Annotated in this window: 53 protein-coding genes and 1 pseudogene (1 of these 54 running past the window's edge); 26 read left to right on the top strand and 28 right to left on the bottom strand. The window is 72.2% G+C overall.

Features of this window, described 5'->3' with window-relative positions; genetic code table 11:
- Positions 1-2,018, top strand: partial view of an excinuclease ABC subunit UvrA gene (locus AB0G20_RS24465; RefSeq protein WP_361305950.1) — the 3' portion only. It extends 322 nt beyond the left edge of the window; only the last 2,018 of its 2,340 coding nucleotides appear in the window; the start codon falls outside the window, past its left edge; it ends in the stop codon at positions 2,016-2,018.
- Positions 2,019-2,157: 139 nt separating this feature from the next.
- Here the strand turns inward: AB0G20_RS24465 and AB0G20_RS24460 are convergent, their stop codons facing one another.
- Together AB0G20_RS24460 and AB0G20_RS24455 are read right to left on the bottom strand one after the other, a co-directional pair.
- The gene (locus AB0G20_RS24460; protein WP_361305948.1) at positions 2,158-2,973 is read right to left on the bottom strand and encodes a lysophospholipid acyltransferase family protein; all 816 of its coding nucleotides are present in this window, start codon (positions 2,971-2,973) and stop codon (positions 2,158-2,160) included.
- Entirely contained in the window at positions 2,973-3,740 is a 768-nt protein-coding gene (locus AB0G20_RS24455; protein ID WP_361305946.1) for a GNAT family N-acyltransferase, read from the bottom strand. Before AB0G20_RS24455 ends, AB0G20_RS24460 begins: the two co-directional genes overlap by 1 nt.
- Before the next feature lie 213 nt (positions 3,741-3,953).
- Between AB0G20_RS24455 and gvpO the strand changes: the two genes are divergently transcribed.
- Genes gvpO through AB0G20_RS24415 form a run of 8 tightly spaced genes read left to right on the top strand, consistent with a single transcriptional unit; the run spans position 3,954 to position 7,556 of the window.
- Entirely contained in the window at positions 3,954-4,277 is a 324-nt protein-coding gene (gvpO, locus tag AB0G20_RS24450) for a gas vesicle protein GvpO (RefSeq protein WP_361305944.1), read from the top strand.
- Between the two features lie 37 nt (positions 4,278-4,314).
- Positions 4,315-4,791, top strand: coding sequence for a gas vesicle structural protein GvpA (locus tag AB0G20_RS24445; RefSeq protein WP_361305942.1), 477 nt, complete (start codon positions 4,315-4,317; stop codon positions 4,789-4,791).
- Positions 4,788-5,555 carry a GvpL/GvpF family gas vesicle protein gene (locus tag AB0G20_RS24440; RefSeq protein ID WP_361305940.1) on the top strand — a complete coding sequence of 256 codons (768 nt, stop codon included), beginning with the start codon at positions 4,788-4,790 and terminating at the stop codon, positions 5,553-5,555. The genes AB0G20_RS24445 and AB0G20_RS24440 overlap by 4 nt, the downstream gene beginning before the upstream one ends.
- Positions 5,556-5,559: 4 nt before the next feature.
- The gene (locus tag AB0G20_RS24435) at positions 5,560-5,829 is read left to right on the top strand and encodes a gas vesicle protein GvpG (RefSeq protein WP_361305938.1); all 270 of its coding nucleotides are present in this window, start codon (positions 5,560-5,562) and stop codon (positions 5,827-5,829) included.
- Entirely contained in the window at positions 5,826-6,170 is a 345-nt protein-coding gene (locus tag AB0G20_RS24430; protein ID WP_361305936.1) for a gas vesicle protein, read from the top strand. Before AB0G20_RS24435 ends, AB0G20_RS24430 begins: the two co-directional genes overlap by 4 nt.
- The gene (locus tag AB0G20_RS24425; RefSeq protein WP_361305934.1) at positions 6,167-7,021 is read left to right on the top strand and encodes a GvpL/GvpF family gas vesicle protein; all 855 of its coding nucleotides are present in this window, start codon (positions 6,167-6,169) and stop codon (positions 7,019-7,021) included. Before AB0G20_RS24430 ends, AB0G20_RS24425 begins: the two co-directional genes overlap by 4 nt.
- Entirely contained in the window at positions 7,018-7,266 is a 249-nt protein-coding gene (locus AB0G20_RS24420; RefSeq protein WP_361305933.1) for a gas vesicle protein, read from the top strand. Before AB0G20_RS24425 ends, AB0G20_RS24420 begins: the two co-directional genes overlap by 4 nt.
- A complete protein-coding gene (locus AB0G20_RS24415; RefSeq protein WP_361305931.1) occupies positions 7,263-7,556 on the top strand; it encodes a gas vesicle protein K in 294 nt (97 codons plus the stop codon). Before AB0G20_RS24420 ends, AB0G20_RS24415 begins: the two co-directional genes overlap by 4 nt.
- A 90-nt stretch (positions 7,557-7,646) precedes the next feature.
- Here the strand turns inward: AB0G20_RS24415 and AB0G20_RS24410 are convergent, their stop codons facing one another.
- From AB0G20_RS24410 to AB0G20_RS24400, 3 genes are read right to left on the bottom strand one after another with little or no spacing between them, the layout of a single operon-like run.
- Complete coding sequence (locus AB0G20_RS24410) at positions 7,647-8,396, bottom strand: succinate dehydrogenase/fumarate reductase iron-sulfur subunit (protein WP_361305929.1); 750 nt, start codon at positions 8,394-8,396, stop codon at positions 7,647-7,649.
- Positions 8,393-10,351, bottom strand: coding sequence for a fumarate reductase/succinate dehydrogenase flavoprotein subunit (locus tag AB0G20_RS24405; protein ID WP_361305927.1), 1,959 nt, complete (start codon positions 10,349-10,351; stop codon positions 8,393-8,395). The genes AB0G20_RS24410 and AB0G20_RS24405 overlap by 4 nt, the downstream gene beginning before the upstream one ends.
- 2 nt (positions 10,352-10,353) lie before the next feature.
- Entirely contained in the window at positions 10,354-11,025 is a 672-nt protein-coding gene (locus AB0G20_RS24400; protein WP_361306520.1) for a succinate dehydrogenase, read from the bottom strand.
- Positions 11,026-11,144: 119 nt separating this feature from the next.
- Between AB0G20_RS24400 and AB0G20_RS24395 the strand changes: the two genes are divergently transcribed.
- Positions 11,145-12,029, top strand: coding sequence for a LysR substrate-binding domain-containing protein (locus AB0G20_RS24395; protein ID WP_361305925.1), 885 nt, complete (start codon positions 11,145-11,147; stop codon positions 12,027-12,029).
- A gap of 18 nt (positions 12,030-12,047) precedes the next feature.
- On the opposite strand, the gene AB0G20_RS24390 is transcribed toward AB0G20_RS24395, so the two are convergent.
- Complete coding sequence (locus AB0G20_RS24390; protein ID WP_361305923.1) at positions 12,048-12,662, bottom strand: peroxiredoxin-like family protein; 615 nt, start codon at positions 12,660-12,662, stop codon at positions 12,048-12,050.
- Between the two features lie 96 nt (positions 12,663-12,758).
- Here AB0G20_RS24390 and AB0G20_RS24385 point away from each other — a divergent pair, with 96 nt between their 5' ends.
- On the top strand, positions 12,759-13,373 hold the full coding sequence (locus tag AB0G20_RS24385; RefSeq protein ID WP_361305921.1) for a TetR/AcrR family transcriptional regulator: 615 nt from the start codon (positions 12,759-12,761) through the stop codon (positions 13,371-13,373).
- A gap of 31 nt (positions 13,374-13,404) precedes the next feature.
- Here the strand turns inward: AB0G20_RS24385 and AB0G20_RS24380 are convergent, their stop codons facing one another.
- The 4 genes from AB0G20_RS24380 to AB0G20_RS24365 form a co-directional block, all read right to left on the bottom strand.
- Complete coding sequence (locus tag AB0G20_RS24380; protein WP_361305919.1) at positions 13,405-15,546, bottom strand: EAL domain-containing protein; 2,142 nt, start codon at positions 15,544-15,546, stop codon at positions 13,405-13,407.
- Entirely contained in the window at positions 15,543-16,355 is an 813-nt protein-coding gene (locus AB0G20_RS24375) for an SAM-dependent methyltransferase (protein ID WP_361305917.1), read from the bottom strand. Before AB0G20_RS24375 ends, AB0G20_RS24380 begins: the two co-directional genes overlap by 4 nt.
- A gap of 330 nt (positions 16,356-16,685) precedes the next feature.
- Positions 16,686-17,684: an SCO0930 family lipoprotein gene (locus AB0G20_RS24370; protein WP_361305916.1), complete on the bottom strand. Its 999-nt coding sequence runs from the start codon at positions 17,682-17,684 to the stop codon at positions 16,686-16,688.
- Positions 17,685-17,975: 291 nt separating this feature from the next.
- The gene (locus AB0G20_RS24365; RefSeq protein WP_361305914.1) at positions 17,976-18,470 is read right to left on the bottom strand and encodes a hypothetical protein; all 495 of its coding nucleotides are present in this window, start codon (positions 18,468-18,470) and stop codon (positions 17,976-17,978) included.
- A 4-nt stretch (positions 18,471-18,474) separates the two neighbouring features.
- Here AB0G20_RS24365 and AB0G20_RS24360 point away from each other — a divergent pair, with 4 nt between their 5' ends.
- The 3 genes from AB0G20_RS24360 (at position 18,475) to AB0G20_RS24350 (ending at position 20,159) form a co-directional block, all read left to right on the top strand.
- Entirely contained in the window at positions 18,475-18,606 is a 132-nt protein-coding gene (locus AB0G20_RS24360) for a hypothetical protein (RefSeq protein ID WP_282572662.1), read from the top strand.
- Between the two features lie 24 nt (positions 18,607-18,630).
- On the top strand, positions 18,631-19,395 hold the full coding sequence (locus AB0G20_RS24355; RefSeq protein ID WP_361305912.1) for a DUF4239 domain-containing protein: 765 nt from the start codon (positions 18,631-18,633) through the stop codon (positions 19,393-19,395).
- Positions 19,396-19,619: 224 nt separating this feature from the next.
- A complete protein-coding gene (locus AB0G20_RS24350; protein ID WP_361305910.1) occupies positions 19,620-20,159 on the top strand; it encodes a hypothetical protein in 540 nt (179 codons plus the stop codon).
- 118 nt (positions 20,160-20,277) lie between these two features.
- On the opposite strand, the gene AB0G20_RS24345 is transcribed toward AB0G20_RS24350, so the two are convergent.
- Positions 20,278-20,829: a hypothetical protein gene (locus AB0G20_RS24345; RefSeq protein ID WP_361305908.1), complete on the bottom strand. Its 552-nt coding sequence runs from the start codon at positions 20,827-20,829 to the stop codon at positions 20,278-20,280.
- A 351-nt stretch (positions 20,830-21,180) separates the two neighbouring features.
- Here AB0G20_RS24345 and AB0G20_RS24340 point away from each other — a divergent pair, with 351 nt between their 5' ends.
- On the top strand, positions 21,181-21,849 hold the full coding sequence (locus AB0G20_RS24340; RefSeq protein WP_361305906.1) for a class F sortase: 669 nt from the start codon (positions 21,181-21,183) through the stop codon (positions 21,847-21,849).
- A gap of 39 nt (positions 21,850-21,888) precedes the next feature.
- On the opposite strand, the gene AB0G20_RS24335 is transcribed toward AB0G20_RS24340, so the two are convergent.
- Positions 21,889-22,731 (bottom strand): polysaccharide deacetylase family protein, encoded by an 843-nt coding sequence (locus AB0G20_RS24335; RefSeq protein ID WP_361305904.1) that lies wholly within the window; start codon positions 22,729-22,731, stop codon positions 21,889-21,891.
- 89 nt (positions 22,732-22,820) lie between these two features.
- Complete coding sequence (gene lysX, locus AB0G20_RS24330) at positions 22,821-26,105, bottom strand: bifunctional lysylphosphatidylglycerol synthetase/lysine--tRNA ligase LysX (RefSeq protein WP_361305902.1); 3,285 nt, start codon at positions 26,103-26,105, stop codon at positions 22,821-22,823.
- Between the two features lie 89 nt (positions 26,106-26,194).
- On the opposite strand from lysX, the gene AB0G20_RS24325 reads away from it, so the two are divergent.
- Positions 26,195-26,656 carry a universal stress protein gene (locus AB0G20_RS24325; protein ID WP_361305900.1) on the top strand — a complete coding sequence of 154 codons (462 nt, stop codon included), beginning with the start codon at positions 26,195-26,197 and terminating at the stop codon, positions 26,654-26,656.
- Between the two features lie 68 nt (positions 26,657-26,724).
- On the opposite strand, the gene AB0G20_RS24320 is transcribed toward AB0G20_RS24325, so the two are convergent.
- On the bottom strand, positions 26,725-27,876 hold the full coding sequence (locus tag AB0G20_RS24320; RefSeq protein ID WP_361305898.1) for a CapA family protein: 1,152 nt from the start codon (positions 27,874-27,876) through the stop codon (positions 26,725-26,727).
- A 222-nt stretch (positions 27,877-28,098) separates the two neighbouring features.
- Here AB0G20_RS24320 and AB0G20_RS24315 point away from each other — a divergent pair, with 222 nt between their 5' ends.
- The 3 genes from AB0G20_RS24315 (at position 28,099) to AB0G20_RS24305 (ending at position 30,120) form a co-directional block, all read left to right on the top strand.
- Positions 28,099-28,644 carry a sigma-70 family RNA polymerase sigma factor gene (locus AB0G20_RS24315; protein ID WP_361305896.1) on the top strand — a complete coding sequence of 182 codons (546 nt, stop codon included), beginning with the start codon at positions 28,099-28,101 and terminating at the stop codon, positions 28,642-28,644.
- Positions 28,645-28,796: 152 nt separating this feature from the next.
- Complete coding sequence (locus AB0G20_RS24310; protein WP_361305894.1) at positions 28,797-29,309, top strand: hypothetical protein; 513 nt, start codon at positions 28,797-28,799, stop codon at positions 29,307-29,309.
- Between the two features lie 151 nt (positions 29,310-29,460).
- On the top strand, positions 29,461-30,120 hold the full coding sequence (locus tag AB0G20_RS24305) for a zf-HC2 domain-containing protein (protein ID WP_361305892.1): 660 nt from the start codon (positions 29,461-29,463) through the stop codon (positions 30,118-30,120).
- Between the two features lie 111 nt (positions 30,121-30,231).
- Here the strand turns inward: AB0G20_RS24305 and AB0G20_RS24300 are convergent, their stop codons facing one another.
- The 3 genes from AB0G20_RS24300 to AB0G20_RS24290 form a co-directional block, all read right to left on the bottom strand.
- Positions 30,232-31,095 carry a DNA-formamidopyrimidine glycosylase family protein gene (locus AB0G20_RS24300; RefSeq protein WP_361305890.1) on the bottom strand — a complete coding sequence of 288 codons (864 nt, stop codon included), beginning with the start codon at positions 31,093-31,095 and terminating at the stop codon, positions 30,232-30,234.
- Between the two features lie 22 nt (positions 31,096-31,117).
- Entirely contained in the window at positions 31,118-33,205 is a 2,088-nt protein-coding gene (locus AB0G20_RS24295) for a SpoIIE family protein phosphatase (protein WP_361305888.1), read from the bottom strand.
- Positions 33,206-33,282: 77 nt separating this feature from the next.
- Positions 33,283-34,473, bottom strand: a complete 1,191-nt coding sequence (locus tag AB0G20_RS24290; RefSeq protein WP_361305886.1) for a DUF6777 domain-containing protein — start codon at positions 34,471-34,473, stop codon at positions 33,283-33,285.
- 144 nt (positions 34,474-34,617) lie between these two features.
- Between AB0G20_RS24290 and AB0G20_RS24285 the strand changes: the two genes are divergently transcribed.
- Positions 34,618-36,039, top strand: coding sequence for a lipase maturation factor family protein (locus tag AB0G20_RS24285; RefSeq protein WP_361305884.1), 1,422 nt, complete (start codon positions 34,618-34,620; stop codon positions 36,037-36,039).
- A gap of 32 nt (positions 36,040-36,071) precedes the next feature.
- On the opposite strand, the pseudogene AB0G20_RS24280 reads toward AB0G20_RS24285, so the two are convergent.
- Both AB0G20_RS24280 and AB0G20_RS24275 read right to left on the bottom strand, forming a co-directional pair.
- Positions 36,072-36,164: pseudogene (locus tag AB0G20_RS24280) on the bottom strand (short-chain dehydrogenase); the annotation flags it as partial.
- A gap of 62 nt (positions 36,165-36,226) precedes the next feature.
- Positions 36,227-36,700, bottom strand: a complete 474-nt coding sequence (locus AB0G20_RS24275) for a carboxymuconolactone decarboxylase family protein (protein WP_361305882.1) — start codon at positions 36,698-36,700, stop codon at positions 36,227-36,229.
- A 273-nt stretch (positions 36,701-36,973) separates the two neighbouring features.
- Here AB0G20_RS24275 and AB0G20_RS24270 point away from each other — a divergent pair, with 273 nt between their 5' ends.
- The 3 genes from AB0G20_RS24270 to AB0G20_RS24260 all read left to right on the top strand — a co-directional run bounded on the left by AB0G20_RS24270 (position 36,974) and on the right by AB0G20_RS24260 (position 40,132).
- A complete protein-coding gene (locus AB0G20_RS24270; protein WP_361305880.1) occupies positions 36,974-37,999 on the top strand; it encodes an alpha/beta fold hydrolase in 1,026 nt (341 codons plus the stop codon).
- 149 nt (positions 38,000-38,148) lie between these two features.
- On the top strand, positions 38,149-39,504 hold the full coding sequence (locus tag AB0G20_RS24265) for an amidase family protein (RefSeq protein WP_361305878.1): 1,356 nt from the start codon (positions 38,149-38,151) through the stop codon (positions 39,502-39,504).
- A gap of 208 nt (positions 39,505-39,712) precedes the next feature.
- Positions 39,713-40,132 (top strand): VOC family protein, encoded by a 420-nt coding sequence (locus tag AB0G20_RS24260; protein ID WP_361305876.1) that lies wholly within the window; start codon positions 39,713-39,715, stop codon positions 40,130-40,132.
- An 18-nt stretch (positions 40,133-40,150) separates the two neighbouring features.
- Here the strand turns inward: AB0G20_RS24260 and AB0G20_RS24255 are convergent, their stop codons facing one another.
- Positions 40,151-40,633 carry a GNAT family N-acetyltransferase gene (locus AB0G20_RS24255; RefSeq protein WP_361305874.1) on the bottom strand — a complete coding sequence of 161 codons (483 nt, stop codon included), beginning with the start codon at positions 40,631-40,633 and terminating at the stop codon, positions 40,151-40,153.
- Positions 40,634-40,687: 54 nt separating this feature from the next.
- Positions 40,688-40,861 (bottom strand): hypothetical protein, encoded by a 174-nt coding sequence (locus tag AB0G20_RS24250; RefSeq protein WP_102913158.1) that lies wholly within the window; start codon positions 40,859-40,861, stop codon positions 40,688-40,690.
- A gap of 457 nt (positions 40,862-41,318) precedes the next feature.
- Between AB0G20_RS24250 and AB0G20_RS24245 the strand changes: the two genes are divergently transcribed.
- Positions 41,319-41,768: a hypothetical protein gene (locus AB0G20_RS24245; protein ID WP_361305871.1), complete on the top strand. Its 450-nt coding sequence runs from the start codon at positions 41,319-41,321 to the stop codon at positions 41,766-41,768.
- Between the two features lie 24 nt (positions 41,769-41,792).
- Here AB0G20_RS24245 and AB0G20_RS24240 read toward each other — a convergent pair whose 3' ends face one another.
- The 6 genes from AB0G20_RS24240 to AB0G20_RS24215 form a co-directional block, all read right to left on the bottom strand.
- Positions 41,793-43,295, bottom strand: coding sequence for an SDR family NAD(P)-dependent oxidoreductase (locus AB0G20_RS24240; protein ID WP_361305869.1), 1,503 nt, complete (start codon positions 43,293-43,295; stop codon positions 41,793-41,795).
- A gap of 107 nt (positions 43,296-43,402) precedes the next feature.
- Positions 43,403-44,746 carry a wax ester/triacylglycerol synthase family O-acyltransferase gene (locus AB0G20_RS24235; RefSeq protein ID WP_361305867.1) on the bottom strand — a complete coding sequence of 448 codons (1,344 nt, stop codon included), beginning with the start codon at positions 44,744-44,746 and terminating at the stop codon, positions 43,403-43,405.
- Between the two features lie 159 nt (positions 44,747-44,905).
- Positions 44,906-47,509: a PA14 domain-containing protein gene (locus AB0G20_RS24230; RefSeq protein WP_361305865.1), complete on the bottom strand. Its 2,604-nt coding sequence runs from the start codon at positions 47,507-47,509 to the stop codon at positions 44,906-44,908.
- A gap of 100 nt (positions 47,510-47,609) precedes the next feature.
- A complete protein-coding gene (glgC, locus tag AB0G20_RS24225; protein ID WP_361305863.1) occupies positions 47,610-48,830 on the bottom strand; it encodes a glucose-1-phosphate adenylyltransferase in 1,221 nt (406 codons plus the stop codon).
- Positions 48,831-48,881: 51 nt separating this feature from the next.
- Positions 48,882-50,033, bottom strand: a complete 1,152-nt coding sequence (gene glgA / locus AB0G20_RS24220; protein ID WP_361305861.1) for a glycogen synthase — start codon at positions 50,031-50,033, stop codon at positions 48,882-48,884.
- 39 nt (positions 50,034-50,072) lie between these two features.
- The gene (locus AB0G20_RS24215; RefSeq protein ID WP_361305859.1) at positions 50,073-50,828 is read right to left on the bottom strand and encodes a (2Fe-2S)-binding protein; all 756 of its coding nucleotides are present in this window, start codon (positions 50,826-50,828) and stop codon (positions 50,073-50,075) included.
- A gap of 209 nt (positions 50,829-51,037) precedes the next feature.
- Here AB0G20_RS24215 and AB0G20_RS24210 point away from each other — a divergent pair, with 209 nt between their 5' ends.
- Complete coding sequence (locus AB0G20_RS24210) at positions 51,038-52,432, top strand: DMT family transporter (RefSeq protein ID WP_361305857.1); 1,395 nt, start codon at positions 51,038-51,040, stop codon at positions 52,430-52,432.
- Here the strand turns inward: AB0G20_RS24210 and AB0G20_RS24205 are convergent.
- Positions 52,422-53,657: a transglycosylase family protein gene (locus tag AB0G20_RS24205; protein WP_361305855.1), complete on the bottom strand. Its 1,236-nt coding sequence runs from the start codon at positions 53,655-53,657 to the stop codon at positions 52,422-52,424. The genes AB0G20_RS24210 and AB0G20_RS24205 overlap by 11 nt on opposite strands.
- A gap of 351 nt (positions 53,658-54,008) precedes the next feature.
- On the opposite strand from AB0G20_RS24205, the gene gndA reads away from it, so the two are divergent.
- Positions 54,009-55,448 (top strand): NADP-dependent phosphogluconate dehydrogenase, encoded by a 1,440-nt coding sequence (gene gndA, locus AB0G20_RS24200; protein ID WP_361305853.1) that lies wholly within the window; start codon positions 54,009-54,011, stop codon positions 55,446-55,448.
- Positions 55,449-55,586: the final 138 nt, after the last annotated feature.

Genomic DNA, 55,586 nt, shown 5'->3' with positions numbered 1-55,586 from the left:
ACCTCTCCAACTCCCTGCGGATGCTGTTCTCCCGGGCCGGCACCTACCCACCCGGAGCCGAGCGGCTCGACTCCGACGCCTTCTCGCCGAACACGGCGGTGGGGGCGTGCCCGGAGTGTCACGGGCTGGGCCAGGTGCACCGTACGAGCGAGGAACTGCTGGTCCCCGACCCGTCGCTGTCGATCCGGGAAGGGGCGATCGCCGCGTGGCCGGGCGCCTGGCAGGGCAAGAACCTGCGGGACATCCTCGACGCGCTCGGGTACGACGTGGACCGGCCCTGGCGCGAGCTGCCCGCCGGCGAGCGGGAGTGGATCCTGTTCACGGACGAGCAGCCGGTGGTCACGGTGCATCCCGTGCGGGACGCCGACCGCATCCAACGGCCGTACCAGGGCACGTACATGAGCGCCCACCGGTACGTGATGAAGACGTTCTCGGACTCCAAGAGCCCGGCCCTGCGGGCGAAGGCCGAGGGGTTCCTCACCAGTGCGCCCTGCCCGGCGTGCGGCGGCAGCCGGCTGCGCCCCGAGGCCATGGCGGTGACGTTCGGCGGCCGGACCATCGCCGAGCTCGCGGCACTGCCGCTGGTGGAGCTGGCCGCCGGTCTCGACGGGACCTCGGAAGCGGCCCGGGTCCTCACCGACGACCTGCGGTCCCGTATCGCGCCGGTCTTGGAGCTGGGTCTCGGCTACCTCAGTCTCGACCGGACCGCTCCCACCCTCTCCGCGGGCGAACTGCAGCGCCTGCGCCTCGCCACCCAGCTGCGCTCCGGCCTGTTCGGGGTCGTCTACGTTCTCGACGAGCCGTCGGCCGGACTGCATCCGGCGGACACCGAGCCGCTGCTCACGGTGCTGGAGCGGCTGAAGGCGTCCGGGAACTCGGTGTTCGTGGTGGAGCACCACCTCGACGTCATGCGCGGCGCCGACTGGCTGGTGGACGTGGGTCCGGACGCGGGCGAGCACGGCGGGCGGGTACTGCACAGCGGCCCGGTGGCCGAGCTGGCCGGCGTGGAGGAGTCGGCGACGGCCCGCTACCTGTTCGACCACTCCGCCGTTCCGGCCCGGGACGTGCGCGAGGCGACCGGGTGGCTGAAGACCGGCCCGATCACCCGGCACAACCTGCGCGGCGTGACCGCCGCGTTCCCGCTCGGCGTGTTCACCACGGTGACCGGGGTGTCCGGCTCCGGCAAGTCCACTCTCATCGGCGAGATCACCGAGGACGCGGCGGGCGTGGGCCGGCTGGTCTCGGTCGACCAGAAGCCGATCGGCCGCACCCCGCGCTCGAACCTCGCCACCTACACGGGCCTCTTCGACGTCGTACGCAAGGTGTTCGCGGCCACCGACGGGGCCCGCGAACGCGGTTTCGGCGTCGGGCGGTTCTCCTTCAACGTGGCGGGCGGGCGCTGCGAGACCTGCCAGGGCGAGGGGTTCGTCAGTGTGGAGCTGCTGTTCCTGCCGAGCACGTACGCGCCGTGCCCGGACTGCGGCGGGGCCCGCTACAACCCGGAGACGCTGGAGGTGGCCTACCGGGGGCGGAACATCGCGCAGGTGCTGGATCTGACGGTGGAGAGCGCGGCGGAGTTCTTCGCGGACACCCCGGCCGTGGCCCGCAGCCTCGGCACGCTGCTCGACGTCGGCCTGGGCTACCTCCGTCTCGGCCAGCCCGCGACCGAGCTCTCCGGTGGCGAGGCCCAGCGCATCAAGCTGGCGAGCGAACTGCAGCGCGGCCGGCGCGGCCACACGCTCTATCTCCTGGACGAGCCCACGACCGGCCTTCACCCGGCCGACGTGGACGTGCTGATGCGCCAGTTGCACGGCCTCGTCGACGCCGGGCACACCGTGGTCGTCGTCGAGCACGACATGTCCGTCGTCGCACGGGCGGACTGGGTGATCGACCTCGGGCCGGGCGGCGGCGACGCGGGCGGCCGCATCGTGGCGGCGGGCCCGCCCGGGGACGTCGCACGCTCGGCGGACAGCCGGACGGCACCGTATCTGGCGCGCACGCTCGCCGGATCCCGCTGAGGTCCGGGAACGCGCACGCCGGGCTGCCGAGGTCCGGGAGCACGCACGCCAGGTCCCACCCAGGTCCGGGAGCACGCACGCCGGATTCAGGCGAGGTCCAGGCACGCGCACGCCAGATCCCGCCAATGCCCGGGAGCCCCTACGCCACCAGCACCGTGTGCGTCCAGGCCGGCGCGGCCGTCTCCTCGGGCTGTGCCGAGCGGGCGAGAGCGCGGCGGTCGGGGCTGCTGCCCGGTGGGATGGGGGCCTGTACCTCGACCTCCGCGATCAGGCCGCGGGCCGTCGCCACCCGCCACAGGGAGGCGAGCAGCGTGTCCTCGCCGACGTAGGCGGGGGCCGTGGTGGTCGTGCCGCCGCTGAGCCGGTAGCCGATCCGCACCGGCTGGACGGGCACCCCGGCGTCCAGGGCGGCCTGGAAGACGGCCCGGCGGAAGGTGCCCTGGGCCCGGCCGCACCAGGTGCTGCCCTCGGGGAAGGCCGCGACCGCGGCGCCCTCGCGCAGCGCCCCGGAGATCCGGGCGATCGTGTCCGGCAGGGCCCTCAGGCGGTCCCGGTCGATGAACAGGGTTCCGCCGCGCGCGGCCAGCGCACCGGCGACGGGCCAGCGCCGTACCTCGGTCTTGGCCAGCATCCGCGCGGGGCGTACGGCGGCGAGCAGCGGGATGTCCAACCAGGAGATGTGGTTGGCGACCAGCAGCAGTCCGCCGGTGGGGGCGGCGGCGCCGGTGATGCGGACCCGGACGCCGGCGGCCCGCACGATCCACCGGCACCAGCGCCGCACCAGGGACGCCGGTATCCGGGCGCCGAGGGGCGTCAGCGCGATCCCCGCGAGAAGGAGCAGGAGGACCGCGGTGAGCCGCAGCACGGCACGCGGCACGGCCCGCGCCCGCACGGCCGCCGACGCCTCGACACAGGCCTGCGGCGTGCAGGGCGCGGTGGGCAGCCAGGCGCTCATCAGGCCGGGACGAGGGAGAGGAAGTGGCGCAGGTAGCGCGCGTTGACGCGGCTCATCGGCAGCAGGACGTACAGGTCGGCTACGCCGAAGTCCGGGTCGTGGGCGGGTTCGCCGCACACCCAGGCACCGAGGCGCAGGTAGCCGCGCAGCAGGGCGGGCAGTTCGACGCGGGCGGCGGGCGCGGGACCCGGCGTCCACGGCAGCAGCGGCCGCACCCGGAACTCCTCGGGCGAGAGGTGCTTGTCGCTCACCCGGTCCCAGGTGGCGGACGCGAGGGCGCCGCCGTCGGCGAGCGGTACGGAGCAGCAGCCGGCGAGCCACTCGTGGCCGCGGTCGACCATGTAGCGGGCGATGCCCGCCCAGATGAGGCTGATGACCGCGCCGTCGCGGTGGTCGGGGTGGACGCAGGAGCGGCCGACCTCGACGAGCTGCGGCCGGATCCCGTCGAGCGCGGTCAGATCGAACTCGCCCTCGGAGTACAGCCGCCCGGCGACCGCCGCCCGCTCCGGCGGCAGCAGCCGGTAGGTGCCGACGACCTGGCCGGTCGTCTCCTCCCGTACGAGCAGGTGGTCGCAGTACGCGTCGAACGAGTCGACGTCGAGGCCCGGCTGCGGGCCGGCCAGCAGGGCGCCCAGCTCCCCGGCGAAGACGTCGTGCCGCAGCCGCTGGGCGGCACGCACGTCCTCCTCGTTCCGGGCGAGGGTGACGGTGTAGCGGGTGGGGGCCGCGGGCTGCGCGGGGCGGTCGACGGTCAGTACGCCGGTCATGGCTCTCTCCTGGTCACGGGCCGGTCGGTGAGGCGGGGCGCTGAGCGGTGTGGTGCGATCCTTCGCCTCTGTTCTGCCGATGCCGCCTGACCTTCGCGTGTCATGTGCAGAGAGAACGGGTGTGAGGTTGCTGAACGGCTCGCGCCCAGGGGCTCGGCCCGGATGGCCTAGCCGGACACGCGCGCACCGGCTCCGGCGGCAAGAGTGAACTGCATGACAGAACCCGGAGCCGGCGAGCGACGAAGTGGCTCGGCCGCGTCCACCAAGCGCCGGCGCGGTGTACGCGGTGCCGGGGAGGCCGCCCGGCGCGCCGCCGAGGCGCTGACGGAGCTGATCAGCCACCGCCTCGAAGGGGTTTCCGCGGTGTGCCGGGGCGAGGACGACGGCTGGGTCGTCGACGTCGACGTGCTCGAACTGGCCCGCATCCCCGACACCACCAGCCTGCTCGCGACGTACCGGGTGGAACTGGACTCGGCGGGCGAGCTCGTGCAGTACCGCCGGATCGCACGCTTCCGGCGCGGTGCCCAGGACCAGTGACCGGACCGTCGCAACCGCTGACCGGAAGGACCGCCGCATGACCGTCTACAGCGACGAGATCGTCTGTTCACCCCGCGCCGGAACCCTCTACGACGTGCTGGAGCTGATTCTCGACCGCGGCATGGTGATCGACGTCTTCGTGCGCGTCTCGCTGGTCGGGATCGAGATCCTCAAAGTCGACGCGCGCATCGTGATCGCCAGCGTCGACACCTACCTGCGCTTCGCGGAGGCGTGCAACCGCCTGGACCTCGAGAACGACACGCGCTCCAAGACCGTGCCCGAGTTGTTCGGAGGGCCGGTCTCCAGGGCCGTCGGCAAGGCGGGCGCCAAGCGCGCCGCCGGTTCCCTGACCGACAAGGTGCGCGACGTCCTCACCCCGGACGACGGCACGGAAGACGACGTGGACGCCGACGAGGGCGACGCCCGCGCCGAGCGCGCCCCGCGGCCCGCACGCAAGCGCCGCAGTGACGACGACCGCCCGCGGCCCCGGCGCCGCAAGGCCGAGGAGGAATGACCGTGACGGCCACCGCCGCCCTCACCACCGCCGGCACGCTCGGCACCCTGTACGTCTACGGCATCGCCCCCGCGGGCGTCCGGCCCCCGAAGGCGCCCGGCGTGGACGGTGCGGCGGTGCGGCTGCTGACCGAGGCCGGGCTGTGCGCGGCCGTCTCGGACACTCCGGCGTCCGTCCGCGCGCGGCGCCGGGACCTGATGGCCCATCAGGCGGTGCTCGGCGAACTGGCCGCGCAGGGCCCCGTCCTGCCCATGCGGTTCGCCGTCCTCACGCCCGACGCGGAGACGCTGCGCGGCCAACTGCGCACCGATCAAGCCCGATTGGCGGTGCAGCTCGACGGCGTACGGGGCTGCGTCGAGATGAATGTGAAGGGCACAGTCGTGCACGGGTACTTCGCCGACCTCGTACGCCGGGACGACGCCCTGCGCGCGCTCGCCCGCCAGACCCGGCACCGCCCCGGCTACGAGGCGAACGTGCGGCTGGGCGAGGCGCTGGCCCGGGGCGTCGCACGCGAGGCCCGCGGCGCGGCGCGGGAGGTGCTGGCCCGCCTGGCCCCGCTCGCCGTGCGCACGTTTCAGGGACCGGTCGACGACGAGCAGGTGCTGAGCACGTCGTTCCTGGTACGTTCCGCCGACGAACAGCGCTTCCGACAGGCCGTGGCCGCGCAGGCACGCGACTTCGGGGACAGGCTGGCCCTGAGTGTGACCGGGCCGCTGCCGTGCTACAGCTTCGTCGACGCGCAGTCGGCCACGGCGGGCCGGTGACGTCGTGGGACTCGTGAGCGGGCTCCTGCTGCTGCCCCTGGCCCCGTTGCGCGGCCCGCTCTGGGTCGCCGACCACCTGCTCCAGGAGGCCGAACGCCAGACCTGCGGCCCGCGTGCCGTGCAGGCACGCCTGGCGGCACTCAACCGGGCCCTGGAGGAAGGTGCCATCGACGAGGCGGCCTTCGAGGAAGAGGAGGAGCGGTTGCTCGCCCTTCTCGACAGTCCCGTCCGGTACGCCGGTCCCCCTCGTCCACACCGCGGGAGCTCTTCGTGACCGACCTCGGCACCTGGCCCGCGGGCCCGGGGGCGCAGCCGGTCGGGCCGCCCTCCGGCAGCCTCGCGGACCTCCTCGAACGCGTTCTGGACAAAGGCATCGTCATCGCGGGCGACATCAAGATCGACCTGCTCGACATCGAACTGCTCACCATCCGTCTGCGCCTGTTCATCGCCTCGGTCGAGACCGCCAAGAAGGCGGGCATCGACTGGTGGGAGACGGACCCGGCGCTGTCCTCGCGCGCCGCCCGGGACGCGCTCACCGAGGAGAACGCGCGTCTGCGTGCCCGTCTGGAGGCCCTGGAGGAAGCCGACCCCGACACCGCGGAGGTGGTCCGATGAGCACGCTGCCGGCCGGCCGGGCGACCGCGACGGAACCGGACGCGCCGCGCCCCACCGTCACCTGTGTGTTCGCCGTGACGGACACGCCTCCGCCGGACGAGGTGGTCTCGGTGACACCGGGCCATGACGGCGGCGGTCCGCTGCGGGTCCTGGCCGCGGGCCCGCTTCACCTGATCGTGCAGGACGTTCCCGCGGCGGACTTCGGCGAGGACGCGCTCACCGAGCGGCTCAACCGGCCCGAGGAGCTGGAGCGTTGCGCCCGCGCCCACCACCGGGGCGTGGAGACGGCCGCGAGCACGGGCCCCGTCGTTCCCCTGCCGATGGCGACGCTGTATCTGGACGACCGCAACGCGGTACGAGCGGTGACCGGCCGGGCGGATTCCCTGCGCGCCCTGCTGGACCGGCTGCGCAACCGTACCGAGTGGGCGGTCAAGGTACACGGCCCTGCGACCGAGCGCGCGTCCGGTGCCGCCGGGGACGGACCGGCCGACGGGCGGTCGTACCTGCGCCGGGCGAGCGCTCGGCGGCGCACCGAGCGTGAGGCGCGCGAGCACGCTCTGGCGCAGGCCCACGCCGTCGACCGGGAGTTGCGGCGGTACGCCGTCGCCGCGACCCGGCACCGGCCGCAGAGCGAGCAGCTGACCGGCAGGAGCGTCCCGCAACTGCTCAACGCGGCCTATCTGGTCGACGACGGTCAGCGCGCCGAGTTCGTCCGGGCCGTCGGCGAGCTGGCCCGCGACGCCCACCGCACGGCCGTAGAGGTCACCATGTCGGGGCCATGGATCCCGTACTCCTTCGCCCGGTCGGACGCGGTGGAATGCGACGACGCACAGCAGGAGGTCCGCGCATGAGCGTGCCGGTCGCCGGGGGTGCCGACCGCACGGCGGTGCCGTGGGACGGCCCGGAGCCGTACGCGCCCGTCGGGGTGCCGCTCGTCGACCTGCTCGACCGGGTGCTGGCGACCGGCGTGGTGGTCAGCGGTGACCTCGTGCTGGCCATCGCGGACGTGCCGTTGGTGCGGATCTCCCTGCACGCCCTGCTGGCGTCGGTCAGCGACCGGGTCCCCGCGCCCTGGTCGGACAGCGGGCCGCTGTGACCGCGCCGCGCACCCACGCGCTGGACCTCGATCCCGAGCGGGTCACCAACGACCTGGCGGCCCTGGTCCTGACCGTGGTGGAACTCCTGCGGCAGCTCATGGAGCGCCAGGCGGTGCGCCGTTTCGACGAGGGGACGCTCAGCGCCGAGCAGGAGGACCGGCTCGGTACCGCGCTGATGCTGCTGGACCAGCGCATGGACGAGTTGTGCGCGCAGCACGGGCTGCGGCGCAGTGACCTCAACCTGGACCTCGGTCCGCTGGGCCCCCTCCTCGCCGATCCCGGCCCGTGACACGGACATACGAGACGGGACCGGGAAGAGCACCACTCCCGGTCCCGCCCGTCCGCACCTACCGGCGAACGTCTCTCCCCCAGCACGGGGTCAGCGCTTGGCTGCCTTGCGGGTCGCCCGCAGCCACTCCTTGTTCATGCTCGTGATGGACATCAGCGGAATGCCCTTCGGGCAGGCGGTGGCGCACTCACCGGCGAGCGTGCACCCCCCGAATCCCTCCTCGTCCATCTGCTCCACCATGTCCAGCACCCGCGTCTCCCGCTCGGGCGCCCCCTGCGGCAGCACGTTCAGATGGTTGATCTTGGCGGAGGTGAACAGCATCGCCGCCCCGTTCGGGCAGGCCGCCACACACGCCCCGCACCCGATGCACTCGGCGTGCTCGAAGGCGAAGTCGGCATCCGGCTTCGGCACCGGCGTGGCGTGCGCCTCGGGGGCCGCCCCGGTCGGGGCGGTGATGTACCCGCCGGCCTGGATGATCCGGTCGAACGCCGACCGGTCCACGACCAGATCCTTGATCACCGGGAACGCCGAGGCCCGCCACGGCTCCACGTCGATCGTGTCGCCGTCCTTGAACGACCGCATGTGCAACTGGCAGGTGGTGGTCCGCTCGGGACCGTGCGCATCGCCGTTGATGACCAGCGAGCACGCGCCGCAGATGCCCTCGCGGCAGTCGTGGTCGAAGGCCACGGGGTCCTCACCCCGCAGGATGAGCTCCTCGTTGAGCGTGTCGAGCATCTCCAGGAAGGACATGTCGGGCGAGATCCCGTCCACCTCGTACGTGGACATCGTGCCGTCGGCGTCGGCGTTCCGCTGCCGCCAGACGCGCAGGGTGAGCTTCATGCGTAGCTCCGCTGGGTGGGGTGGACGTACTCGAAGACCAGGTCTTCCCGGTGCAGGACGGGAGCCTCGCCGGTGCCGGTGAACTCCCAGGCGGCGGCGTACCCGAACTCCTCGTCCCTGCGGGCCGCCTCGCCGTCGGGCGTCTGGGACTCCTCGCGGAAGTGGCCGCCGCAGGACTCCTCGCGGTGCAGCGCGTCGAGGCACATCAGCTCGGCGAGCTCCAGGTAGTCGACGACGCGGTTGGCCTTCTCCAGCGACTGGTTGAATTCCTCGCCGGTGCCGGGCACCTTGATGCGCCGCCAGAACTCCTCGCGGATCTGCGGAATGCGCTCCAGCGCCTTGCGCAGCCCCGAGGCGGTGCGGGCCATGCCGCAGAACTCCCACATGAGTTCGCCGACCTCGCGGTGGAAGGAGTCGGGGGTGCGGTCGCCGTCGACGGACAGCAGCAGGTTGATCCGGTCCTGGGTCTCGGCCAGCACCTCCTGGACGACGGGGTGTTCGCCGGTCACGGCGTCGTGGTGCGGGTTGCGGGCCAGGTAGTCGTTGATGGTCGAGGGCAGGACGAAGTAGCCGTCCGCGAGGCCCTGCATCAGCGCGGAGGCGCCGAGCCGGTTGGCGCCGTGGTCGGAGAAGTTGGCCTCGCCGATCGCGAACAGCCCGGGGATGGTGGTCTGGAGGTCGTAGTCGACCCACAGGCCGCCCATCGTGTAGTGCACGGCGGGGTAGATCCGCATCGGCACCTCGTACGGATCCTCGTCGGTGATCCGCTGGTACATGTCGAAGAGGTTGCCGTACTTGGCCTCGACGGCCGCTCGGCCCATGCGTGCGATGGCGTCGGCGAAGTCGAGATAGACGCCTTGCCCGCCCGGCCCCACTCCCCGGCCCTCGTCGCAGACGTTCTTCGCGGCGCGGGAGGCGATGTCCCTCGGGACGAGGTTGCCGAAGGACGGGTAGATGCGCTCCAGGTAGTAGTCGCGCTCGTCCTCGGGGATCTCGTTCGGGGGCCGCTGGTCGCCCTTGGCCTTCGGCACCCAGATCCGCCCGTCGTTGCGCAGCGACTCGCTCATCAGCGTCAGCTTGGACTGGTGGTCGCCGGTGCGCGGGATGCAGGTGGGGTGGATCTGCGTGAAGCAGGGGTTGGCGAAGTACGCGCCGCGCCGGTGGGCCCGCCAGATCGCGGTGGCGTTGGAGTTCATGGCGTTCGTCGACAGGTAGAAGACGTTGCCGTAGCCGCCGGAGGCGAGCACCACGGCGTCCGCGAAGTACGTGTCGATCTTCCCCGTGACCAGGTCACGGGCCACGATCCCGCGTGCCCGCCCGTCGACGACGATCAGGTCGAGCATCTCGGTCCGTGGGTGCATCTCGATGTTCCCGGCGGCGATCTGCCGGCTGAGGGCCTGGTAGGCGCCGAGGAGAAGCTGCTGGCCCGTCTGGCCGCGGGCGTAGAAGGTGCGCGAGACCTGCACGCCGCCGAAGGAACGGGTGTCGAGCAGCCCGCCGTACTCACGGGCGAAGGGCACGCCCTGGGCCACGCACTGGTCGATGATCTCGACGGAGATCTGCGCGAGCCGGTGGACGTTGGACTCGCGGGCGCGGAAGTCGCCGCCCTTGACGGTGTCGTAGAACAGGCGGTGGACGGAGTCGCCGTCGTTGCGGTAGTTCTTCGCCGCGTTGATGCCTCCTTGCGCGGCGATGGAGTGGGCGCGGCGGGGCGAGTCCTGGTAGCAGAACTGGACGACGTGGTAGCCCTGTTCGGCGAGTGTGGCCCCGGCGGAGCCGCCGGCGAGGCCGGTGCCGACGACGATCACGGTGTGCTTGCGCCGGTTGGCGGGGTTGACCAGCTTGGCCTCGAAGCGGCGCTTGTCCCAGCGCTCGTTGATCGGCCCGGACGGGGCCTTGGTGTCGACGACCGGCTCACCGGTCGCGTAGGCCGTGTACTCGCGGTAGGAAGTCATCTTCAGCTCACCACTCCGGTCATGACGCCCACGGGTACGGCGATGAAACCGGCCGTGAGCAGCAGCGCGAGGACGTCTGCGACGGTCTTCAGGGCGCGGTCGCGGCTGCGGCTGCCGACGCCGAGGGTCTGGGCCGCGCTCCAGAAGCCGTGCCGGATGTGCAGGCCGAGCGCGAGCATCGCGACGATGTAGACGGCGTTGCCGTACCAGGTGGAGAAGGTGTCCACGACGTTCTGGTACGGGTGGCCCTCCTGGAAGCCGCCGGAGTGCACGGTGCCGGTCGTCAGGTCGAGGATGTGCCAGACGATGAACAGACCGAGGATGATGCCGCCCCAGCGCATGGTGCGCGTCGCATAGCTCGCCCGTGCCTTTTTGTGCACGTACTTGCTGGGCCGTGCCCTGATGTCGCGGCGGCTGAGCTGGTACGCCGAGGTGGCGTGCGCGACGACGGCGACGACCAGCACGACCCGGACGAGCCAGAGCGTCCACTCGTAGTGCATGAACGGCTCGCCGACGGTGCGCAGCCAGTGCGCGTAGTGGTTGAACTCGCCTGCCCCGAAGAAGATCTTCAGGTTTCCGATCATGTGGACGACCAGGTACAGCAGCATGATCAGACCACTGACCGCCATCACGGTCTTCTTGCCGACGGTGGAGTCCCACACGGTGCGTGCGATGGACGGCCGCCGGTCCGTCCGCGTTGCCAGAGCCATGGAACAGCACGCTACGGACGTGCGGCCGATCGGTCCAAGACATGGTTCGGCTTGATTCCATAGGCTGGGGCTATCGTGGGTCCATGCAGTTCCAGCAGCTCCAGTACTTCGTGGCCGTCGCCGAGACCCGGCACTTCACCCGGGCCGCCGATCTGGTCCATGTCGCGCAGCCGTCGCTGTCGCAGCAGATCAAGGCGCTGGAGCGGGAGCTGGGCGCGGACCTGTTCCTGCGCGCCCGGGGCAACATCACGCTCACGGACGCCGGGGAGGCACTCCTCCCGCTGGCCCGGCGCATCCTGGCCGACGCGGACACGGCCCGGCACGAGGTGCAGGAACTGGCGCAGCTGCGCAGCGGCCGGGTGCGGCTGGGGGCGACGCCGAGTCTGTGCACGGGTCTGTTGCCGGACGTGCTGCGCGCCTTCCACGACCGCTACCCCGGGATCCGGCTGCTGATCGAGGAGGGCGGCTCCCACGACCTGGTGCGGGAACTGGCGCGCGGGGCGCTGGATCTGGCGCTGGTGGTGCTGCCGCTGCCGACGCCGTCTCCCGCGCTGACCACGGTGGAGCTGCTGCGGGAGGATCTCGTCGTGGTCTCCTCACCCGATGCCCCACGTCCCGGTCAGGGGCGGCGTACCGTGCGGGTCTCCGACCTGGAGGGTGAGCGGCTGGTGATGTTCCGGCACGGGTACGACCTGCGGGAGCTGACCGTGGCGGCGTGCCGGGCCGAGGGGTTCGAACCCGACTTCGCGGTGGAGGGCGGGGAGATGGACGCCGTGCTGGGGTTCGTGCGGGCCGGGCTCGGGGTTGCCGTCGTGCCGCGGATGGTGGCGGCGAGGTCCGGGCGCGGGCTGCGGGTGACGCCGCTGGCCCGGCCCGGACTGCATCGCACGATCGCGCTGGCTCACCGCAGTGATGTGGCTCCGCCCCGGGCGGCCCGGGAGTTGCAGCGGATGCTGCTGGAGCGGTGAGGCACCCGCGGCCCCGGCTTACGGCTGCGGCTGCCGCGGGGGGTGGTCGGCGGTCGGCCGGTGGACGGACGCCAGGTGCAGGAGCTCGTCGACCGGCCACTGGTCGTAGACGTGCTCGCCGTACTTGGCGGCGAGGACCCTGCCGCCGGGGCCGATCAGGAAGTCGGCGGGCAGGCCGAGCCGGCCGCCGGGCTGACTGGTCGCGGGGAACCGCTCGCGGCCGCGGAGGATCTCCCACCCGCCGCGCAGCACCGCCCGGACGACCGGCCCCCAGGCGCGCGGGCTGAGCAGGGCACGGGGAGCCGACTCGACGCCGAACTCGACGTACAACCGCTTGCCGGGGTCGGCGACGACCGCGAAGGGCAGGTCGGCGGTGTGCCGGCGCAGTTCCTCGGCGGGCGAGTGGAAGACCACGACCTCACGGATGCCGGCGGCCTCGATCTCCGCGTGTCTGCGGACCACCGACCGCAGGTGCAGATGGCACACCGGGCACCCGGCGAACCGCCGGAACTGGAGGTGGACCAGGCGTTCGGGATCAGGGACGGCGACGGGGTCGCCGGAGACGGTGGCCAGGTGGCGTTCGGTGACGGTGGAGCCGGGCCCTGTCGACCGCGCGGGCCTGCGCATGAGCATGAGCGCTCCTTCGTAGGTGTACGGCGTACTCCTACGAGTGTAGGCGTATGCCGTACACCTAACAAGGTAGGCGTATGGCGTACGCTGAACGGCGTCATGCCACGCCCCCGCTCACTCAGCCATGCCCGGATGGCCTCGGCCGCCCTCGCCGTGATCGACCGCGACGGGCTCGCCGGGCTGTCCATGCGCTCGGTCGCGAAAGAACTCGGCATGAGCACGATGGCGCTCTACCGGTACGTGGACGACCGGGAGGAGCTGGAAAGGCTCGTCGTCGACCTCGTGCTCGGCACCGTGAACACCGAGCCGCCCCGCCCCGAAGCACCCTGGCAGGAGCGCATCGAGGTGCTGGTGCGGCGGTTGCGGGACGCTGTGGCCGCCCACCCGGAGATCGTGCCCCTGACCGTCACCCACCGGCACCGGTCCCTCGCCGGGCTGCGCTGGTCGGAGTCCGTGCTCGGCGTGCTCACGGAGGCGGGATTCGACGGCGACCAGCGGGTGGTCGCGCTGCGCGGCCTGCTCGGGTACGTCATCGGCGCCATCCAGCTGGAGCACCTCGGGGCCCTGTCCGGCGAGGGCACCCGCGCCATCGCCGAACTGCCGCCCGACACCTTTCCGCACATGACCGAGACCGCCCGCAACGCCCGGAAGGTCAGTGCCGACCGGGAGTTCCTGGGCGGTCTCGCGCTGCTGCTGCGCGGGCTGGGCACCTGACCCGGCGCCGCGCGGCGTCCCAGCGGTGGTGTCAGCCCGTGGCGTCCACCAGCGCCAGTTCGTGCAGCCGCTCCGGCGGGCCCGGCCTCGCGTAGTACCAGCCCTGGGCCGTGTCGCAGCCGAGTATGCGCAGTTGTTCGGCCTGCGCCCCCGTCTCCACGCCCTCCACCGTCACCGCGAGGTCCAGGCTGTGCGCCAGCGAGACGATCCCCTCGACGATCTTCAGGTCGACGGGGTCCGCCGGGAACTGCTGCATGCTCTGGGTGAAGGACCGGTCCAGCTTCAGGATGCTGACCGGCAGCCGGCGCAGGTTGGCGAGGTTGGAGTACCCCGTCCCGAAGTCGTCCAGGGCGATGTCGACGCCCATCTCCGCCAGCCGCCGCAGCGGCTTCAGCAGATCGTCGTCCGCCCCGATCAGCGCCGACTCGGTGACCTCCAGGCACAGCGCGTCCGGCTCGACGCCCGTGCGCTCCAGGATGTCGATCGTGTCCTGCACCAGCCCCGGATGCGTCAGCTGGCACGGCGACAGGTTCACGTTGATCCGCAGCGGCCCCGCGTCCACACCCCCGTGCAGTTCCCGCCACTCCCGCGCCTGACGCACCGACTGCTCCAGCACCCAGCGCCCCAGCGGCACGATGAGCCCCGTGTGCTCCGCGAGCGGGATGAACCGGTCCGGCCCGAGCACGCCGTGCTGCGGATGCAGCCAGCGCACCAGGGCCTCGGCGCCCCGGACGCTGCCGTCGCCGAGATGCACCAGCGGCTGGTACTCGATGAAGAACTCGCCCCGCTCCAGCGCCGTCGGCAGCGCCGTGGTCAGTCCGTGCCGCGTGATGGCCCGGGCGTCCGCCTCCGGATCGGCGAGTTCGAAGCGGTTGCCGCCCGCCGACTTGGCCCGGTACATGGTGATGTCCGCGCTGCGCAGCACCTCCGCCGGGCTGCGTTCCCCGGCCGGGCCCTCGACGATGCCGATGCTGCCGCGCACGGTCAGCTCCCTGCCGTCGACGCTGATCGGCGCGAGCAGCGCGTTCATGATGCGTCCGGCGAGTTCGTCGACCTGGCGCTGGGTGTCGGGGCCGGTGGTCAGCGCCACGAACTCGTCGCCGCCGAGCCGCGCGACCATCTCGCCGGGCGCCGTGGTGCAGGACTGCAGCCGGTCCGCGACCTCCACCAGCAGCCGGTCGCCGGCCGCGTGACCGAGGCTGTCGTTGATGGTCTTGAAGCCGTCGAGGTCGAGGTAGCACAGCCCGAACCGCTGGCCTTCCCCGGCGCCCAGTGCCTTCTCCAGGCGCTCGAAGAAGAACGTGCGGTTGGGCAGCCCGGTCAGCGCGTCGTGCGTGGCCTCGTAGCGCAGCCGCAGGTTGAGCAGCCGCCGCTCGGTGGTGTCCTCCATGAGGGCGAGCTGGTACTGCGGCTCGCCGTCGGCGTCCCGCAGCAGGGAGACCGTCAGGTTGGTCCACAGGACGGTGCCGTCAGGGCGGTAGAACGCCTTCTCCAGGTGGTAGTGCTCCCGGTCGCCCCGCACGAGTTCGTCGTAGAGCCGCCAGGTCTGCGGAGCGTCGTCGGGGTGGGTCCAGTCCCGGACGTTGCGGCTGCGCAGCGTCTGCTCGGAGACCCCGAACATGCGCAGCAGCGCGCCGTTGACCTGCAGTATGTTGCCGTCGAGGTCGGCCATGCCGATTCCTATGGCCGCACCCTCGAAGACGGCGCGGAAACGCGCCTCGCTCGCGTGCAGGGCCTGCGCCACCACGCCCTGCGCCTGGAGGGCGGCCTGCGCGATGGACTCCTGCTCGGCCAGGGTCCGCTCGCGCAGCGCCCGCGCGAAACCGGCGGCCATGGCGTGCTGCAGCCGCGCGCACCGCGCCCGCAGGTCCTCCTGGTCGCCGTCACCGCCGCAGTACAGGACCAGGTAGGCGTCGACGCAGTCCAGAGTGCGGCTGAGCGCCTCCGGGTCGGTGCAGTGCGCGTCCACGAGGGCGGCGCCGACCGCCTTGCCCGCTTCGGAGTCGAAGGCCCGGGCCAGCAGAGCCTCGCTCAGCCGCCGGGCCAGGGGCAGCAGTTGCGCCTCGAACTCGGGACGGGTCGACGACGTCGAGGTCACCGGGAAGACGGCCCGGCTCCAGATCGTCGCGAACCGGCGCAGTCTGCCCTCCGGCCCGTCCGGTTCCGCGATCACGCCGTACGCCCCACGCCCGCGAACCCGGAGAACGCATACGGATCCTCGTCCTCCGGGGCGGTGTCGGGCCGCCAGCGCGGCATCGCCACCAGTCCGGGTTCCACCATCTCGTACCCCTCGAAGAACCGCGCGATCTCCTCGCGCGAGCGCATGATCAGCGGGTTGCGGATGCCCTCGTACACGTCCACCGCACCCCCGGCCCGCTCCGGCGGCAGCGGGATCCCCTCGTAGGAGGCGTGGGTGAGCACGAGCAGGCTGCCGGGCGCGAGCGCCTCGCCCAGTTCGGCCACGGCCCCGTACGGGTCGTCCTCGTCTTCCACGAAGTGCAGTATGGCAACGAGGAGCAGAGCCACTGGCTGATTCAGGTCGATCAGCCGCTCCACCTCGGGGCTGCGCAGGATCTCCTGGGGCTTGCGAAGGTCCGCGGCGACGACGCTCGCGTCGTCGTTGCCCGCCAGAACCGCCTGGCTGTGCGCGACCGCCACCGGATCGTGGTCGACGTACATCACACGCGCCCCGGGGCGGGCGGTCTGCGCCACCTCGTGCACGTTGCCGAAGGTGGGGATGCCGGAGCCGATGTCCAGGAACTGGGAGATGCCCTGGCCGGCCGCGTAGCGCACGGCGCGGCGCATGAAAGCGCGGTTGGCCTGCATGATCTTGGGGAGTCCCGGCATGAACTCCATGGCCCTGCGGGCCGCTTCCCGGTCGACCTCGAAGTTGTGCGATCCGCCCAGATAGTAGTCGTACATCCGGGAAACGCTGGGCACCGAGATGTCGATGCTCCGTGGGGCCCAGGCGGGACGCTCCATCTATCTCTCCAAGGCGTAGGCGATCCGGTGTTCGAGCAGAGGCTACTGATCGCCCGCCAATGGAGCGACCCGAAACGGAAATTGACCATCCGTTCCCGGTCACTGCCTGCGGCACGTGCCGAATTGATACCCCTCCGCATGCCCTTCGAACATATGACGAACAGTGTCCGAGGCATTCCGGAGAGTTCCGGCTCGGAAGGGGAAGAGTGTCAATAATTTGATGAGTTCAGGTGAAGCACGGCAAAACGGTCCACCCCTCCGTGGGGCACGGAGGGGTGGACCGGGTCTGCGCTTCGGGTGGACGAGATGATCAACCCTGGGGAGGTTTCTCTACTTCTCCGAGGCGCCGACCAGCTTTCCGTCGGGCCTGACGGCAAACCAGGTGCCGCCCACGCCCTGGCCGTTGGTGTCGCCGGGGGCCTTGTCGCCGGCGAAGGTGTAGATGGGCGAGCAGTTGATCGTCTGCTGCTTGCCCTTGCCGTCGGTCCGGTCGAAGATCATGTAGCCCTTCTTCTGGATGCCCTTGGTGTCGGCGAAGTCGACGGGCTCCACGAGCGGCCACTTCTCCAGGCACGCACCGATGCAGTTGGAGACCGGCTTGGGCCAGGCCTCGTCCTTCTTGAAGCGGTAGACGGTCATGCCGTTCTTGTCGACGACGATCTCGCCGAGCTTGGCGTCGTTGCGCGTGGACAGCCCGGCCTGGACCGCTTCGCCGCCACCCTCCGCGCCGGCCTCCGCTCCGCCCTGCGCCTTCTTGCCGTCGGGGGCGAGCGCGTACCACTTCCCGCCCACGCCCTGGCCCTTGACGTCACCGGCGTTGACGTCCTTGGCGTAGCGGTAGGCGGGCCAGCCGGCGACCGTGAGCTGCTTGGTACCGTCCGCCCGGGTGACCGAGCCGAGCAGCGCCTTGTCGATGCCCTCGCCGGCCTCGGCGTCGTCGGCCGGGACCGGCGGCCAGGTCTTGGCGCAGTCGCCGTCGCAGTTCGACTTGGGCGGCTGCTCGGTGTCCTGGTCGAACCGGTACAGGGTGAGGCCGAGACTGTCGGTGACCACCTTGCCGACCTTTTCGGCGGTGGAGACGGACAGCTTGCCGGCGGGGTTGGACGGGCTGGAGGCGCTCGGCGCGGCCGGCTGGCCGGTCGCGGCACCGCCCGCCGCGCCTGCCGTGCCCGCCGTGCCCGAGCCGATGCTTCCGTAGTCCCCGGGCGCGGCCGTGGCGCCCACGTTCTGGCTGGCCGCCGGTGGGCTGTCCTGACCGCACGCCGTCGTCAGCGCCAGGACCGCCGCGGCGCTCGCCACGAGTGAGGCGCTCCGCCAGGAGGTCTTCATCGTCAACTCCCCATAATCGCAAGGGTGTTGCAGCGCCCTGCTGCGCCGCCGCACGGTCATGAGTACGCACGGGAGCAGCTCTTGTGTTCAACCGTCGGCCAAATTTCTTTCCAGAACCTGTGACGAGCCCCGCGCTCCGCCGCACACATGTGCACGCCGAGCACCCTGCGGGCGGCCACGGATCAAACCGGCGACACTGGATTTCCCTCTTTCGGGGCAATCCCCTTGCGCTCCGGCACGTCCTGGCCGCACAGGGCTCATGATCTTCGTCGTGCATGGACCCCTCTCGACTCAACCCGCCCTTGCGGCACGGGCCTTGGCGGCGGCGACGCTGACCTGGGCGCTCGTCGGCGCACCGGCCGGGGTCGCGGTGGCCGACGCCTGCGCGTACGCCTCGACGGGGCCGGACGGCATCGAGGCGGTGGCGTACGCCGGAAGCAAGAAGACCTGGCCGACCAAGCCGCCGTGCCCGCCACCCCCGCCGTGCCCCTCCCCCACGCCGACCCCAACTCCGCCGCCACCGACCCCGACCCCGCCGCCACCGAAGCCGACGCCCCCGCCGAAGCCGACGCCGGACCCGCCACCCCCGCCGAAGCCCCCGCCCCCGAAACCGACCCCCACGGCCCGGCCGGAGCCGCCGCCTCCAGCGCCGCCGCCCGCGCCGCGCCCGGCGCCGCCCCCGCCCCGGACGACCCCGAGGCCCGTGCCGCCGGCGCCCGCACCCCCGGCCCCGGCTCCCCCGGCCCCGGCTCCGCCGGCCACCCCCGCGCCGCCTCCGTCCGCCACACCCGTGCACTACCCGCGCTACCGCGCCGCGCCGCCGCGGCCACGCCGGGCGAACGGCACGCTGTCGCCGCTCACCTTCGTCCTGCTCGTCACGGTGCCCGCTGTGGTGGCCGTCGCCGCGCTGCGCGCGCGCTGATCCCTGAAGCCCTGGAGGTACCCCTTGCCGGAATGGCTTGTTCTCACCCTCGCGATGCTGGCCGCCTGTGCCGTGGTGGTCGTCATCACCGTCGTACGCCACCGCGCGGCGCCCGAGGACGAGGACCCCAGTGAGACCCCGGACGTCATCGAGTACATGACGATGTGGATCGGCGTGGTCTACGCCATCGTCCTGGGCCTGGCGATCGCCGGTGTCTGGGAGGGGCGCAGCGCCGCGCAGGACCACGTCCAGGCCGAGGCGACCGCGCTGCACGAGATCTCGGAGCGGGTACGGGTCTATCCGGCCGAGGAACGCGACCGCATCCGGGACGACATCCGGACGTATGTGAGCCATGTGGTGACCACCGAGTGGGACACCATGGCCGACAAGGGCGAGGTCACCGAGCGCGGCGCCGAGCTCTTCGAGCGGATCCGCCAGGACGTCACCGACTACGAGCCGGCGACGGACTTCGAGGCCCAGGCCTACCAGCCACTGATGGACCAGGTGACCTCGGCGAGCCAGGCCCGGATCGCCCGGGCGGAGTCCACCGGGGAGACGATGCCGGGCGTGGTGTGGTTCGGGCTGATCGCCGGGGCCGTCGTCACCATCGGGATGATCTTCGCGCTGCAGATCCGCAGAACGACGCGCGAACTTGTCCTCGCGGGGTTGTTCTCGGCGCTGATCGCCTTCCTGCTGTTCCTGATCTGGGACTTCGACTCGCCCTACAGCAGGGGCGTGACCGCCTCGGCCGACCCGTTCCTGAACCTGTTCCCGGGCGTCGAGGACTGACGGCGCCCCGCACCACGGATCCCGGCCGGGGGGCGCGCGACACACCGTCGCCGTCCCCCGGCCGCGTCAGCGGCGTTCCCCCAAGCGGCCCACACCCATGCCCCATTCGCGCTACTGCGATCGCGCCACGGCGCGCGTCTTCTTAGCGTTTCGGGCATCGAGGTGCATTTGTGACGTGAGCGGAACAGGTCCGCGGCTGCTCCTCGGGACCCGGAGGTTTCACCATGCGCGCGATATGCGTCGCTTCGGCCGTACTGCTGGGCGCCGGCGCCCTCACCTCCTGCGTGCCCGCCGCCGACGCGGCGATCCAGAGCGATTTCGGCTTCAGCGTCGAGCCCTCCACCGTGGCGGCCGGGGGTGAGGTCACCCTGCGGGTGGTACGCAACGAGGCGTGCGAGGGGGAAGCGGCGGTCAACTCACCGGTCTTCGACGTGGTCACCATCCCGCCGGACGAGTCCTGGGCGACGGCCGTCGTCGACTGGGACGCCAAGCCCGGTGCCGTGTACGACGTGCAGTTCGAATGTGACGAGTCGAGCGGCACCGCGCGCCTGACGATCGCGGGCGGCCGTCCGACGCACCACCCCACGCACCACCCCACCCATCACCCGACGCGCCACCCCCACAAGGGTGTGCACGCCGGTGAGGGCGGCACTCTCGGCGGCTTCGACCTCAAGGAGATCGGCCTCGGCGCCGCACTGATCGCCGGATCGCTCGGCGTCGCCTACCACTTCTCGCGCCGCCGCCCCGACGAGGACGCCGGCTGACGCCGCTGACGCCACCCCGCGGCGGCAGGTCTTCGCCCCGGCTCCCCTGGTGAGGGGCCGGGGCGAAGACCGTTCACGTGCGAGGCGACGACGCGTCGAAGAAGCGACGAACGAGGCGTCAGATGCGCCGCTCGGCCCGGCGGCGCATCCAGAACACGCCGCCGCCGACGACCGCCGCGGCCACGAGACCGCCGCCGATGGCCATGTCGGTCGGCGTCGCACCGGTGGTGCTGCTGCCGCCGATACCGCCGCGGACACCGCCGATGACGGTGAAGGCCTGCGGCTTGGTCAGGGTCCTGCCGTTGCAGGTGACCGTGATGTCGTACGAGCCAGGGCGAGCGTTGCTGTTGATGGTGGCGGTGCCCCGCGCGGTCGCGTCGCCGGCGGTGCCCCCGCCGGCCTCGTTGTTGCCGGCGCCGCCCCTGTCGCCCTCGTTGCCCTTGCCGGCGTCGCGGACGGGCGACAGCCGGGTCGGCGCGAACGCGTTGGACGTCGCCGTGCCGCCGTTGCGGCAGCCGTCGACCGTGATGGTCAGCTGGCCGCCGCGGGCGATCACGCTGGGCAGGACGACGATGTTGCTGGGCGTGTCCCACGCGACGGCCGCGGGGGCGGAGAGGCCGAGGGCGGCGACCGCTGCGCCGGCGACCGCCAGGGCACGAGTGTTACGCATGTGAACCTCCGCGGAAGACGCCCCGGGACCCGTCCCCGGTCGATCGGCGAGAAAGCGCCTCCCAGAAAGACAGTCAGTTGCCGTGCCGCAAGCCGCATTTCGGGAATGGTCCGTCCTGGTGAGAGGAGGCGGTGCGGGAAAACCGCGATATCTGATATCGCCGCAGGTCACGGACCGTCAGAAATTTCCTCGCCGCGGCAACTCGGATGGCGCACCTTTTCTCCCCGGACCGCCCCTTTCGGCCCCGGGCCACCCGTTCGCCCCCGCCCCGTCGCCGGTTTCGCGCGTGCCGCTTAGCGTGTCGATATGCGCGATTGGCACGGCGACGGCCGCGTCGAGAGGGGATGGCGAATGTCTGCGTCCGAGCTGGCCGAGGCGGAAGAGGAGGCGCGGCGCAAGAAGCGCGCTCCGTGGGGCGTGATAGCGCTGGTTCTGCTGACCGGCCTCGCGCTCATCCGGAATGGTTCGGGGGAGTTCGACGAGGGCCCGCCGCAGCCGGCGACGGCTGCCGCGGCGGACAGCCGGGTACCTGGCGGCACCTTCGCCGGGACCGTGCGGCCCCTGCCCTACGCCCTCCCGGACCGGGTCAGGATCCCGGCGATCCAGGTCGACGCGCCGATCATCCCCGTGGGCCTGGACGCGGACGGCTGGGTCGGCGCACCGCCGCCTGAGGACCCCAACCTGGCCGGCTGGTTCACCGGCGCCGTCACCCCCGGCGAGAAGGGCACCGCGGTCGTGGTCGGGCATGTCGACAACCAGCAGGGCCCCGCCGTGTTCTACGGACTCGGGGCCCTGAAGAAGGGAAATCGCGTCGAGGTCGCCCGGCAGGACGGAAAGACCGCCGATTTCGAGATCTACGGCATCGAGGTGTTCGAGAAGAACAACTTCCCCGGTGATCGTGTCTACGCGTCCAAGGGCGCGGCGGAACTGCGGGTCATCACCTGCGGCGGCGGTTTCTCCGAGCAGGAAGGCTATGCGGGGAATGTCGTCGCCTTCGCCCGCCTGGTCGAGGTTCGCTGAGCGTTCCCGGCCCGGCGGGCGAAAGCCCGACGGCCTCCCTCACGCGTAGTGCCGCCTGGGCACGGTCACGTGGTAGCCGGAGTCGAGCAGTTCGGGCAGATAGCGCCGCAACGCCCGCACACTCTGCGAGCGGTCGCCCCCGGCGTCGTGCGAGAGCACCACGACGCCGGGGGCGGCGCCGCGTTCGACCCGGTTCGCGATGGACCGAATTCCGGGGGTCTTCCAGTCGAGGGTGTCGACCGTCCAGGCGAGCGGTTCCATGCCGAGTTCGGCGCCGATCTGCAGGGCGGCACGGTTCCAGGCGCCGTAGGGCGCGCGGAACCACTCGGGGCGCTCCCCGTAGGCGTCCTCGATGACGTCGCAGGTGCGTTCCATCTGGGAGCGGATCTGCCGGCGGGTGAGGCGGGTGAGCAACGGGTGGGACCAGGTGTGGTTCCCCACGACGTGGCCCTCGTCGGCCATCCGGGCCAGCAGCTTCCTGCCGTCGGCGACCATCTCGCCGCACACGAAGAACATCGCGCGCACGTCGTACTCGGCCAGGGTGTCCAGGATGTCCGGGGTGTAGCGGGGGTCGGGGCCGTCGTCGAAGGTCAGCACCATGGTCCGGCCGCGGCCGGACACGCGCAGCAGCGGTTCGCGGCGTACCAGGGTCCGGCGGGGTGCGGCGCGCGGCGGGCCGTACCCGGTCAGCGGCTGCAGCCGGTACGCGGAGGACTCGACGGAGCGGCGGACCTGGGGGCCCGCGGCCGGGGTGGTGACGGGTCCGTCCCCGGTGACAGCCGTGACCACTCCGGCCGTCGCGGCGCCTCCCACGGCGCCGGCGCCCGCGATCAACGCCCGGCGCCGGGTGAGCAGCCGGGTGAGCAACTGATCCTTCTTCATGACTCATCAGTCGCCCGGCGGAAGGCCGACGCACACGAGCAACACCGAGGTGGCCGCACACTTTCACCCGTTCGGCCCACGCAGGTGGGTCAGCGGCGGCGCACCAGGGGGAAGGGCAGGGTCTCGCGGATCGTCAGTCCGGTGAGGAACATGACCAGCCGGTCGACGCCGATACCGAGGCCGCCGGTGGGCGGCATGGCGTATTCGAGGGCGTCGAGGAAGTCCTCGTCGAGTTCCATCGCCTCGGGGTCGCCCCCGGCGGCGAGGAGGGACTGGGCGGTCAGGCGGCGGCGCTGCTCGACGGGGTCGGTGAGCTCCGAGTAGGCGGTGCCGAGTTCGGTGCCGAAGGCGACGAGGTCCCAGCGTTCGGCGAGGCGCGGGTCGGTGCGGTGCTGCCGGGTCAGCGGTGAGACGTCGGTCGGGAAGTCCTTGTAGAAGGTGGGCAGCTGGGTCTTCTCCTCGACGAGCCGCTCGTACATCTCCAGGACGACGTCGCCGTGGCCGTCGTCTGCGGTGTACGGCACGCCGACGCGGTCGCAGAGCCGGAGCAGCTGGGGCAGTTCCGTGCCGGGGTGGATCTCCTCGCCGAGGGCCTCGCCGATGGCGCCGTAGACGGTCTTCACGGGCCACTGGCCGGAGATGTCGTACTCCGTGCCGTCCTTGTGGGCGACGGGCCTGCCGAAGGCGGCGGTGGCGGCGCCCTGGATCAGTTCGCGGACGAGGTCCAGCATCACGTCGTAGTCGGCGTACGCCTGGTACGCCTCCAGGATCGTGAACTCGGGGTTGTGCTTGTAGTCGGTGCCCTCGTTGCGGAAGGTGCGGCCCATCTCGAAGACCTTCTCCAAGCCGCCGACGCACAGTCGCTTGAGGAACAGCTCGGGGGCGATGCGCAGGTAGAGGTCGAGATCGTAGGCGTTGATGTGGGTGGTGAAGGGGCGGGCGTTGGCGCCGCCGTGGATCTGCTGGAGGACCGGCGTCTCGACCTCGAGGTAGCCACGTTCCAGCAGGCCTTGGCGCACGGCCTGGATGGCGGTGGAGCGGGCGCGGACCACGTCGCGGGCGGCCGGGCTGGAGACCAGGTCGAGGTAGCGCATGCGGACCTTGGCCTCCGGGTCGGCGAGGCCCCGGCGTTTGTCGGGCAGGGGGCGCAGGCACTTGCCGGTGAGCTGCCAGGAGGTGACGAAGACGGTCGGCTCGCCCTTGTCGCTGACGCCCGCCCGGCCGGTGACGGTGATGTGGTCGCCGATGTCGGTGTCGGCGGTGAAGCGGTCCAGGGCGGGGCCGGAGCCGTCGCGGGTGAGGGCGAGTTGGTGGTCACCGGACCAGTCGCGCAGGACGACGAAGACGATGCCGCCGAAGTCGCGGACCAGCATGATCCGGCCGGCGACGGTGACCTGCTCGCCCTGTTGGATTTCGGCGAGGGTGTGGGTGCGGGCCGGGGTGCCCACCGGGTAGGGGTCGGTGCCGTCGGCGCGCAGCCGGTCGAGCTTGTGGTGCCGGACGCGGACCTGGTCGGACAGGCCGGAGAGGGGGTCGGCGGGCTCGGTCCCGTCCCCTCCGGCGAGGCCGAGCGCCGCCAACGACGGCAGCCCCGCCGTGGTGGCGGGGCGCTGCCCGCCCCTCGGGTGCCCCTTTCCCCACAACTTGCGCATCGACGGTACGGAGACGAATCCCTCGGCGATGCCGGAGGCGAGGCCGACCCGGGCGAGGGAGGCGGCCTCCGCGTAGCAGAGGAAGCGGGGGTACCACTCGGGGTGGTACTTGGCGTTGGAGCGGTACAGCGCCTCCAGTTGCCACCACTTGGAGAAGAACAGCAGCAGGCGGCGCCAGAGGCGGAGCACCGGTCCCGCACCGATGCGGGCGCCCTCCTCGAACACGGAGCGGAAGACGGCGAAGTTCAGCGAGACCTTGCGCACGCCCAGCTTCGGGGCGGCGGCGCAGAGTTCGGCGACCATGAACTCCATGACGCCGTTGGGGGCGGTGCGGTCACGGCGCATCAGGTCCAGGGAGACGCCGTCCCTGCCCCAGGGCACGAAGGACTGGATGGCGAGGAGGCGGCCGTCCTGGTCGAGGGCCTCGGCGAGGAGGCAGTCGCCGTCGGCGGGGTCGCCGAGGCGGTCCAGGGCCATGGAGAAGCCGCGTTCGGTCTCGGTGTCGCGCCAGGCGTCGGCGCGTTCGACGAGCTGCCGCATCTCGTCCTCGCCGAGGGTGGAGTGGCGGCGGACGCGGCAGGTGACGCCGGTGCGGCGGACCCGGTTGACGGCCTGGCGGGTGACGCGCATGTCGCGGCCGTCGAGGTCGAAGTCGAGGACGTGCAGGATCGCCTCGTCGCCGAGCTGGAGCGCGCCGAGGCCGGCGCGGACGAAGGCCCGGGCGCCTTCCTCGGAGGCGCCCATCACGGCCGGGACCCAGGCGTGGCGGCGGGCCACGTCCTGCCAGGCGGCGATCGCGTGCGGCCAGGCCTCCCGGTCGCCCACCGGGTCGCCGCTGGCCAGGCACACCCCGGCCTCGACGCGGTAGGTGACGGCGGCCTTGCCGCTGGGGGAGAAGACGGCGGCCTTGTCGCGGCGGGTGGCGAAGTAGCCGAGGGAGTCCTGGTCGCCGTAACGGGCGAGGAGGGCGCGGATGCGGGTCTCCTCGTCGTCGTGCAGGGCGGCTTCCAGGCGCTGGGAGCGGAACAGGGTGGCGGCGGCGTTCAGCAGGGCGAGCGCGCCGAACAGGCCGAGCAGGAAGAACAGGGCGTGCGGCGGGCGGCCGTCGAAGGAGCCGGCGGGCACCAGACCGCCGCACACCCGGTTCGCGGCCCAGGCCAGGCGTTCGCCGCTCGGCAGGCTGCCCGGGAACGCCTCGACCAGGGCCCAGCCGACCAGGATCGCGACGACCAGGCCCGCCACCAGGACGGCCAGGGCCCGGCGTACGGCGGCGCGGCGGGAGGCGGCGTAGAACTCCTCGCGGGCGTAGATCAGCAGGATCAGGGCGAGGCCGCACACCACGAGGGAGGGGACGGACTCGGCGAACTCGCCGACGGCCATGCCGAGAATGTCGGTCAGGACGAGCAGGCCCAGGTAGACGACGACCAGCCACCAGGCGATCTTCTTGCGGGCGCCGGTCGCGGCGGCGAGCAGGAACAGGAAGACCGCGTAGGCGAGGTTGGCGCTGACCGGGACGAGCAGCAGGTCCAGGAAGCGGACGAGCGGGCGCAGCCCGGTGCGCAGCGGGGGGATCAGCGCCAGCAGGGCGCAGAGCAGACCGAGGGCGCCGAAGAAGACGGCGAAGCCCTCGGGCACCCGGCTGAGGAAGCCGTGCGCCCGGCGGGGCGGCCGTATCGCGCCTGAGGTGTCCTCGGCCGTCCCGGTGTCCGCGATGACGCTCATGCTTTCGACTGTAGGAACACCCGCGCCTCCTCGCCCGTCGAGCGCTCCCGCCCGGCGGGCGGACCAGGGGGGTCCGATAGCCTCGCGGCGTGACGGAACAGCACTCCTCTCAGTTCGAGCGGGGCACGGACGGGCCGAAGGTGATCGTGGCCGGGGTGGACGGCTCCGACTCGTCCCTGCGGGCCGCGGCCTACGCGGCCGGCCTGGCCCGGCGCCAGCACGCGCTGCTCGCCGTGGTGTACGTGCAGCCGGTGCTGGCGGCGGGCGCGGCGCTGGGGGTGCCGGTGGCCGGGACGACGGACGAGATCGCCGAGGACCTGGTGGCGCAGATCCGGGACGCGGCCGAGCGGCTCAAGGGGATATTCGAAGTCCGCTGGGAGTTCCACACGTTCCGTGGCGACCCGTACAGCGGCCTGGTGACGGCGGCCGACGAACTCAAGGCGGACGCGGTGGTCGTGGGCGCTTCGGAACAGGCGGGCCACCGCATCGTCGGCTCGGTGGCGGTACGCCTGGTGAAGGCGGGGCGGTGGCCGGTGACGGTGGTGCCGTAGGCAGACCTCTCGGTGTTCGGCCGCCGTCGCCGGGCTCCCGCCGATCGGCGAGGCGGCCGAAGCAGGTGCTACTCCCCCATCACCAGTCCGTCCCCGGCCGCGCCCCGGCTCAGCACGACCTCGCGGATGCGGTCGCGGACGGCCCGGACGTCGGCGCCCTGGGCGATCGCCCGGTTGAGGTTCACGACCCGGCCGGCGTCGACGTCGAACAGCTGCGGGACGAACTCCGCCTTCGTCACCTTCCAGCGGTCGCCCGGCCGTGCGGGCGGGGCGAAGGTGAAGCGGCCGAGGGTGGACTGGTTGCCGCGCGGGTCCTTGGCGCCCTCGTGGTTGGTCATCTCGCCGGCGATCTGGTCGCCCATGCCGTAGATCACCCAGGTGCCGTTGACCTTCTCGTAGGCCTGCGGGACGTGCGCGTGGGTGCCGAGGATCAGGTCGATGTCGGGGCGGCCCTCGGTGTGCCCGGCGGTGAGGTTCCGGGCCAGGGTCAACTGCTGGTCGTCCGGGGCGTCCTGCCACTCGGTGCCCCAGTGCAGCGAGACCACGACCACGTCGGCGCCCGCCCGGCGCGCGGCCCGGGCGTCCTCGAGGATCCTGGCCTCGTCGATGAGGTTGACGGCCCAGGGCTGCCCGGCCGGGAGCGGGAAGCCGTTGGTGTCGTAGGTGTAGGCGAGGTGGGCGACCTTCGCCGCCCCAGCCCTCAGGACCGTCGCCGTGCGTGCCTCCTCCTCGGTGCGTGCCGAGCCGGCGTGCCGGACGCCCGCGCGGTCGAGGGCGTCGAGGGTGCGGCCGATGCCGTCGACGCCGTCGTCCAGGGCGTGGTTGGAGGCGGTGGAACAGCCGTCGTAGCCGGTGACGGCGAGGGCCCGGGCCACTTCGGGCGGGGATTTGAAGGTGGGGTAGCCGGTGTAGGCGCCGTTCGCGCCGTAGACGGTCTCCATATGACACAGGGACACGTCGGCGCGGGAGACGACGGAGCGGATCCCGGCGAGCATCGGCCGGAAGTCGTAGCCGGTGCCGCCGGCGTCGAAGCGGGCCCGGTCGATGATCGAGCTGTGCGGGAGGACGTCACCGGAGGCGACCAGTGTGAAGCCACGGGGCTCGGCGGCCGGTGCCGGGCTTCCGGGGTCGGGCTTCTCGTGTCCGCGGGCCTGGCAGGCGGCGCCTGCGGCGAGGACGACGGTCAGGGCCAGGGCGATCTGACGACTGCGTGCGAGCATGCATTCACCCCACTGTGGGCGTTGTGGTCGTATTTACGCACAATCAGGAAAGAAGGCCCGTGACGCCCCACGCGGCTCCGACACGCGCATCCGCCCGTCCGGCACCCACATGGCCGGGCGCCCCGACCGTTCGTCGAACCGTTCGTCGACGCGATCGACCGTCCGCCGCACAGCCGGGTACGTGCCCTGTGCCCGGGACACGCCCTGCGGTGGCATACGGCCATGACGGCCGGATCCACACTGATGAACGGAACGACCGCCGAGCACGAGCTCGCCGCACTGCAGCGGGAGCACGGCCGGCCCCTTTTCGCGCTCCTGCTCCGGCTCTGCGACGGCGACCGGCAGCGCGCGGAGGACCTGGTCCAGGAGACGCTGGTGCGTGCCTGGCAGCACCCCGAGGCCCTGCGCGCCGACGACTTCGACTCCGTACGGCCCTGGCTGATGACCGTCGCGCGGCGGCTCGCGATCGACGCCCGGCGGGCCCGGCAGGCCCGTCCGGCCGAGGTCGGCGACGCGGTGCTGGACAACGCGCGCGTCATCTCCGACCACGCCGAGCGGTCCGCGGCGATGCTCGACGTCCGCCAGGCTGTGAAGACACTCACTCCGCAGCACCGTGAAGTACTGGTGCTCGTGTACTTCCACGGGGCGAGTGTGGCGGAAGCCGCGGCGACCCTCGGGATCCCGCCCGGTACCGTGAAGTCCCGCGCGTACTACGCGCTGCGAGCCCTGCGCAGGGTGCTTCCGGGATACGCCGCCGACCTGCGGTGAAACCAATGTCTGGGTCAAGCCTCCGTAAAGCGCCTTGCCGATGACCCCGGTTGAGTAATCGGCTGTTCTCATCCGTGTTCCGGAGGGGGCCGTCAGCGTCCCCGGGGCCCGGTGTCGGGCGACGCGCACGTACCGGAGGAAGGCAGGAAGGGATGCTGGACAGAGAGCGGGAGAGCACGGACGGTGCCGACGGTGAACTGACCGTCCCCATGGCGTGGTTGTACGCCGAGTACATCGCCGACGAGCTGTTGCGGACCGGCGATCTGATGCCGCCGACGTCCTTCGAGTTCCGCGCCGGCCGGGATGCCCTGGCGCTGACCATCTTCCTGTCCGACACCGACGGGGAGCTGTCCGGCATCCGGGTCGTCACCCAGCTGGAGACCTGGCTGTCGCTGACCGCGTACGACCAGCCGTGGCAGGACTGGGTGCGCGAGCGGCTGGCCGAGCTCGCCGCCGGCGCCGCGGCGTCGGGCCGGCCCGCGCCGGACCTGGACCTCGCGGAGGAGGCCTGGCGCTGGCTGCAGGAGACGGAGCTGCTCGCGCCGGATCTGAACGCGGTGCCGGGGGGCGCTCCGGTGGTCGGGGAGGACGAGGGGCCGAAGGTCTGGACGCCCGCCTGGCAGCTCGGGCTGCCCTTGGGACACCTCGCGATCCATCTTTTTTAGATTTCCGCGGCCCCTGACCAATCCGGGGCCGCGAGGGCTCCGAATCCTTTGGTTGCGATTGTGTCACCGGCTTGAGTGATTCCGCTGCCTGGTCCGTACCGGTGGGAGCAAGGAGTAACCCCACCCGCACCCAACGGCACGAGGATTCGGCATGAGGTCCCTGGAGAGGCATCGCGACGTCGCGGCCTACGCGCTCGGCGTGCTGGACGAGGCGGAGGCCTTCCGCTTCGAGGACCACCTCATGGAGTGCCCTCGGTGCGCTGCAGAGGTGACGGAATTCGGCCCGACCACACGGCAGTTGATGCTGTACCGGCGGGCGACGCCACGGTTCGTGCACCCGATGGCGCAGCCCGGGCCGCGCATGCTGGACGGGTTGCTGGCCGAGGTGGCGACGCGGCGCCGGACCGGACGCAGACGCCTGCTGTTCGCCCTGGCCGCCTCGGTGGTCTTCGCGGCGTCGGTGCCCGGCATCGCGATGATGGCCGAGGGCAGCGCCGAGGGGTCCCTGACCGTCGCGGCGACCGACGCGCGGACGGGGGTGTGGGCGCAGGTCACAACGGCGGACGAGGCATCGGGCAGCCAGGTCGAGCTGAAGGTGAAGGACGCCGCCGGCCCGCGCGCCTGCCACCTGGTCATCATCGGAAGCGACGGCACCGAGGAGACCGCGACCAGCTGGCACGGACCCGGTCACGACGCCGCCCCCGACCCCGACCCGATGATGGCCAGCTCCTCCATGCATCCGGGGCAGATCGCCCGCTACGAGATCCGCTCGGCCTCCGGCGAGGTCCTGTGGAGACTCCAGGCGAGCTGACCATCCGGTCCTTCCCCCGTCGCCGGGCGCTCCCAGCGCCCCGGTGTGAGACTGCTGGACGACGCACCCGGGAGATCACCGGGTGCCCGCGATCCCGGCGAGGGGAGACTCCTACTTGAGCAGGCGGGACATCCTGCGGTCCGCCAGCGGCTTGCCGCCCGTCTGGCAGGTCGGGCAGTACTGGAGCGAGGAGTCGGCGAAGGACACCTCGCGGATGGTGTCGCCGCACACCGGGCAGGGCTCGCCGGTGCGGCCGTGGACGCGCAGTCCGCTCTTCTTCTCGGCCTTCAGCCGCCCGGCCGCCACGCCCCGGGAGCGTTCGACCGCCTCGGTGAGCGTGTCGCGCAGGGCCGCGTAGAGCCGCCCGGTCTCCTCGGTGCTCAGGGACGCGGCCAGTTTGAAGGGCGACATCTTCGCCGCGTGCAGGATCTCGTCGCTGTAGGCGTTGCCCACGCCCGCGATCAGGCTCTGGTCCCGCAACGCACCCTTGAGCTGGCGCCGTTCACCGGCCAGGAGTTCCGAGAAGCGCCGCTCGTCGAAGTCGTCGGCGAGCGGGTCCGGGCCGAGCCGGGCCACGCCCGGGACCTCCTGCGGGTCGCCCACGACGTACACGGCCAGCCGCTTCTGGGTGCCGGCCTCGGTCAGGTCGAAACCGGCTCCGGTCTCCAGGGCCACGCGCAGCGCGAGGGGGCCCTTGCCGGGGCGGGGCGGACCGTCGGGGAGGCGGTCCTTCCAGTGCAGCCAGCCCGCGCGGGCCAGGTGCGTCACGAAGTGCGGGCCGTCCGCGGTCTCAAGGTCGAGGAACTTGCCGTACCGGCGTACGGCGGCGACCTCCTGGCCCTCCAGCGCGGACAGCGGCGGTGCGTACGTCTTCAGGACGCTGATCGCGACGGGCAGCACCCGTACGATCTCGTGGCCGACGAGGTGCTCGGTCAGGAAGTCCTTGAGCGCCTCGACCTCGGGGAGTTCCGGCATAGGTCCAGAGTGCCACGTGGGGTCAGTCGTGGTCGGGCACCACGAACTCGCACCACACGGCCTTGCCGCCGCCCCGGGCCTCAACGCCCCACACGTCGGTGAGCAGCTCGACGAGGAGCAGGCCCCGCCCGGAGACGCCCGACTCGCCCGCCTCGCGGCGGCGCGGCAGGGCGCTGGAGGAGTCCTCGACCTCGACGCGCAGCCGGCGCTCGGAGCCGGTGAAGGCCCGCAGGGTGACGACGGCGGAGCCCTCGGTGTGCATCAGGGCGTTGGTGATCAGCTCGTCGGCGACCAGCTCGATCTCGTCGGCGCGGTCGCCCGCTCCCCAGGCGGCGACCGCGGTGCGGATCATGTGCCGGGAGTCGGACAGGGCCGCCGGGTCGCCGGGGGCCACGTGCCGCTGGAGCCGGCGGCCGGACTGCGGGCCCTCGGGGCCGCGCCGGCGCAGCAGGAGCAGCGCCACGTCGTCGTCGCCGCCGCGCTCGGCGGCCGCGTCGATCAGCCGCTCGGCGAGGTCCCGTACGTCGTCGGGGCCGGTGGCGACCAGTGCGCTCAGGGTGCGCATGCCGTCGTCGAGGTCGGCGCCGGGCTGCTCCACCAGCCCGTCGGTGCACAGCAGCAGGGTTTCGCCGGGGTCGAGCTCTATCGTCCCCACGGGGTACTCCAGGCGGCCGAACTCGGCGGACAGACCGAGCGGCAGCCCGCCGGGGACGGTGACACGGCGGCAGGACCCGTCGGTGTGGCGCACCAGCGGATCGATGTGGCCGGCCCGGACCATCTGGAGCACGCCGGTGGACAGGTCGGCCTCCGCGTAGAGGCAGGTCGCGGAGCGGTCGGTGTCGAGCTCGTGGAGGAAGACGGAGGCCCGGGCGATGACGGTGGCCGGGGGATGCCCCTCGGCGGCGTAGGCGCGCAGCACGATGCGCAACTGGCCCATGACGGCGGCCGCGTGCGTGTCGTGGCCCTGGACGTCGCCGATGACGGCGCCGACCCGGCCACCGGGCAGCGGGATCAGGTCGTACCAGTCGCCGCCGATGTCCCGGCCGACGGAGCCGCCGATGGTGGCGGCACGGTAGCGGACGGCGACGTCGGCGCCGGGCACGCTCGGGATGGTCCGGGGCAGCATGGCCTGCTGGAGCCCTTGCGCGAGGTCCATCTCCTGCTCGTAGAACATCGCCCGCTGCAGGCTCTGCGCGATGCTGCTGCCGAGAGCGACGAGGATGTTGCGCTCCTCGGACGTGAAGCCGTACCGGTCGCTGTAGAGCAGCCCCATGGCGCCGATCGGCCGGGCCTGGACGATGAGCGGCAGATAGGCGGCCGAGGTGATGTTCAGGTCGGTGATGTGCGGCCACAGGATCGGGTAGCGCTCGGCGAACTCCTGCGGTGACTCGATGAAGCACGGGCCGAGGGTCCGTACGGCCTCGCTCATCGGGTAGGGCTCGTCGATCCGGGTGACGCGGGTGCCGGGCACGAAGCTGTCCGAGGGGCCCTCGGCGACCAGGCGGATGCGGCCGGCCTCGACCAGGCCCATGACGAGGCTGGTGGCGCCCAGGTGGGTGAGGCCGTGGGTGTCCTTGAGGACGTCGATGACGTCCTGGACGGTGCGGGCGTGGGCGAGGGCCGCCGTGGTGAGTTCGACGACGCTGGTCTGCTCCCGGCGGGCCTCGTCCTTGGCGGCCTGGTCGCGGCGGGCGTCGATCTCGCCGAGCTCCTGCGTGGCGTCCCGGATGATGCCGATGATGCGGCGGGGGCGTCCGGTGTCGTCGCGCCGGATGTAGCCCTGGGTGTGGGTCCAGCGCAGGGTGCCGTCGCGGCGGCGGAGGCGGAAGTAGGCGCCGTAGTTCTCGCTGCCGTCCTTCAGGGCCTGCGAGACCGCGGTGTCCAGGCGGCGGGCCTCGTCGGGCGGGACGCGCTTGGCGAGGGTCTCGGGATGGTCGTCGTACTCGTCGGGGCGCACGTCGAAGACCTCGTGGGCCCGGGCGTCCATCTGCATCAGGCCGGTGTCCAGATCCCAGTCGAAGCTGCCCATCCGGTTGAGCGCGAGGATCGGATCCGGGTGGGCGGGCCAGTCGTCCGGGAGTGACAGGGCGCTCCCTCCCCGATCAGCCATGGGCCCACCTTGCCAGGATTCGTCCGATTCTTCGACTGGATGTGCCGAGTGTACGAGCCGCTCCGCCGGATCGGCCCTCAAGAGCCGGAGACGTCTGCGGTGCTGCCGGGGAGGAGGTCGGCGGCCCGGCCATCGGGAATCAGCCCGGCTCCGTCGGGCGGATCGGGGCTGTCGGGGACGGCGTCGGGGCCGACCTCGCCGGAACCGCCTGGGCCCTCCGGGGCGGCCGGCTGGTCGGGAAGCGGGGCCGGTTCGTCGGCCGGGGGGACGGCTGTGTCCGCGTCCATGTCCATGTCCGTGTTCGCGTCCGTGTCCGTGTCCGTGTCCGGGAGACTCGCGTCGGCCGGGGTATCCCAGGGGGATGCGTTGCCCAGGCCGGGGTCCGGCTCCGGGTACGGCTCCGGTTCCGGCGGGAGCGGGGGCGGTCGCGGGGCAGGGGGCCGGGAGGGCTGGGGCGATGCCGTCGCCCAGGCCGGTGGAGGCAGGGCCCGGTCGTGCCGTACGTCGTGGCCGGTGCGGCGTTCGATCCAGGTCCGGGCGGTGACGTCGATGATCGTGAAGTCGGTGAGCCCCCGCGGGGCGGGCGTCACGACGATCACCTCGCCGGGCCGGTATCCGGGCCAGGGGGTTCCCCTGGTGACCGGCGTGCCGCGCAGCGCCGCCGGCGGCCGGAGCGGGTTGCCGCAGGCGCAGCGGACGCGCGGCACTCCCCGGTCGTCGACCAGGACGGCGGTGCCGGCCTGGAGGACGGACTGGTAACGGGTGACCCGTCCGGCCCGCAGGCCGTGGCTGGTGACGCGGGTGTCGGCGCGCAGCACGACCGGGGTCAGTGCGCGCACATGGTCGGGGACGGACTCCGGGGCGATGCCCGCGGCCTCGGCGAAGGCACGGCCCCTGGCGGGGTCGCGGGTGAGGTGGCCGACCTGCCGGCCGATGTCACAGCTGCCGGTCCGCTCGGTGCCGCCGTACAGGCCGGGCGTGCCGCCGGAGAGGGAGCGCGGTCCGCTAGAGGCGGCGAAGGCCCGATCGGTGCCGTCCGGCGTTCGCGGGGCGGGGGACGGGGTAGCCGCCGTGAGGGCCGTGGAGTCCGTGAAGGGGTCGGGCCCCTGGGCCGCGGCCGGCTGGAGGAAGAGTTCCCCGCCGGTGCCCGCGTCGTCGCCTCGGCCGGTGGTGTCGCCGTGGCGGGTGGCGTCGCCGCGGCAGCCCGAGAGGAGGAGCGCCGCCGAGAGTACGCAGGCCAGGACGAAGGTCCCGGTGGGTGTCCGCACCTCGTCCTCCCGCTCACCTCGGCCCGTTTCGGGCCGTTCATCACTATTGTTTGCTTCGCTCACTCGGGTCACGCAACCGGAGCGGCGGCACACGGAGCGTGACACCCGGGGCCGGCGCCGCACGGGAAGGAGGGCCGCACGGCCGTGGACTGGTTCAGCGCGTCCGACTACTGGCTGACCCGGCTGGTCTTCCAGCGGGCGCTGGCCGCCGTGTACCTGGTGGCGTTCCTGACCGCGGCGCTCCAGTTCCGTGCCCTGATCGGCCGGCGCGGCTTGCTGCCGGTGCCGCGATTCGTCGAACGGGTGCCGTTCAGGAGGGCGCCGAGCCTGTTCCAGTGGCACTACTCGGACCGCTTCTTCGCCCTCTGCGCCTGGGCGGGCTGCGCGGTGTCGGCGGCGCTGCTGGCCGGGCTGGACTCGCTGCTTCCGCTGTGGGGCGGCATGCTGCTGTGGCTGGTGCCGTGGGTGCTGTACCTGTCGATCGTCAACGTCGGGCAGACCTGGTACTCGTTCGGCTGGGAGTCGCTGCTGCTGGAGGTCGGCTTCCTCGCCGTGTTCCTCGGCAACGACGAGGTGGCGCCGCCGGTCGTCGTGCTGTTCCTGCTGCGGTGGATCCTGTTTCGGGTGGAGTTCGGCGCGGGGCTGATCAAGATGCGCGGCGACGCGTGCTGGCGCAAGCTCACCTGCCTGGACCACCATCACGAGACCCAGCCGATGCCGGGCCCGCTGAGCTGGTTCTTCCACCATCTCCCCAGGCCCCTGCACCGCGTCGAGGTGGCCGCGAACCATGTCACCCAGCTCGTGGTGCCGTTCCTGCTGTTCACCCCGCAGCCCGTCGCGACGGCCGCCGCATCGCTGATGATCGTCACCCAGCTGTGGCTGGTGCTGTCGGGCAACTTCTCCTGGCTGAACTGGATCACGATCGTGCTGGCGCTGTCGGCGGTGCGCTTCCCGGCCGATCCGCCGGACGTGCCCGACGCCCCGCTGTGGTACGTCGTGGTGGTGCTCGCGGTGTCCGCGCTGCTGGCGGGCCTCAGCTACCGGCCGGTGCGCAACATGCTCTCGCGCCGCCAGGTCATGAACCGCTCCTTCGACCCGCTCCACCTGGTCAACACCTACGGGGCCTTCGGCAGCGTGAGCCGGGTGCGGTACGAAGTGGTGGTGGAGGGAACCGCGGACGACGCGCCGCGTGCCGACTCCGACTGGCTGGAGTACGAGTTCAAGGGCAAACCGGGCGATCCGCGGCGCTGGCCGCGCCAGTTCGCGCCCTACCATCTGCGGCTCGACTGGCTGATGTGGTTCGCGGCCCTCTCCCCCGCCTATGCCGAGTCCTGGTTCGGGACACTGGTGGAGCGGCTGCTGGAGAACGACCGGAACACCCTGAAGCTGCTGCGCCGCTCCCCGTTCCCGCCGGGCGAGCCCCCTAGGTACGTGCGCGCCCGCCTGTTCCGCTACCGCTACACGACGTGGCGCGAGCTGCGGGAGACGGGCGCGTGCTGGGAGCGGACGTACGTACGGGACTTCCTGCCACCGACGCGGCTGGCGGAGCCGGTACGGAGGCCGTAGGCGCGGTGTGCGGGGCGACCCCGACGCCGCTGGGCGGCGCGTTCGGCGGCCGGGTCGGGCGCGGCGTCGAGGAGGCGGCCGACCCATGGGCTGTCGACCGTGCCGGGACTGACGCAGTTGACACGGGGCCTTGCATCCCAAGTCGCAGCCGGGCCCTGGGAACCTCCCAGGGCCCGGTTCCCTGCCGTTACTTGAACTGGCCGGGCTGATAGTCGCCCGCCGGCTGCTCGAGCATGACGTTCAGCCGGTTCGCGGTGTTCATGAAGGCGATCAGGGTCACCAGCGCGGCGAGCTGCTCCTCGTCGTAGTGCTTGGCGGCCCGCTCCCAGACCTCGTCCGGGACCCCGCCGGCGCCGTCCGCGATCCGGGTCCCCTGCTCCGCCAGTTCCAGCGCGGCGCGCTCGGCCTCGGTGAACACCGTGGCCTCCCGCCATGCCGCGACCAGATGGAGACGTACGGAGCTCTCACCCGCGGCGGTGGCTTCCTTGGTGTGCATATCGATGCAGACCGCGCATCCGTTGATCTGGCTCGTGCGGAGCGAGACCAGCTCCCGGGTGGCGGCCGGCAGCGGTGACTCCACGACCAGCCGCCCCAGGGACATGAACTGCTTGACGACCTTGCTCGCGCCAGGGATGGCGAAGACGTCCAGTCGTGCGCTCATGGTGAGCTCCTCTGCCGTTGTCGGTGCGTACACCCCTATGAGGCAGCGGCTCGCCACGATGTGACACGGACGAAGGTGACCTGCGTCTCACAGCCGGAGCGTCATCAGCTCGAACGGGCGCAGTCGCAGCGCGATCCGCCCGTCCTGGATCTGCGGTGCCGCCGCGTCGGCGAGTGGGCGTGCCGGGCGGCGCGGGGCAGGCGGATCTTCGCGGACACGGCTCAGGTCCGTGAGGCCTACCCTCTCGTTCGCGACGGGGCCACACTGGACCGTATGCGGCTCCGGGGCACCGCCTGCGCGGCCGCCGGACTGCTGCTGACCGTCGCGATGGGCTGCACCGGCGGTGCGCAGGACAGCGCTCCCCAGAGCTCCGCGTCGGCCGCCCGGGCCGCCGGTGGGAGTCCCCGCACCACGCCCTCCCCCACCCCGGCCGATCCCGTTTCCCTGAAGGCCCTGATGCAGCGCGAGCACACCGGCTCCGGCCTGCGCCTCGGCGCGGTGCTCGACCGCACCTCCGCCTACACCCGCTACGCCGTCACCTACGAGGCGGACGGCCTGACGATCTCGGGGATCATGAACATCCCGGAGGGCGAGGGCCCCTTCCCGGCGCTGGTGCTGGCGCACGGCTACATCGACCCGGACGTCTACTTCAGCGGCCAGGGCATGCCCCGTGAGCAGGACCGCCTGGCCCGCAGCGGCTATGTCGTCCTGCACACCGACTACCGCAACCACGCCCGCTCCGACAAGGACCCGGACAACGCGGTGAACCTGCGTCTCGGCTACACCGAGGACGTCATCGGCGCCGCCCTGGCCCTGCGCGACTCCGGCCGCCCCGAGATCGACGGCGACCGCATCGGGCTGTTCGGCCGGTCCATGGGCGGCGGGGTCGTGTACAACACGCTGGTCGTGGCGCCCGGTCTGTTCGACGCGGCGGTGGCGTACGCCCCGGTCAGTGCGCGCCCGGAGGAGAACATCGACCACTTCCAGCGGCCCGACGGCGACCCCGTGGTGACCGAGATCGAGGAGAAGCACGGCACGCCCGAGGAGAATCCGGACTTCTGGCGCGGGGTCACGCCCCTCACCTACGCCGACCGCATGACCGAGCCCCTGCTGATCCAGCACGGCACCGCGGACGACACCTGCCCCCTCACCTGGTCACGCGAGGCCGCCGCCGCGTTCGAGAAGGCGGGCAAGGACGTCACCCTCCGTACCGTCGCCGGCGAGGGGCACACGTTCGGGCCGAAGTGGGCGGCCTCGATGGACGTCACCGAGGCCTTCTTCGCACGCCACCTGCATTGAGTCGGCCGGACCCGGGAACTCCGGGGGCGCGCCGGGCGCACCGAGGCGCAACCACCAGCCCGAAGCCCTCGACGTGCGCCCCCGGCCGGTGCACAGTTCTCCCTACGTACTCGTCAGTAAGTCCGTCCTCTCCCCTCCGAGGAGCCGCTGTGACCACCTGGGTCGGCCGCACCGCCGCCGAGATATCCGCCGCCGTACGCGAGAAGCGGGTGACGCCCCGCGAGGTGGTGGCCGAGCACCTCGCCCGGATCGAGCGGCTCGACGGCCGGGTCGGGGCCTTCCGCGCGGTCCGCGCCGAGGCGGCCCTGGCCGAGGCGGACGAGGTGGCGGCGCGCGGCGACTTCGCCGAACTGCCGCTGGCCGGGGTGCCCGTGGCCGTCAAGGACAACCTCGCCGTGCGCGGTGAGTCCCGGCGCATCGGCTCGGCCGCGACACCCGACACGCCAGCCGCTCAGGACCACGTGACGGTGGCCCGGCTGCGGGCGGCGGGCGCGGTGGTCGTGGGGCTGACGAGCGTCCCCGAACTGTGCGTGTTCGGCACGACGGACGGCGTGCTGGGCATCGCCCGCAACCCCTGGGACCCCACCCGTTCGGCGGGCGGGTCGTCGGGCGGCAGCGCGGCCGCCGTCGCCGCCGGGATGGTGCCGATCGCCCTCGGCAACGACGGCATGGGGTCCCTGCGCATACCGGCCGCCAACTGCGGCCTCGTCACCATCAAGCCGGGGCAGGGGGTGGTCCCGACCGGCGAAGGGGACGGCACCTGGTTCGGCCTGTCGGAGAACGGGCCGCTCGCCACGACCGTCGAGGACGCCCGCCTGATGCTCTCGGTCCTGGCAGGCACCGAACCCGGCTCCAAACCCGGCACCGTGGCCGCGCCCGGCGTCCTCAGGGTCGCCGTGTCACTGCGCAGTCCGCTGGCCGGCGTCACCATCAGCCGTCCGTACGCGGCGGCCGCACGGGACGCGGCCGGGCTGCTGATGAGGGCGGGCCATCAGGTCCGGCGCGCCGACCCGCCCTACCCGATGTCACTCGCCACGACGTCCCTGGCCCACTGGACGGCGGGCACCGCGGCGGAGGCCCGGCCTCTCGACCCCCGGCTGCTGACGCGACGCACCCGCGTCCACGCCCGGCTGGGGCGGCCGTTCCTGCGCACCGTGGGATCCGGGGCGAGCCGGGAGCAGCTGCGCCGGCGGCTGGAGCCGTTCTTCGCCGAGCACGACGTGCTGCTCACACCCGCGCTCGCCCGCCGCTCCCCGAAGGCCGGGCCCTGGCACGAGCGGGGCTGGCTGAGCAACGTCCTGGTCAACACGAACTACTCGCCCCTGACGCCCGCGTGGAACCTGACCGGCTGGCCCGCCCTGTCCGTCCCCTGCGGAACTCTCCCCTCCGGCGCCCCGTGCGCCGTGCAACTGGTGGGCCGTCCCGGCACGGAGTCCCAACTCCTGGATCTGGCCGGGCAGCTGGAGGAACGAAACCCGTGGCAGCGTACGGCGCCGATGGACTAAGGTCGGCCGGGTGACTGCCGGGTCGGCCGTAGGCCATGCACGAGTGAGGCGCCCGGCCTCGGCGTGAGCGCGGCGGGGGTGACCCCGCCCGGGCCCGTCCGAGAGCCGGAGAGGGCACGCGCCCCGCCTCTCGTCCTTCGTGTCTTCATCCCCGCGCCCCTCAGCGGCGCTTCCTCACGGACCCCGAGACCCGGAGACGAACCCACGCATGTCCCACACCCCGTACGCCACCGAACTCCCGACCACGGTCGCCCATCTGAACCACACCGCCGTCTACGCCTCCGACCGCCACCTGTCGGCGGAGTTCCTGGCGGCCGTCCTGGGGCTGGAGGTCGGCGCCCCCTTCGGCCCGTTCCTGCCCGTCGACCTGGGCAACGGCGTGACCCTCGACTACTACGAGAAGACCGACGAGCCCGTCCAGGCGCAGCACTACGCGTTCCTCGTGCCCGAGGAGCAGTTCGACGGCATGATCGACCGTCTGGAGGCGCTCGGCGTCACCTACTACGCCGACCCGAACCACACCCGGCCCGGCCGGGTCAACGACCTCTTCGGCGGTCGCGGCGCCTACTTCGACGACCCGGACGGCCACAACATGGAGATCATGACCCGGCCGTACGCCAGGCCCTGACCGTCGTAGCCCGGTGGCCTACAGCGCCCGATGCATGATGTGCAGCCCCACCCGGCCGTGCCGGGGGTGGTCGAACGCGTCGGGCACGGTACCGAGGACGGTGAAGCCGAGGGAGGTCCACAGCGTCACGGCCGGGTTGGTCTCGACGACGGCGTTGAACACCATGCCCCGGTAGCCGGCGGCCCGGGCCTCGGTCAGGAGATGTTCGGCGAGGGCCCGGCCGTAGCCCCGGCCGCCCTGGCCGGGGTCGACCATGAAGCCGGCGTTGGCGATGCGGGCGGCGGGGCCGCCGTAGTTGGGGGTGAGGTAGGCGGAGGCGACGACGACGCCGCTGTCGTCCTCGACCACGTAGACGCGCTTCGCCGGGTTCATCCACAGGACCCGGGCCTCCTCCTCGGAGGTACCCGGGTCCCATGCGTAGGTCTCGCCCGCGGCGACGATGCGGTGCCAGAACGGCCAGATGCGAGGCCAGTCGTCAGCCGTGGCTTCCCTGATCAGCATGGCCGTGAGTCTGGCACGCCCATGCGCTGCGATCGCGGTGGGGGCTGCCCGCCGTCAGTCGACGCTGGGCAGGATGTGGGGCTCTGCGAGGTCCTCCTCGTAGCCCGCGAGGCGGATCGGGGCCGAACGGGCCCACACGTCGAGGCTGCCGAGCTCGTCGACCCGTCGGCCGGCGCGCTCGCCGCGTTCCTTGGGGCGTTGATCGCGATTCGTCTTCTCCGGTGTCACCGCGCACTCCTTATGTGTCGGTCACCCTCGGGACGTACGCGCCGGTCCTGCTGCGCCTGACGCCCGCTCGGGCTCTTATGTCAAAAGCAGTTCGGACGCGGTGGCGCCGGTCGACTCACGGGAGAGCAGGCCGTGGTGAACCGGCTGGTCCCATGACGGACCGTGGGTGTGGGTAGGACCCCGTGTCGCTGTCCGTCCGCATCAGACTAACCAAATGAGCAGGGCCCCGCTCGATGGGGCTGAAAACAGCCGGTAACGATCGCGCGTCATCCCGCGTTCAACTCCGGTTTACGTACCGATTTGTACGCTGACGGGCGTTTTCCGAATCACTCGAACGGCGTACGTCGACGACGGCGCTTTCCAGACGGTTGCGCAGTTCAAGTGCCGTTGGCCGAGTCGCAAGCTCGCCATGCTCTGCTGCCGTACGGCAACGGCTGTCTCGCAGGAGGACTGACGCATGGAGCTGCGCAGCGTCGAGGAGCTGATGGATCTGCTGTACGCCTGCCGGGGCACCCGGGACGTCCCGGACCGCGCCCGCCCACCGGTCGACCTGCACGACCACGCGCTGCGGACCGCGGCACTGCTGCGCCGCGGCCGCCCGGCCGACAAGGAGCTCCAAGTCGCGGGCCTGGTGCAGCCCGTCGGCGGGCTGCTGTGGCCCGGCGACCCCGCCGGGCGCCCGGACCACGCGGCCGACGCGGTGCGCACCCTGCTCGGCGACCGGGTCGCGTGCCTCGTACGCCGCTGCCCGCGGCGGGACGCCCCGGCCGACGACGACCTCCTCGCCCTGCGCCAGGCGTCCGAGGAGGGCCGCACGGCCGGCTTCGACGCCGGGGTCCTGGAGGACTGGCGCACGGTCCTGGAACTGCTGGCGGCCCGCAATTCCCGCCTCTGGGCCGTCGACTGACGGCCCGTCACGGTCATCGCGCGACTACCACTTCCCGGGCGCGTAGTCCTTCATGAAGACCCCGTACAGATCCTCTCCCGCCTCGCCCCGCACGATCGGGTCGTAGACCCGGGCCGCACCGTCGACCAGGTCGAGCGGCGCGTGGAACCCGGCCTCGGCAAGCCTCAGCTTGTCGTAGTGCGGCCGCTCGTCCGTGATCCAGCCCGTATCGACCGAGGTCATCAGGATCCCGTCGGTCTGGAACATCTCCTGCGCGCTGGTCCGCGTCACCATGTTCATCGCGGCCTTCGCGGCATTGGTGTTCGGGTGCCCCGCGCCCTTGTACCCGCGCCCGAAGACACCCTCCATCGCGGACACGTTCACCACGTACGCGCGCCCGCTCTCCGCCTTCTTCGCGGCCTCGGCCATGGCCGGCCGCAGCTTGCTGATCAGGATGAACGGGGCCGTGTAGTTGCACAGCTGCGTCTCCAGCAGCTCCACGGGCGAGATCTGCTCGATCGTCTGCACCCAGGTGTTGGAGTCGACCACGTCGGGCACGAGCCCGCCCGCGTCGATCGCCGTGCCGTCCAGGTGCCGTTCGACGCTGGCGTTGCCCGCGACCAGGGCGAGGTCGGCGACCTGCTGCGCGTCGAGCCCGCTGGTGCCGAGGGGCAGCGCGGCGATGCCGTCGACCGCGCCGGAGTTGAAGGCGCCGATGACGTGGTGGGCGGGGAGCTCACCGGCGGGCAGCGGAGCGCTCTCGCCCTCGACCAGGGCGGCGTAGGCGGAGGGCAGGCGGCGCACGGTCTGCGTCGCGTTGTTGACGAGGATGTCCAGCGGGCCCGCCTCGGCGACCTGGTCGGCGAGGGCCACGGCCTGGGCCGGGTCGCGCAGGTCGATGCCGACGACCTCCAGGCGGTGCATCCAGTCCGCGGAGTCGTCCATGGCCTTGAAGCGGCGGATGGCGTCCTTCGGGAAGCGCGTGGTGATCGTGGTGTGCGCGCCGTCGCGCAGCAGCCGGAGCGCGATGTACATGCCGATCTTGGCGCGGCCGCCGGTGAGCAGCGCGCGCTTGCCGGTGAGGTCGGCGCGGACGTCGCGCTTCTCGCGGTTCACGCGGGCGCAGTCGGGACAGAGCTGGTGGTAGAAGTAGTCGACTTCCACGTACCGGGACTTGCAGGTGTAGCAGGAGCGCGGGCGCTGGAGTATCCCCGCGATCCTGCCCTCCTCGGTGTTCGACGACGGCAGCAGGCCCTCGGTCTCGTCGTCGATGCGCTGGGCGGAGCCGGTCGCCGTGGCCTCCGTGACCGCCTTGTCGTGGGCGGTCTTGGCGGCCCGGCGCTCCTGGCGGCGGCGCTGCTTGACCGTGCGGTAGACGCCCGCCGTGGCCCGGCGCACCGCGATGGCGTCCGGGTGGTCGACCTCCAGCTTGTCGAGTTCCTCGAGCACGCTGAGGCAGACGGCCAGGCGTTCCGGGTCGATGCCGGGTCCGTACGAGAGCCCGCTCGCCTCGTCCATGGCCTGCGGGCCGTCCTCTGTCACCGTCATCGCCGCTGTCGTTTCCCTGCTCTGCCGTCGCGGCGCGCCGGTCGCGCCCGCTTTCGAAGGGCGGATTTTACTTCAGCGGCGGGCCACACCGCCAAACTCGCTCTTGATCACGACCGGCAGGCCTTGATCAGTGTCGCCACCTCCTTCGAGACGGCCGTGGCGAACAGGTCGAGGTCGGGGACCGCCTCACCGTCGGCGACGAGGCCGTAGTGGACGCTTCCCCGGTACGTGGAGACCGCGACCGCCAGGGAGTGGCCGGGGGCCAGCGGGGCGAAGGGGAAGACGGCGGTGAGCGGGTGGCCGCCGAGCTTCAGGCCCAGGCTGGGCAGGGGCACGCTGGTCACCAGGAGGTCGAACCAGAGCCGGGCCGCCTGGCCGACCAGGGGCCCGCCGAGCCGGTGGGCGAGGGCGGGGACGTGGTCGGCGAGCAGGGCGACGGCGCCCGCGCCCCGGTTGGGGCCGGCGTCCTTGTTGCGGTCCATGGCGTCCCGGACCGAGGCGAGGCGGGCCAGCGGGTCCGGGTCGTCCACCGGAAGCCGTATCAGGTACCCGGAGAGCCGGTTGCCCTGCGGGTAGGCGGTGCGCGGGCGGCGCTTGGAGACGGGGATCAGGGCGCGGGGCGCGACGCCCTCGCTGCCGTCGCCGCGCTCGTCGAGCCAGCGGCGCAGGGCGCCCGCGACGACCGCGATGAGGACGTCGTTGACGGTGCCGCCCACGGTCTTGCGGACGCGGTGCACGTCGTCGAGGTCGAGCACCACTCCGGCGGTGCGGCGGGTGCCGCTCGGCTCGCAGGTGAGCGCGGGGGTGGAGCGCACGTCGAGGGAGGAGCGGGCGACGGAGGCGCCGATGTCCAGGGCGCGGCTCATGTCGGACAGGGCGCCGCGCATCATCCCGGGCAGATCGCGTACGTCCGGCACGAGGCCGCGCGGGGTGCCGGCGGGGCGGGGCCGGGGTGCGGGCATGTCCATCGGGTCCATGACGCCCGCGGCGAGGGTCAGCGCCCGCAGTCCGTCGGCCAGGGCGTGGTGGAACTTGAACAGCACGGCGAAGCCGACGCCGTCCTCACCCGGCAGCACGTGGGCCTCCCAGGGCGGGCGGTCGCGCTCCAGGGGGCGCCCCATGAGCCGGCCCGCGACCGCCTGGAAGTCGGCGGTCGGGGCGTGCAGCCGCACGTGGTTCAGGGGGTCGAAGTCCGGATCCGCCTCGCGGGCCGCGCCGCCGAAGGCGAACGGCCTGCGCAGGGCGGCGGGCAGCGGCTGCCACACGTCGCGGATGCGCATCCGCAGTCCGGGGACTCCGGCGGCCCGGGCCGCGAGCAGGTCCGCCGCGTGGGCGCCCGCGGTGGGCGAGTGGGCCGAGAAGATCCCGAGCGCGCCGAGGTGCATCGGATGTTCCGCGGACTCGAGGTTCCAGAACGCCAGGTCGAGAGGAGCGAGCAGGTCAGCAGTCAAGGGCTTGCCTCGCGTCGACGACGGGTGGGTCAGCAGTCAACCGCCCCCAGCCGATTACGGTCAAGTACGATCAGGCTACGTACAGTTAACAGCAGATTAAGTCCCGCCCCGATGAAAGGGGCGGGACTTATGGTGCATCTGCGGCCAGTTCAGCACAGGTTACGCCGCCGGGCACCCCGTGGGAGTCACCCGTGAGGCGTCACGGATCAGCGTCTCGTGGGCGCTCTTCAGCTTGGCCGTGTCGGGTTTCAGCACCGCGCGGTCGTACGTGAGGAAGCCGTTCAGCTCGCCCTCCACGTCCGCGATCTGGGTGTAGACGGCACCGTTGCTGCCCTCGCAGACCAGCGCCCGGACCTCGTCCAGCTTCGTCAGGTAGTCCTCGGTGTACGTCGCCGGGTCGACGTCGACGTAGGACTGCTGCACCGACCAGGCGTGGCCGGGCACCGCGAGACCCAGGCCGCCGTACTCGCCGCTGACCAGGGCGCGCTCGCCGTCCGGCCGGGGTGGCAGGGCGGGGCTGGGGTAGCCGTGCTCGTCCATGAGGTCGCCGGTGCCGCCGTCGGCGCCGAGGTTCAGCCCGGACTGGCCGTTGACCAGCCGGGTGGGGTCCCAGGCCTTGGCCTGCTCGGCGACCCGGCCCACGTCGTACTGGCCCCAGCCCTCGTTGAAGGTCACCCACATGACGACCGACGGGCTGCTGACGTGCTCGTCGATCATCTCCTTCATCTCACGCTCGTAGCGGGCGCGGGAGGCGGCAGACGGGTTCACCCCGGCCGTCATCGCGGGCATGTCCTGCCACACCAGCAGCCCGAGCTTGTCGGCCCAGTAGAACCAGCGGTCCGGCTCGACCTTGATGTGCTTGCGGACCGAGTTGAAGCCGAGCCGCTTGTGCGCCTTCAGGTCGTAGGCCAACGCCTCGTCGGTGGGTGCGGTGTGCAGGCCGTCCGGCCAGAAGCCCTGGTCGAGGGTGGCCATCATGAAGACCGGCTCGCCGTTGAGGACCGTGCGCGGCACACCGTCGATCTTCTCGACGGCGATGGAGCGCATCCCGAAGTAGCTGCCCACCCGGTCGGTGCCGATCTTCACCTTGAGCCGGTAGAGGAACGGGTCGTCCGGGGACCACAGGTGCGGGTCGTCGACGGTCAGTGTCAGCGGGCTGCCGGTGCGCCCGCTCGCCGTGGCCACCTCGCGCTTCCCGTCGTACGCCGTCGCCGTGATCGGCACACCGTCCCGGACGCCCCGGGCCTGGACGGTCAGCTTCTCGCCGGCCACGTCGGGGGTGAGCTTCAGCGAGTCCACGTGGTCGCGCGCCACCGGCTCCATCCAGACCGTCTGCCAGATGCCGGAGGACGGGGTGTACCAGATGCCGCTGGGGTCCAGCCGCTGCTTGCCGAGCGGCGGGTTCTCGCCGGAGGCAGCGTCGGTCGGGTCGTAGACGCCGACGATCAGCTCCTGGGTGCGGCCGGGCTTCAGCGCGTCGGTGATGTCGGCGCCGAACTTGTCGTAGCCCCCTTCGTGCTCGGCGACCTTCGTGCCGTTGACGTACACCTCGGAGCGCCAGTCGACGGCGCCGAAGTTGAGCTTCAGCCGCTTGCCGGAACCGATGCCCCAGTCGGCGGGGACCGTGAAGGTACGGCGGTACCACATGCGGTCCTCGTGCCGTTCGATACCGGAGAGCTGGGACTCCACCGGGTACGGGACGAGGATGCGCTCCTTCAGCGCCTTGCCGACGGGCGGCTGCTCGCCCGGCTCGGCGGCGGCGAACTGCCAGCGGCCGTTGAGGCTCCGCCAGGCGTCCCGGGTCAGTTGCGGGCGCGGGTACTCGGGGTGGGTGTTGCCGGGGCCCACCTCGTCGGCCCAGCGGGTGCGCAGCTGGTACGTCGAGTGGTTGGGGCCGCTGGTCCAGAACGCGTTGACAACGTTGCCGTCGGTGCCGGAGAGGCCGCCTTCGCCGTCGTAGCGGAGGTCGGCGGTGCCGCGGGCGGTGCCGGCCTTGTTGCCGACGACCGGTTCACCGAGGGCGACCAGGAGGGCGGTGGGGTCGGACGGGTCGAGGCGGGCCGCCCCCAGGGGCCATGCGGCGCCGCCGATCACCGCTCGGAGGTGGTCGGTGAAACTCGCCGGAGGTGCGGTGAGGGGCTGGGCGAAGTCGAGCTTCAGGGTGCGGCCGGTGGGCTGGACGGTGGCCGCGAGTGCTCCGTCGTAGTCGAAGCCGTCGGGGAGGCGGAACGCCGACTGCGGTACGGGCTCCTTCGCCCCGCCGGGCCGGGTCCAGCGGAGGTGGAGGTTGGAGCCGCCGTAGTGCTCGAAGTACTCGACCTTGATGTCGTAGGCCCGGCCGGCGGTCAGGTCGACGGGCTGGGCCGTCTGCTCGCGGTCCCAGTCGTCGACCCAGTGGTCGATGGCGAGCCGCCCGTCGATCCAGAGGCGGAAGCCGTTGTCGCCGGTGATCGAGAAGATGTGGGAGCCGGTCTCCTCCGGGACGATCCTGCCGGTCCAGCGGACGCTGACGTCGTCGGACCGGCCGGTGGTGAAGTTCAGGCGCGGCTCCAGGTTGTCGAAGTCGAGGTCCTGGTCGAACGTGGTCGCCTTGAGGGTGTGGAAGTCGAAGGCGCCGGGGGCGGACTGGGTGTAGTACTCGCCCTTGAGGCCGTGGATCTCGGCGGGGCCGTCGGCGAGGGCGGGTGCCGCGGTCAGGCCGGTGAGGGCGAGAAGCGCGGCGAGGAGTAACGCGAGCCGGTTTCTGAGGCGTCCGGTACGCACGGAACCTCCATTACAACGTTGTCATGTACAGGAGGTGGCATGACAACATGGATTCCGCTCTTCGTCCAGGGGCAGGACAAAGTCCCCGGCCCGCCTCGCGTCAGGTGACCAACTGCCCCTTTCCGAGGGCGATGACCCCGCCCTTGGACACCGTGTACAGCTCCGCGTCCCGCTCCGGGTTGACGCCGATGGTCATGCCCGGCGGCACCTCGACGTTCTTGTCGAGGACGGCGCCGCGCACCACCGCGCCCCGGCCGATGTGCACGTTGTCGTGCAGCACCGAACCCTGCACCACGGCCCCCGGGTCGACCACCACACCCGGCGACAGCACGGACCGCGTGACCTGCCCGCGCACCAGGCAGCCGGCGCTGATGATGGACTCGCTGGCGATACCGCCCGCGTTGAAGCGGGCCGGCGAGAGCTGGTACGAGTGCGTGTAGATCGGCCAGCTGCGGTTGTACAGGTTGAAGGCGGGCCGCTCGGCGATCAGGTCCATGTGGGCCTCGTAGTAGGCGTCCAGCGTGCCGACGTCCCGCCAGTAGCCCTGGTCTCGGGTGGTCTCCCCGGGCACGTGGTTGTCGCTGAAGTCGTACAGCGCCGCCTCGCCCCGCTCGGTGAGCTGGGGCAGGATCGAGCCGCCCATGTCGTGCACGGAGGACTCGTCCTCCGCGTCCCGCCTGAGCGCCTCGATGAGGGCCTTGGTGGTGAAGATGTAGTTGCCCATCGAGGCGAAGACGCAGCTGGGGTCGTCCGCGAGACCCGGCGGGTCGGCCGGCTTCTCCAGGAAGCGCTCCACCGTCTGGCCGTCCGAGCCCGGCGTGATCACCCCGAAGGACGAGGACTCCGTGCGCGGCACCCGGATCCCGGCGACCGTCACGCCCGCACCGCTCTCGATGTGCTGGGCGAGCATCTGGCGCGGGTCCATGCGGTAGACGTGGTCTGCGCCGAAGACGGCGACGTACTCGGGACGCTCGTCGTAGATCAGGTTCAGCGACTGCAGGATCGCGTCGGCGCTGCCCAGGTACCAGCGCGGGCCGAGGCGCTGCTGGGCGGGCACGGGCGTGACGTAGTTGCCCAGCAGGTTGGACATCCGCCAGGTGGTCGTGATGTGCCGGTCCAGCGAGTGCGACTTGTACTGCGTCAGGACACAGATGCGCAGGACGTCGGCGTTCACGAGGTTGGACAGGACGAAGTCGACCAGGCGGTACGTACCGCCGAAGGTCACCGCCGGTTTGGCACGGTCCGCGGTCAGGGGCATCAACCGTTTGCCCTCGCCGCCCGCCAGTACGATCCCAAGGACCGAAGGACCACCACCACGCATGGCCGCTCCCCTCACGCCGATTTCCCGATGCCTGCCCCTGAGCAGCACGCACTAAGCCTGTTTGAGGATCTCCTCGTAGAGCCGGACCGTGCGGCGGGCCACCGCGTCCCAGCCGAACTCGCCGACCGCGCGCTCCCGCCCGGCCTCGCCCATCCGCCGGGCGGCCTCCGGATCGCCCAGGACGGTGTCCATGGCCCGGGCCAGACCCGCCTCGAAACCGTCGCCGGGCGGGACGAGCAGGCCGGTCGTGCCGTCGTCCACGACCTCGGGGATGCCGCCGACCGCCGAGGCCACCACGGGGGTGCCGCAGGCCATCGCCTCCAGGTTCACGATGCCGAGCGGTTCGTACACCGAGGGGCAGACGAACAGCGCGGCGTGCGTGAGGAGCTGGATCACCTCCGGGCGCGGCAGCATCTTCGGGATCCAGAACACGCCGTCGCGGACCGAGCTCAGCTCCCCGAACAGCTCGCGGAACTCCTGGTCGATCTCCGGCGTGTCCGGTGCGCCCGCGCACAGCACGACCTGCGCGGCCGGATCGATGTCCCGCACCGCGCGCAGCAGGTGGGGCACGCCCTTCTGGCGGGTGATCCGGCCGACGAACAGCACGTACGGGCGGGAGCGGTCGAGTCCGATGCGGTCCAGGGCGTCCGTGCCGTGGTCGGGCCGGTACAGGCTCGTGTCGATGCCGTTGTGCACGACATGGACCCGCTCCGGGTCCAGCGCCGGATAGCAGCCGAGGATGTCCTCGCGCATGGCGGCGGAGACGGCGATCACCGCGTCGGCGGCCTCGATCGCGGTGCGCTCCGCCCAGCTGGACAGCTCGTAGCCGCCGCCCAGCTGCTCGGCCTTCCAGGGGCGCAGCGGCTCCAGGGAGTGCGCGGTCATCACGTGCGGGGTGCCGTACAGCAGCTTGGCCAGGTGGCCGCCGAGGTTGGCGTACCAGGTGTGGGAGTGGACCAGCTCGCGGCCTTCGAGGGCGGCGGTCATGGCGAGGTCGACGGAGAAGGTGCGCAGCGCGTCGTTGGCGCCGTCGAGCGCGGACCAGGGCCGATGCCGCTGCACGCCGTCGGCGCGGCCCTCGCCCCAGCAGTGCACGTCCAGGTCGACGAGCGGTCTGAGCTCGCGGGCGAGGAACTCCACATGGACGCCCGCACCGCCGTACACGTCCGGCGGGTACTCCCGGGTCAGCAGTCCGACGCGCACCCGCAACTCCCTGCTCTCAGCGGCCGTTCCCTTTCATGGTCACCCAGATGGGGCGCGTGGGGAAGAGCGGGGAGGCCGTGGGAAGCAACAGTCACCGCAGACGCCCCCGCCGGGCACCCGGTAGTACAGGCAGCAGCTGCGGCGCCGGAAGGCGGTGCCCGTGAGGGTTCCGGCACCGGTCATAAGGGGGTGCGCGAGGAGTTCCGCGGCCAGGGAACGGGCCCGGGCGGCGACGTCCGTACGGCCGTGGCACCGGGCCCAGCGGTCCAGTTCCCGGGCGGCGCCGGCCAGCGCGGAGGCGGCGTTGCCCCGCAGCAGGCCCGGGGCGAGGCGGTGGTGGGAGCGCAGGGCCGCCGCAAGCGGGTCGAGGTGGCCGTGCAGGACGACGTCCACGAGCGTCGGCGCGTCCCCCGGAAGGGGCCGTACGTCGGTGAGCCACAGGTCGTCGGGGGCACTGCCGTCGGCGTCCCAGTGCAGCAGCCGGGCGTCGAGGTCGGGGACGGAGCCGTACAGCGCGGCGCAGCCGAGGGCGATCGACCAGAGCCGGGCCGCGAGCCCCTGGTGGGCCACGGACGCGGCGACGCGCGGCTCTGGGGCACGCAGCGCGGTCGCGACCTTCTGCACGCGAAAAATCAGAGGATTTCCCGACACATCCGGTGACGCGGCAACGTACGCCTGTGCGAGAGTGGGGAGAGACCCGGCCGACGCTCCTTCTGTGCGCAGCACGAAGAAGCCGGCGAGCGGGCGGAGCGCGGCAAGGTCGGGGTCGAGGTCCACGAAGAGCAGTAGTACCAAGGCCCCTAAGGGATGCGACCCGGTACCCCCGACCGGACTCGCCCACCCTGGGGATGATGGGGCTCCCCTCGTACTCCATCGGCAGTAGGACCCAATGAGTGCTCAGGGACGACGACGGGAAGACCTGGACACGGCAGGGTGTTGGTCATGAAAGCCCACCTTTCGCCGCGCCGGGCCGAGCGCCCACGCCTGACGCAGAGGAGCAGCCGATGAGCGCCCTCGCGTTGTCCGTCCTGCTGTCCCTCGTCTCCGCGTTCGCCTACGCGGGCGGGGCGATCGTGCAGGAGCGGGTGGCGGAGTCCTCGCCGGGCGAGCAGTACGCGCCGCTGCGGCGGCCGGGCTGGTGGGCGGCGGTCGGGCTGAACGGCCTCGGTGGACTGCTGCACGTGGTGGCGCTGGCCTACGGGCCGCTGAGTCTGGTGCAGCCGCTCGGCGCGCTGACCATCGTGGTGGCCCTGCCCATGGCGGCGCTCTTCGTCGGGCGCAAGGCCGGTGCCACGGCCTGGCGGGGCGCGATCATGGCGACGGTGGGCCTCGCGGGTCTGCTGTCCCTGGTCGCCGCGTCCGACGCGCGGTCACTGGACACGGCGCAGCGGGTGGCCGTCGCCGTCGTCACGGCGGGTGTGGTCGTGGCGCTGATGATCGCCGCCCGGGCGGCGCACCGGCACCCGGCGGTCCGCAGCATGCTGCTGGCGACCGCCTCCGGTATCGCGTTCGGCATGTCCTCGGTGTTCACCAAGACCGTCGCGGTCGACTGGACCGGCGGTGTGTCGGCGGCGGACGCGCCGTCCCTCGCCGTGATCGGTGTCCTGGCCACGGCCGGCATGCTGCTGTCGCAGGCCTCCTACCGGGGCGCCGGCCTCGCGGCCCCGCTGGCGACGCTGACGGTCGTGAACCCGGTGGTGGCGGCCGCGGTCGGCATCACGATGTTCGGCGAAACCTTCCGCTACGGCACGACGGGTACGGCGCTCGCGCTGAGCTGCGGCGTGGTGGCTGCGGGCGGCCTGATCCTGCTGACGACGGAACGGCTCACGCACGGGCAGCCGGATGCCGTGCCCGGTCCCGCGAAGGAGCCGCTCGGGGTCGGTGTGCGGGGCCTGCCGGCCGAGGACCCGCGTCGAGTGCCTGAGCTTGCGGGCGGGAGCGGCCTGCCCGAGCCGACGGGTGGACCGGAGAGTGTGGCCGGCGTGCCCGGGCCGGTCGCCGCCGGGGCAAAGGCCGCGCCCGCCGGTGGACGGCTGCTCGTGGCGGACCTGCTGGTACCGGGGGCGGAGACACCGGCGGCCGTGCTCGTACCGGGACCGGCGACGCCGACGGCGGTGCTCGTGGCCGGGCCGGAGACACCGGCCGCGGTTCTCGTACCGGAGCCGGCGACGCCGACGGCAGTGCTCGTGCCCGGGCCGGAGACACCGGCCGCGGTTCTCGTACCGGAGCCGGGGGCAGTGGCGGCGGCCCCCGGCCAGGATGCTTCGTACGAGAGCGGGGAGCCGTCGGTGGCGGCGGCCTGCGACGACGAACGCCCGCTCTCCTACGCGCCCTTCTACGGCATCCCGTACGTCCCGCTGCCCACGGTCGACCGGCACCGCATGCGTGTCAGATCCTGACGCCGCCGGCCCTGAGGTACGCCACCGGGTCGACGTCCGAGCCGAAACCGGGCCCCGTCCGCACCTCGAAGTGCAGATGCGGGCCCGAGCTGTTTCCGGTGGAGCCGGAGCGGCCGATGCGCTGGCCGGCGCTCACCGACTGCCCGTCCCGCACGGAGATCGCCGACAGGTGTGCGTACTGGCTGTAGCGGCCGTCGGCATGCCGGACCACCACCTGGTAGCCGAACGAGCCGCCCCATCCCGCGCTGACGACGCTGCCCGCCGCGACCGATTTGACCGACGTTCCCGTGGGCACGGGGAAGTCGATGCCGGTGTGGTAGCCCTTCGACCAGGAGGAGCCCGCCTTGCGGTAGGGCGTCCCGAGGGAGGCGCTGACGGGGGCGACGACGCCCTGCCTGGTGGTCGTGGACCGGTCCGCGCGCTCCCGGCTCTCGTCCTTGGGCCGCTCCTTGGACCGCTCCTTGGGCTGCTCCTTCGGCCGCTCCTTGGCGCGGTCCTGGACCGGCTTCTTCGTCGACGGCTTGGCCGACGGCGCCGGCCTGTGCTCGGGCCGTGTCTTCGTGGCGCCCTCGCCACGCAGCGCGAGACGCTGCCCGGGCACGATCAGATCGGGGTCGGACCCTATGGCCGAGCGGTTGGCGGCGTACAGGCCCCGCCAGCCGCCCCGGACGTCCTGGTCGTCCGCGATGCCGGAGAGGGTGTCGCCGCGGACCACGGTGTACATCTCGGCGTTGCCCGCCCGGGACTGCGGCGTGGACTGCGGCCGTACGTCCTCGATGGAGGTCTTCTTCTGCGTGTCCTTCTGCTTCGTGCGCTCGGTGGCCGGCCGGATGTCGGGCTCGCCGCCGCCCCGGGTCAGTCCGGCCCGCTCGGAGCAGACCGGCCAGGCGCCCGGCCCCTGCCCGTCGAGCACCTTCTCCGCGACGGCGATCTGCTGGTCCTTGCTCGCCAGGTCCGCGCGGGCCGCGTAGGCCCGGCCGCCGTAGGCCTCCCAGGTGGACTGGGTGAACTGCAGTCCGCCGTAGAAGCCGTTGCCGCTGTTGATGCTCCAGTTGTTGGTGGACTCGCAGGCGGCGACCTTGTTCCAGGTGTCCACGTCCGCTGCCTGGGCGGCGCCGGCGCCCATGAGCGGCAGGGCCATGCCCGCGCCGCCCGCCGTGACGGTGAGTGAGGCGCGGTTGATCCTGTTCGGCTGATACCGGCGGTGCCGACCGCGTACGGCCATCGAATGCCCCCCTAGACATGCGTCAGGAGGGGCAAAAGTAAGCGCTGCGAACCGGCCAGAACAAGACGCCTATCAGCCGCCCGGGAGCCCAAATGGCCGGTATGAGGCCCCTGTTGCGCGACGTGCGCCACGGTGGTGCACCGTGTACGGCACGCGGTGCGCGGGTGCGCCGTGCGCGGGGACGCGTACGTCGGCTGAGTGCGAGGGGGCTCTCGTGCGTATCAGCCTGCGCGACGTCGTGCGACCCGCGCGTGCGGACGAAGTGGCGGCACGCCAGGATGGTCGACGGAGGGTGCCCGCGGGCACCCCCCACCGGCAGCACCGATACCGAGGTCTTTAGGAGCGAACCGAATGAGCAGTACAGCGCAGATCGGCGTCACGGGTCTCGCGGTCATGGGCCGCAACCTCGCCCGCAACTTCGCCCGCAACGGCTACACGGTCGCGGTGCACAACCGGACGCCCGCGCGCATGCACGCCCTGGTGGAGGAGTTCGGCGGCGAGGGGGAGTTCGTCGCGTGCGAGAACGCGAAGGACTTCGTGGCGGCGCTGGAGCGGCCACGGCGTCTGGTCGTCATGGTGAAGGCCGGTGAGCCGACCGACGCGGTGATCCAGGAGTTCGCGCCGCTGCTGGAGCCCGGCGACATGATCATCGATGGCGGCAACGCCCACTTCGCGGACACCCGGCGCCGGGAGCGCGACCTGCGCGAGCAGGGCATCCACTTCGTCGGCATGGGCGTCTCCGGCGGTGAGGAGGGCGCGCTGAACGGGCCGAGCATCATGCCGGGCGGCCCGAAGGAGTCCTACGACTCGCTGGGTCCGATGCTGGAGAAGATCTCGGCGAAGGCGGCGGACGGCTCGCCGTGCGTCTCCCATGTCGGTCCGGACGGCGCCGGGCACTTCGTGAAGATGGTGCACAACGGCATCGAGTACGCGGACATGCAGCTCATCGGTGAGGCGTACCAGCTGCTGCGGGACGTCGCCGGGTACTCCCCCGCCGAGATCGCGGAGATCTTCCGGACCTGGAACCAGGGCCGTCTCGACTCGTACCTGATCGAGATCACGGCCGAGGTGCTGTCGCACGTGGACGCGGAGACGGGCAAGCCGTTCGTGGACGTGGTGGTCGACCAGGCCGAGCAGAAGGGCACCGGCCGCTGGACCGTGCAGATCGCACTGGACCTGGGTGTGCCGGTGTCGGGTATCGCCGAGGCGGTGTTCGCGCGCTCGCTGTCGGGCCACGCCGAGCTGCGGGAGGCCTCGCGCGGGCTGGCCGGCCCGAAGGCGAAGCCGCTGAGCGAGGCGGAGGCCCGGGCGTTCGCGGACCGGGTGGAGCAGGCGCTGTACGCGTCGAAGATCGTGTCGTACACGCAGGGCTTCCACGAGATCGACGCGGCGCGCGGCGAGTACGGCTGGGACATCGACCTCGGTGCGGTGTCCGCGCTGTGGCGGGGCGGCTGCATCATCCGTGCGGCGTTCCTGGACCGGATCCGCGCCGCGTACGACGCCCGCCCCGACCTGCCGAGCCTGCTGTCGGACGCGACGTTCGCGCAGGAGATCGCGGACGCCCAGGACGACTGGCGTGAGGTGCTGGTCGCCGCGACCCGCCAGGGTGTGCCGACGCCCGGTTTCGCCGCGGCGCTCGCCTACTACGACGCCCTGCGCGCGGAGCGGCTGCCGGCGGCGCTGACCCAGGGGCAGCGGGACTACTTCGGTGCGCACACCTACCGCAGGGTGGACCGTGACGGGTCCTTCCACACTCTGTGGGGCGGGGACCGGTCGGAGACCTCCGCGTAGGCGCTGCCGCTGAGGGAAGTGTGCGGGGCGGTGGACGGCACGAGGTCCCGTACCGAGAACCGCACGACGCGGGCATGCGTCGATGTGGCGGGGGCGCGGCTCCGACCGCCGTTCGTCCACAGCCGGGAACCAAGCGGA

Origin of the sequence: Streptomyces sp. NPDC024017, assembly GCF_040638895.1 — a bacterium.
In the GTDB taxonomy this organism is placed as follows: Bacteria; Actinomycetota; Actinomycetes; order Streptomycetales; family Streptomycetaceae; genus Streptomyces.
The sequence above is the reverse complement of the archived record's forward strand: the minus strand, read 5'-3'. Positions and strand labels throughout refer to the sequence as shown.

Coding starts and splice junctions, on each gene's coding strand:
- AB0G20_RS24460 (WP_361305948.1), bottom strand. CDS start 2,973: ATGAGCGCCTGGCTGCCCACCGCGCCCTGCACGCCGCAGGCCTGTGTC.
- AB0G20_RS24455 (WP_361305946.1), bottom strand. CDS start 3,740: ATGACCGGCGTACTGACCGTCGACCGCCCCGCGCAGCCCGCGGCCCCC.
- gvpO (WP_361305944.1), top strand. CDS start 3,954: ATGACAGAACCCGGAGCCGGCGAGCGACGAAGTGGCTCGGCCGCGTCC.
- AB0G20_RS24445 (WP_361305942.1), top strand. CDS start 4,315: ATGACCGTCTACAGCGACGAGATCGTCTGTTCACCCCGCGCCGGAACC.
- AB0G20_RS24440 (WP_361305940.1), top strand. CDS start 4,788: ATGACCGTGACGGCCACCGCCGCCCTCACCACCGCCGGCACGCTCGGC.
- AB0G20_RS24425 (WP_361305934.1), top strand. CDS start 6,167: ATGAGCACGCTGCCGGCCGGCCGGGCGACCGCGACGGAACCGGACGCG.
- AB0G20_RS24420 (WP_361305933.1), top strand. CDS start 7,018: ATGAGCGTGCCGGTCGCCGGGGGTGCCGACCGCACGGCGGTGCCGTGG.
- AB0G20_RS24410 (WP_361305929.1), bottom strand. CDS start 8,396: ATGAAGCTCACCCTGCGCGTCTGGCGGCAGCGGAACGCCGACGCCGAC.
- AB0G20_RS24405 (WP_361305927.1), bottom strand. CDS start 10,351: ATGACTTCCTACCGCGAGTACACGGCCTACGCGACCGGTGAGCCGGTC.
- AB0G20_RS24395 (WP_361305925.1), top strand. CDS start 11,145: ATGCAGTTCCAGCAGCTCCAGTACTTCGTGGCCGTCGCCGAGACCCGG.
- AB0G20_RS24390 (WP_361305923.1), bottom strand. CDS start 12,662: ATGCTCATGCGCAGGCCCGCGCGGTCGACAGGGCCCGGCTCCACCGTC.
- AB0G20_RS24385 (WP_361305921.1), top strand. CDS start 12,759: ATGCCACGCCCCCGCTCACTCAGCCATGCCCGGATGGCCTCGGCCGCC.
- AB0G20_RS24375 (WP_361305917.1), bottom strand. CDS start 16,355: ATGGAGCGTCCCGCCTGGGCCCCACGGAGCATCGACATCTCGGTGCCC.
- AB0G20_RS24370 (WP_361305916.1), bottom strand. CDS start 17,684: ATGAAGACCTCCTGGCGGAGCGCCTCACTCGTGGCGAGCGCCGCGGCG.
- AB0G20_RS24350 (WP_361305910.1), top strand. CDS start 19,620: ATGCGCGCGATATGCGTCGCTTCGGCCGTACTGCTGGGCGCCGGCGCC.
- AB0G20_RS24345 (WP_361305908.1), bottom strand. CDS start 20,829: ATGCGTAACACTCGTGCCCTGGCGGTCGCCGGCGCAGCGGTCGCCGCC.
- AB0G20_RS24340 (WP_361305906.1), top strand. CDS start 21,181: ATGTCTGCGTCCGAGCTGGCCGAGGCGGAAGAGGAGGCGCGGCGCAAG.
- AB0G20_RS24335 (WP_361305904.1), bottom strand. CDS start 22,731: ATGAAGAAGGATCAGTTGCTCACCCGGCTGCTCACCCGGCGCCGGGCG.
- lysX (WP_361305902.1), bottom strand. CDS start 26,105: ATGAGCGTCATCGCGGACACCGGGACGGCCGAGGACACCTCAGGCGCG.
- AB0G20_RS24320 (WP_361305898.1), bottom strand. CDS start 27,876: ATGCTCGCACGCAGTCGTCAGATCGCCCTGGCCCTGACCGTCGTCCTC.
- AB0G20_RS24315 (WP_361305896.1), top strand. CDS start 28,099: ATGACGGCCGGATCCACACTGATGAACGGAACGACCGCCGAGCACGAG.
- AB0G20_RS24310 (WP_361305894.1), top strand. CDS start 28,797: ATGCTGGACAGAGAGCGGGAGAGCACGGACGGTGCCGACGGTGAACTG.
- AB0G20_RS24305 (WP_361305892.1), top strand. CDS start 29,461: ATGAGGTCCCTGGAGAGGCATCGCGACGTCGCGGCCTACGCGCTCGGC.
- AB0G20_RS24300 (WP_361305890.1), bottom strand. CDS start 31,095: ATGCCGGAACTCCCCGAGGTCGAGGCGCTCAAGGACTTCCTGACCGAG.
- AB0G20_RS24295 (WP_361305888.1), bottom strand. CDS start 33,205: ATGGCTGATCGGGGAGGGAGCGCCCTGTCACTCCCGGACGACTGGCCC.
- AB0G20_RS24275 (WP_361305882.1), bottom strand. CDS start 36,700: ATGAGCGCACGACTGGACGTCTTCGCCATCCCTGGCGCGAGCAAGGTC.
- AB0G20_RS24270 (WP_361305880.1), top strand. CDS start 36,974: ATGCGGCTCCGGGGCACCGCCTGCGCGGCCGCCGGACTGCTGCTGACC.
- AB0G20_RS24260 (WP_361305876.1), top strand. CDS start 39,713: ATGTCCCACACCCCGTACGCCACCGAACTCCCGACCACGGTCGCCCAT.
- AB0G20_RS24255 (WP_361305874.1), bottom strand. CDS start 40,633: ATGCTGATCAGGGAAGCCACGGCTGACGACTGGCCTCGCATCTGGCCG.
- AB0G20_RS24245 (WP_361305871.1), top strand. CDS start 41,319: ATGGAGCTGCGCAGCGTCGAGGAGCTGATGGATCTGCTGTACGCCTGC.
- AB0G20_RS24240 (WP_361305869.1), bottom strand. CDS start 43,295: ATGACGGTGACAGAGGACGGCCCGCAGGCCATGGACGAGGCGAGCGGG.
- glgC (WP_361305863.1), bottom strand. CDS start 48,830: ATGCGTGGTGGTGGTCCTTCGGTCCTTGGGATCGTACTGGCGGGCGGC.
- AB0G20_RS24210 (WP_361305857.1), top strand. CDS start 51,038: ATGAGCGCCCTCGCGTTGTCCGTCCTGCTGTCCCTCGTCTCCGCGTTC.
- AB0G20_RS24205 (WP_361305855.1), bottom strand. CDS start 53,657: ATGGCCGTACGCGGTCGGCACCGCCGGTATCAGCCGAACAGGATCAAC.
- gndA (WP_361305853.1), top strand. CDS start 54,009: ATGAGCAGTACAGCGCAGATCGGCGTCACGGGTCTCGCGGTCATGGGC.